The sequence below is a fragment of the Microbacter margulisiae genome (genome assembly GCF_014192515.1).
Lineage (GTDB): Bacteria > Bacteroidota > Bacteroidia > Bacteroidales > Paludibacteraceae > Microbacter > Microbacter margulisiae.
In genome coordinates this window covers 115344-173014 of record NZ_JACHYB010000001.1, presented here as the reverse complement: position 1 = coordinate 173014, position 57671 = coordinate 115344, and the positions used below count along the sequence as shown (strand labels likewise).

Sequence of the window (57671 nt, the reverse complement as noted above, 5' to 3'; positions counted from 1 at the left end):
AATTCCGGCAAATTGCAACCGAGGGTTATTTGAAGCAACAGGAGAATGGCTAAAATTTATTGCAGGAGATGACATACTATATTCCAGTGGCATAATGCAAGCAATAAAGTTCATACAAACTAATCCAGCCATAGTAATCTTTGATTCTATAGTAGACATTTACAATGATGATTTATCTATTTTATATGAACGAAAAACTGGGAATACCCAATTTTACACAAAATCAAAAACGGCACAAGAGCAATTAGTTTTATTCTCTAATAATCTAAATAAACCACGTATCATTTCTACAGTAGGTATATTTGTGAAAAATGTATTATTTCGTGAATTAGGGGGATATAATCTCACATTTCCATTGTTAGAAGATGCTCCTATGTGGTTTAAAGTGTTAAAATCAGGACATAAAATACACTACCTACCATCTCCTACAGTAAAATACAGAAAACATCAAGACGGAGTATCCTACATGAAATCATCACAAATATTAATCAATCAATTCCAACTAACAGTAAATAAGTTTATGTGGAATTATCTTTATAAGGAATGCACATTAATAAATAAATTAGAAATTATATGGAATAATATTTTTTCAAAATTGATCATTCTACTTGGAAATAAGGGAATTATTCCAGGAATAATTTTACGTTTTAGAAATAAATTTAGCCCATCTGCAATATTTAACAAATTATCTTATATAACAAAATAAACTCAAACTATATAGCATTAGATATGCTAGTGTTATGTTAGATTTGATACGGCGTAATATATTTATTTTCTTTGCAGCAAAAACCACCATATGATATTATACACAATCAAACTCAGCCAAACAAGTTGAAAAATTAAAAAAAATAATAAATAAAGGGAGTCATAGTTCTCAATCCTTTAGGGCAGCCTATATTTTATTAAACTGCGACAAGGGAGAGTTTTCGGACAACGCAAAGATTACCAATGAAGAGATTTGTAAGATACTCAAGGTAGGATCAAGGACAATAGACAGGGTAAAAAAGAGATTTATAAAAGAGGGCTTTGAAGAAGCATTAGAACGACGAGCCTCAAGCCAGGTATACAAGAAAAAGCAGATGGTGATTTAGAAGCGAAATTAGTGGCACTTTGTTGTAGCGAGCCGCCGGAAGGCTTTTCAAGATGGTCTTTACGTTTGTTGTCAGACAAAATGGTTGAATTGGAATATGTAGATTATATTTCATGTGTAACGGTGAGAGAGGTTTTAAAAAGACGAACTTTAGCTTTGGAAAGTAAAAGGCTGGGTGATTCCACCAGAAGCGAGTAGTGAATTTGTTTGCAATATGGAACATGTTTGGATGTTTATAAATTACCGTACGAAGGAGAATATCCGGTAGTTTGCATGGATGAATCACTCAAAACTGATAGAACAAATAGCGAGAGCAGCAATGACGCCTAGTCAAGAGGCCAGAGTTGATTACGAGTACATAAGGCATGGGATGGTCAACATATTTATGGCAAATGAACCTTTAAGAGGAAAACGGATTGGGCAAAATTTGTCAAACGAATAGCAGATGAAATGTATCCACAAGCAAAAAAGATAAAACTTGTGATGGATAATTTCAAGACACGTGATGCTTCCTCATTTTATGAAGCATTTGAGCCATGAGCCATCAGAAGCCAAGCGGATATGAGATAGATTTGAATTTATATATGGACCCAAGCATGAAAGTTGGCTAAATATGGCGGAAATAGAATCACATGTGCTGAACGAACAATACTTAAATCGTTATATTGAAACGGAAGAGAAAGTAAAAAAGAAGTTCAGGCGTGGCAAGAACATCGAAGCAATAAAAATATTAAGATTAACTGGCAATTTACAAATGAAGAAGCTCAGATAAAACTCAAAAGAATTTATCCGTCAATTCTGTACTAACATAACACTAGTTCAATATGAATTTTTTTTTTAGCCTATATTTCATCTGTATAAAAAACACATCAATAGACATCTTTTATACAAGAATAATGACAAGAGCTATTAATTATTACTGCAGATTATTCTATAAACTAACATCTCCATTTTATAAACTAGCAGTAAACAAAAGATTGGATGCATTGCAAAACGGATATATTGTAAGTTTAACCACATTTCCACCTCGTATCAATAAAGTATGGATAACGATAGAATCTATTATTCATCAAAGCAAAAAACCGGACGCTATCATTTTATGGCTAAGCAATGAAGAGTTTAGTGATAGCTCTGTTTTACCGAAAAAATTATTAAAATTACAGAAAAGAGGATTAGAAATCCGCTTTTGTTCTGGAAATTTGATGCCTCATAAAAAATATTTCTATGCTATGCAGGAATACCCCAAAGCGAATATAATTACGATTGATGATGATATGATTTATCCTCCAAATCTATTACATATGCTGATTAAAACACATCTACAATACCCACTTGCTATCTGTTGCAGCATAACCAGAGAGATAACGATTATCAATAAGCACATAGCTCCTTATAATGAATGGAAATATGTCAGGCATAATACATTACCTTCTTTTAAATACCTTACAATTGGAGTTGGAGGTACGTTATTCCCTGCAAACTCCCTAAATAAACAAGCTTTTAATCAAGAAGAGATACAAAAAAGGGCTATACGGGCAGACGACCTCTGGCTGAAAGTTATGAGTTTATTAAACCAAACCCCAGTAATAAGTATTTCTGGAGAGTTTTCACGATTCTTTCCCCCAATCATTATTAGAGATAACAAAAGATTGATGGATGAAAACATAGGGCAAGGGAAAAACGATCTTATTTTTAACGAACTAATGAAACATTACCATATTTCATATTCAGTTTTAGAATCGCAATAAAGAGCTCGTCATAATGACTCAATAATTCACAAGTGCATTAACCATTTAACTAATGGCATGAATCATAACTTATACAAAACGATAATAAAACAGCGTATTTTCTTGTCATTATTATGGCCATTCGGAGGGTTGTTGATCAGCATACGTGAGTTTCGTTATCCGTATGCTAAGAATTTGTTTTGGTGGTTTTGTATTTTTTTTGGTCTAACTTTTATTGTGGCAACCGGACCCAATAGCGCAGACAGCGCTCGCTACGCGGAATCATTGGTTAAATTGCATCAGGCCAATATTACCTCTATATCGGAGGTAATGAAAGGATTGTATTCCGATGAAGGGAAAACATTGGATATCTATCAATCTCTGATGACGTTTATAGTATCCCGCTTCACCGGGAATCCGCAATTTCTCTTTTTGAGTTATGCTCTTGTATTCGGATTCTTCTATTCACGTACTTTGTGGTATGTGTTTGATAAAATAAAAGGAAATATTCGTCTCTATCTGGTTCCCATCATGATCTTATATGCATTGGTATGCCCTATATGGAATATTAATGGAGTCCGGATGTGGACAGCGTTACAGATATTCGTGTATGGAGCCTTGCCATATTTACTGGATGGTAATCCGAAGAAATTGTATTGGAGTGTGGCTTCGGTTTTGTTTCATTTTTCTTTTTTTATTCCGGTTGTAATCTTGTTCAGCTTTCAATTCTTGCCTAAAAAATGGAGTACCTTTTATTTTGTATTTTTTCTGCTTACCTCGTTTATCAAAGAAATTAATATTGGGGCTATTACTAACTTTGCCACGAACCATATGCCTGCTTTTTTAGCACCCAGGATAGAAAGCTATACAAATTCTGATTATATCCAAAATCAAACAGTTGCCGATCAAAATTTAGCTTTTCATGTCATTTTAGCCAATAATATTGCACACTATTTTATTTATATCATGGTGATTGCAATTTGGTTGAAAGGAAAAGATGTATTGAATAATCATTTACGATTAAAACAGCTGTTCAATTATTCTCTTTACAGCTACGGCATTGCCCAAATACTGGCGTTGATTCCCTCAGGGGGACGGTTTGTATCCGTAGCCAACATGTTTATGTATGCTTTTTTAGTGCTTTTCATTCATGTAAGCAGTCGGGAGATTTCTCTGATTCGAAGAACAATACAATTCAGTATGCCCTTTTTAATTTTTGCCATCATTTTTCAAATATGGGCGGGGATGCTATTCTGGGGGCCCAATACTTTGATTGGAAATCCTGTCACCGCTTTTATGACGAATGATGCCACTCCCTTTATGACACTCATCAAACAATGGGTATAACGAAAGCATTACATATAAATTCTATAAATACATTATATGCAAAACACGTCAAATAAGAAAAAAATATTGATTCTAAGTGCAAATATCTATGACACAACTTCTCCTCGCACAATGCGTACGATAGAATTAACAACAGAATTGATAAAACAAGGACATTCTGTTGTGTTATATTCTGCAACTGAAAATAAATCTAAAAATCAGGCAATCCAAAAATCAGACAATCTAAGCTTAAAAAGTTATAGCTCTTGTAACACGAAGTTTTCACGATCATCTGTCCCATTCATTCGTTTACTATTGAATATAGTCAATAGAATACTCGATTATTTATTTCTGTATCCAAGTATACAATATTTCATAAAAGTAAGAAAAGCACTAAAACAAGAAATCGGAAAGCAATACGATTTGTTAATATCCGTGGCAGTACCACACCCAATTCACTGGGGGTGTGCATGTGTAATAAATCAAAAAACGAAACCATTACTCTGTAATAAATGGGTAGCAGACTGTGGAGATCCCTTTATGGGTTCGCAAACCGAAACAATCAGCCATCCTTTTTACTTTAAATATATTGAAAAATGGAGTTTTCGTAAAGCAGATTATATTTCTATACCAATGGCTACAGCAAAAACAGGATACTTTCCTGAATTTTGGGAAAAATTAGTCATAATACCTCAGGGAGTAGATTTTGCAAAAATAAAAATATACGAAAAGCCAATACAAAATGATGTAATAACTTTTATTTATGCAGGAGGATTTCTTGCAAATAAACGAGAACCCGCTCCATTTCTACAATATATAGAAAATCAACAATATAACTTCAAATTTATTGTTTACACAAAATGTGGAGGAAGCAATTATTTCGATCATATTTCTTCAGCATTAAGACAAAAAATAGAAATTCACGACTACATCAAAAGAGAAGAATTAATCTACCAAATGAGTAAAGTAGATTTTTTACTAAATCTTGAAAATGGGACATCAGTACAAATGCCAAGTAAATTAATTGATTATGCATTGTCAATGCGCCCTATTTTATCAATTGATGCGAATAACCTCAATACTAAATTAATTGATGAGTTTTTTGAAAGGAATTATACCCACCAATACAATGTTGAGAATATTGCCCAATATAATATCGAAAATGTAACAAAAGCATTTCTGTCTCTTTGTGAATAATCGAAAGATATGAGACATACCATATTTACACCAACTTTTAATAGGATAACAACATTACCCAGACTGTATGAATCCATCAAGGCCCAAACATATAAAAACTTCAGTTGGTTAATCATAGATGATGGATCAACAGATAACACCCAAGAACTTGTTCAAAAATGGATTGAAGAAAATGTCATTTCTATTCAATATATTTATAAAGAAAATGGAGGAAAGCATACAGCCTTACAGCTTGCTCTTGAATGTATCGAATCAAAATATATTGAAATGATTGATAGTGATGATATGTTTACGAGTACGGCAATGGAGACATTTGAAATGGCATGGAAGAATATTGAAATGAAGGGGTTAGAAGATCAAATCGCTCAAGTTAAAATGTTTTCAATGTATGAATCCGGACAGTTAGTCGGCTATGGTGATTTTTTATTACCTCAACAAATAGATCATCTGGATGGAACATGGCACGAATTAGTTTTAAAACATAATTGTCACAGAGAGTTAGTTGATTCTACAAATGTATCAAAATTAAAACAATGCATAAATATAAGCAAATATAATTGGAAACAGGAATATTTACGATTTATTAGCGAATTTATTTTATGGTCTGCCATTGGAAGGACATACAAAACTAGAATTATCAATAATATTGGAAGAATTTATTATATGGATGGTTCCAATAGTATATTAAGGGGAAGAAAAGAAACTCGACATTATATTAATGACATGGTAAATAACATGTATTTTGTCGACGAAAACATAGATTATTTTTTTTATAATCCATTATATTTTATCAAGTTTATTATAAAATACATTATAGCCGGATTTATTGTAAAAGAGTCCATTCATAGTCAATGGAAGATCATTCGTTCGAAAAAATTCAAAGTTTTATATATCATATCCTTTTTCCCCGCTTGTATGTTTTATTTCAAAATGAAATATTGTGACCATCAATTTTATTTAGGATGAAGGTATTAAAATCTTTAAGGCGTAGCATGCCGAACATTCCTGGATGGCACACAAATCGAAAGATTGTAGTGATTGAAAGCGATGATTGGGGAAGCATCCGGATGCCATCGAAAAAGGTGTATGACAAACTATTACAAGATGGATACAACGTGGATCAACTCTCATACGAGAGATATGATTCTTTAGCCAGTGAAGAGGATTTATCCGCTTTGTTTGATACACTGACTTCCATAAAAAATCAAAGGGAACAACATCCTGTCATTACGGCCAATACAGTGGTGGCCAATCCGGATTTTGAGAAAATAGCCGCATCAGGGTTTTCTGAATATTTTTATGAACCATTCATAAAAACATTGACTCAATATCCTCATCATACCCATGCGTTTGCGTTATGGAAAGAAGGGATAGAACAGCAAATATTTCACCCTCAGTTTCATGCACGGGAGCATTTGAATGTCGCCAGATGGATGAGGGATTTACAACAAAATATTCCGGCTGCCCGGTTAGCTTTTGAACACAAGACCATAAGTCTAAGCTCTTTGATTACGCCCAACAATAAAAATGCCTATATGGATTCATTTGATTACGATACAGAAGTGGAATCCATATTGTTGAACACCATATTAACCGACGGGTTACAGCTCTTTGAATCCCTTTTTGGCTACCCTTCAAAATCATTTATTGCTTCTTGCTATATATGGAGTAAAGAACTGGAAATCAAACTTCAGAAATGTGGAGTTGACTTTATTCAGGGAATGGCCGTGCAAACTATTCCCACATTAAATCATGGCAATGTATATACCCACAATTATCATTATACAGGACAAAAGAACCGGCTGGAACAAATCTATCTAGTCAGAAACTGTTTTTTTGAACCCTCTGAGAATATAGCATTTGACTGGGTTAATGATTGCATGAACCGGATCAAAATCGCATTCAGATGGGGGAAACCAGCTATTATCAGCACCCACCGGTTAAACTTTATCGGAAATATCGACCCTACCAACAGAGACCGGAACCTGAAGTTGTTTGCCAACTTGCTTAAAACCATTCTTCATTTTTACCCGGATGTAGAATTTATGACTTCCGATCAACTGGGCTCAGTTATCGCATCAAATACCAAAGTATGAACCAAGAAAAATTCTTACATATTATCCGTTGCTTTCAGGATATAAATGACAGGAACATTGATTCTCTTGGAAAAATCTATGACGACAGAGCAAAGTTAACCGCGATGATCACAGAGCTTTTGGGTCATGATTTTTTAGAATCGGTTACCGGCAAAAAAATTTTATTAAAACCCAATTGGGTAAAACATTCCTCTAAAGAAACGGATGAGCTATGCCTGCGTACAAACGATCAATGGGTAATTGCTGCATTGGAAGTCATCCTGCCGCAAAAACCGATTTCAGTTACCATTGGCGACGCTCCGATACAAGGATGTCTTTGGGAAAAAGCCATTTCACCTTCATTTATAGCACAAATAGAACAGTTAAGCGAAAAGGCAGGGATACCCGTTGGCATCAAAGATTTCAGGCGCCGGACATTTAACCCTGCATCTAACATACCTGTATCAGAACGTAATCCTATTTCGGAATATGTAATTCTTGATATCGGGAGCAACAGTTTTTTAGAGCCAATCTCGAATTCAGGTGGAAATTTCAGGGTAAATGATTATGACTATCAACAATTAGCTAAAAATCAAAGAAAAGGAGTTCATAAATATTGCATCACCAGGGCACTATTTGATGCCGATATTGTAATCTCCATGCCCAAAATAAAAACACACCAAAAAACGGGCATGACCGGTGCATTGAAAAACATTGTCGGATTGAACGGGGATAAAGATTATTTGCCGCATCACCGTGTCGGAGGCACAAAACAGGGAGGAGACTGCTATCCGGGATCTAATATCCTGAGAAGGATTAGCGAAATATTCATTGATTTGGCCAATAAAAAGCAAGGAACTACTTATTATCTTCTATTGCATAGATTATCATATTTATTATGGAAGATGTCATTTCCCAAAAACACACATAATCTTGGAGCTGCATGGTATGGCAACGACACTACCTGGCGTATGGTTATGGACTTAAATAAAATTGCCATTTATGGGAAAGCAGATGGAAGCTTGTCCAATAAACCGCAAAGGCAGTTATACAGCCTTTGCGATGGGATTATCGGCGGGCAAGGAAATGGCCCCCTTCATCCTGACCCGTTCCCTTTCGGTTTCGTCAGTTTTACAAATGACTCAGCACTCAATGATTTATGCATGACAACTCTCATGGGATTTCATCCTGATAAAATTCCTTTAATACATACAGCATTGAAATTGACTGATATACATAATGTCTTGATTACCTTAGATCACAAAAAAATTAATACGTTGCAAGATTTAGAACCATACAGTATCCATACCACAGCAGCTCCGGGGTGGGATGATTATTTAAATGCTAATTAAAAGGTATAATTCTCACCATATTATGTCTCGATGATAACATCAAAAAAAGATTTTCAATATTATATTGCTTCGGATCGGAAAGCGCTCAACAGAAAAAGAGAGTCTCTTATGAATAACATAAAAGGCATCTTCTTTCCTGACTACATCTGGAAATTTCAACGGCTTTTACGAAAAACGGAATATACTAAAAATTGCAAATCAGGAATTTTGGGGAAAATACAATATGTATTCTTACAGTATCATTTTCAAAAATTATCGTTGAAATTGGGATTTTCGATACCACTGAATGTGTTTGGCCCCGGACTAGCGATTGTGCATTATGGCACTATTGTAGTAAACGCGAATGCAAAAGTCGGAGCTAACTGTAGGATTCATCCTTCTACCTGCATTGGAGCATCAGGGGGCTCTGACAAAGCTCCCCGGTTAGGAGACAATGTGTATATTGGTCCGGGAGTAAAAATATATGGGGACATTGTGATTGGGAATAATATTGCCATGGCGGCTAACTCTGCTGTCAATAAATCATTTCCGGAGGAAAATAGTTTAATTGGAGGAGTTCCTGCCAAACGAATTAAAGCCATCGATATTTCAAGCATCATAAAACATATAGGAGATGAGTAGAATAGCGATTCATAAGACAAACAATTCTTTTAGTGATCGTTGGGTTGCCTATTGCCAGGCAAAACAGATTGATTATAAAATTGTTGACTGTTACCGAAATGACATCATCGAACAATTACAAGATTGTGATGCCCTTATGTGGCATTTTTATCATGCTTCAGCTAAGGATTCGCTCTTTGCCAGGCAACTCCTTTATTCTTTACAACAATCAGGTAAAATTGTTTTTCCTGATTTCAATACGATGTGGCATTTTGATGATAAAGTAGGGCAAAAATATTTATTGGAAAGCATTGATGCCCCATTAGTTCCCTCCTACGTTTTTTATAATGAGCAAGCAGCATACGAGTGGATTGAACGCACGCAGTTTCCTAAGGTATTTAAGCTACGAGGCGGAGCAGGATCTGTCAATGTACAACTGATTCAAAACAAGCAAAAAGCAAAACGGATAGTCAAGCAAGCTTTCGGAAGAGGTTTCAAACATACAAGCCTTGTCTCTTTGCATGACACTTATCAAAAATACCAACAGGGGAAACTCCCGGCGTTTGACCTAACCAAACGGATCGCCAGATGCTTTATTCCAACTCAGTATTCTAAAATACATGGGAAAGAACGCGGTTACGTTTATTTTCAAGATTTTATTCCGAACAATGCCTTTGATATACGAGTGATTGTGATTGGGAATAAGGCTTTTGCCATAAAGCGAATGGTTCGGAAAAATGATTTCAGGGCATCAGGAAGCGGCATGATTCTATACGATAAACAGGAGTTTGATGAACGTTGTGTTTCTATCGCGTTTGAAGTGAATAACAGACTTCAAAGCCAAAGCATTGCTTACGATTTTGTTTTTGATGTTAATCATGACCCATTGATTGTAGAAATCAGTTATGGATTTTCAATAGAAGGATATGATCCATGTACCGGCTATTGGACGTCCGATATGGCATGGCATGAAGGAAAGTTCAATCCATATGGATGGATGGTAGAGGATTTGTCATTTGCAGTTAAGGAAAATTTACAATATAATTTACAAAAAACAAACAACACATTCCTCTTGAACGAATAAACATGTGCATCCGCCCATAAACTATCAGAAAAATATTCTCTTTACGACATAATGTAAATCCACAATGACAACGTCCATTCCAAAAATTCTACACTATTGTTGGTTTGGCGAGCATGAAATGCCCGACAATATTCAGCAATGCCTCACATCCTGGCAATTTCTTAAGCCTGAATATCAATTTATATGCTGGAATGAGTCTAACTTTGATGTCAGTCGTTATCAATTCACGAAAGAAGCCTATGAACAGAAAAAATGGGCGTTTGTAGCTGATTTTGCAAGACTGGAAGCGCTTTACCAATACGGGGGGATCTATTTAGATACGGATGTTATGATGCTCAGATCTTTTGATCATTTATTGAATAGCTACCAACTGGTTTTAGGATCAGATGAATTTGGAGGTATCATCACGTCATTTATGGCAGCGACCCCTCAACATCCATACATAAATGAATGTTTAAGCATTTATCAAAATAAGTCGTTTATAAAGGCTACCGGAAAATTGGATATGACGATCAATAATGTTGTGATGAATAACCTTTTGAGAAGCCATTATAAGATAAACCACAATACCAATGAAGAGCTTGGCCTGATTATTTATCCAGATGATTATTTTCAGGTAAAAAGTTTTGTATCAGGAAAATTACATCTTACAGAAAATTCCTGCATGATTCATCACATGAATAAATCATGGGATTCTGTTTTTGCAAAAATATTGGAGTTGTTAAGGACGAAGATTCTTGTTCCCATCATCGGGACAAAAGCATATGTCCAATTAAATGATTTTGTCAGACGGTTAGTCTCTCATATTCGAATATAATGAACGTCAAATCCCTTACCGATTCAAAAAAAACGATTTGTTGCGTTATTCCATCTTTGCATGCAGGAGGCATGGAAAGGGTGATGAGCGAGTTGGTGAATTATTTATCAGGGAAAGATTATTTGAAATGTTATCTTATAAATCTTTCCAATAAAGAGAACTTTTATAAATTAAATAAAAATGTAAAAGAGATAAGACCGGAATTTTATAATAATAATAAATTTTTATATACATTAAAATCGCTGCTTTATTTGAGAAATAGTTTAAAAAGAACAAAACCCTATGCAGTATTGAGTTTTGGTGAAACATATAACACTTTTACACTAATTGCAGCATTTGGATTGGGTTTGAATATTTTTGTTTCTGACAGAAGTAAGCCTGATAAAGATTGGGGGCTTGTACAAAACAACCTTCGAAAAATCTTCTATCCCAAAGCAAAGGGAATAATAGCACAAACAACCTATGCCAAAAAATTTATAGAGAAAGAAATTGGACATAAAAATATCAGGGTAATACCAAACCCAATAGATCTCTCAAAATTTAATTCAGAAGGTAAAATTACAGAAAGGAAAAATATTGTTATAACTGTTGGGCGACTAATTCATAGTAAGCGAATAGATATTTTAATTGATGCTTTTTCTAAAACTAATAATCATCAATGGAAATTGTGCATTGTAGGTGATGGACCAGTAAGAAAATTGCTTGAAAAACAAGCTTTTGCATTAGGGATGATAGATGATGTTGTTTTTTTAGGCAACAAATCAGAAATTCATGAAATGTATGCACAGGCAAAAATCTTCGCATTCACATCATATTCTGAAGGATTCCCTAATGCTATATTGGAAGCAATGGCTTCCGGTCTACCCGCTATCGCATTTAATTGTATTGCGGGTCCTGCTGATTTGATCGATAATGGTAAGAATGGATTCTTAGTCGATCTAGGCGATACTAACACTTTTTGTGAAAAGTTAATTGAGTTAATGAACAATGAAACTATGATAGAACAATTTAGTGGAATCGCAAAAAACAAAGCATTTAATTACGAAATGAATAAAATCGGAGATGAGTATTTAAATTTTCTATTGTCATGAAACGAAAAATTTCGCGAGTAAAATTCTATTTTTTAAAATCATTAGTTGGCTTTTTGGTTTATATTGATAGCCGTTGGTATATGAAGTACTATCATAAACTACTACAATCAGCCGGTATTAATTTTACCGGAATACCACGATTTATAGCAAAAAGTGTGAGATTTGATGATTTTGATCGAATTACTATTGGTGATCGTTTTGTAGCTTCAATGAATGTTCATTTCCTAACACACGATTATAGTCTTACAACGGCACTTATTGCCATCGGAGAGAAACCTCAAACAGATGTTGGAATGTTGAGGAATATAGTTGTTGGAGATAATGTGTTCATCGGTATGAATACTATTCTCCTTCCCGGTACTACAATAGGAGATAATGTTATAATTGGAGCTGGATCTGTTGTAAGAGGTAGAGTTCCTTCAAATTCAGTAATTGCGGGCAATCCAGTTCAGATTCTCGGTAGTATTGAAGAGTATGCTGAAAAACAAAAATCAAGAATAAATCAGGGATTACAAATTGATAAAAAATGACAAAACTCCTCCTTCTTAACACCACCGCCAACACCGGCAGTATAGCTGAAAAAAATATTAATGTCAACGAACTAATATGAAAGTCACAATAGATCCCCGAGCCCGTATCAGTTATGCTTCTTACTATATTACAGGATTGTGGGAAGCGTTTGGAAAACGGAATGTAAAGTTTTCTATCAAACCATTTACCGATTTGAGACAAACTAATCCGCAGGAAAGTTTCGATCAGTATTTTGCTTTTGTACTGCAAGATGAAAAAAATAAGACTGAACGGATAGTGATAGATTATCGTGATAAAAGTAATATCAATATTTCTGCGGTTGAATGGGCGGATTTGTACGGTAAAGTAAATTTTAATCCGGAAGATGCAGATTTTATGATTTTGCAATCAGAACTGAAACACAGCATTATCCCTGTCGGAACAAATTTTGGAGTACGGATTTGGAGTGCTTTTGATACAACAAAGTATTTACTTCTGAATTACCTGAAGTCAATCCAGTATTTACCGATTAATTTTCGAATATTTTTGTCTGGCTATAGCTGGCAACTGAAAAGAGAAACATTAGACTTTTATCAGACTGCTCAATCTGGAGCGGATTATGTTTTTCATGCTTCCGGTTTTTATATCAATCAGGAACATGGTGAATTGGTTAATAACCTGCGAGCCATGTTCATTCGGACCTGCAAAAGTAATTCAAAATGCACTTTTGAAGGAGGATTGTTGAACAAATCAATCAATATAAAGACGTATTCACAGAAAAATATTATCCGGCCGATGGATATCTGCAAAACATAAAAAAATCTGCGTTTGTTTTTAATACTCCGGCTGCATGGGCTTGTCATGGCTGGAAATTGGGTGAATATCTGGCAATGGGAAAAGCAATTATTTCAACCCCATTTGTGAATGAAATGCCTGAAAAAATGGTTCATGGAGAAAATATTTATTTTGTTGAAACTGAAAGTGAAATGATAGATGCAGTAAATATATTATTATCAGATCATAAATTAAGGGAAAAGCTTGAGATTGGAGCAAAGGATTATTATAATAAATGGTTAAAGCCCGATATAGTTATCAGAAGAATTATAAATGAACTTCAATTAAAACAAAACTCATCCTCCTTAACACCTCCGCCAACACCGGCAGTACCGGCAGGAGGCTGAGGTAACAGAGGTGGTAAAAAGTTACAAATTTGAAACAATAAGTTGAGCTAGCGAAAAATAATAATTGAGTATGCTTTAAAAAATGCAATCACACGAAGATTCTTATGGCAAAAAACACAAAAATAGAAGTTGAAGGAAGAATTATTACAATTATACTTGATAAAGAACAGGAATATATCTCGCTTACCGATATGCTCAAAGCAAAAGATGGCGATTCCTTTATTTCTGATTGGCTTCGGAACCGTAACACTGTTGAATATCTCGGAATTTGGGAATCCGTTTACAATCCAGAATTTAATTATGGCGAATTTACCATAATTAAAACTCAGGCAGGCTGAATAGTTACAAGCTAAGCGTAAAAGAGTGGGTATAAAAAACCAACGCAATTGGACTTAAAGCTAAAGCTGGAAGATATGGAGGAACTTACGCCCACCCTGACATTGCTTTTGAGTTTGGTATGTGGATTAGTCCCCAATTCAAGATATACCTTGTAAAAGAATTTCAACGTTTAACGATGAAAACGACCGACTGAAATTAGAATGGAACCTACAGCGTACATTGGCCAAAGTAAACTACCAGATACATACCGACGCAATAAAAGATAACCTGATACCAAAAGAAATTACCCGTGCGCAAGCCAGTTTTGTGTATGCCAACGAAGCCGACTTGCTCAAGGTGGCTCTTTTTGGTGTTACAGCAAAAGAATGGCGGGATAATAATGCAGAAAAAGCAGGAAATATAAGAGATTGGGCTACTTTAGAGCAATTGGTGGTATTGAGCAATATGGAAAGTATTAACGCCTTGCTAATTCGCCAGGGGCTTTCGCAACCGGAACGCTTAATGCAGCTTAACAAAGTGGCCATTACCCAAATGCAATCGCTACTTGAAAGTAATACACTAAAAAGACTGAAATAAAAAAACTTACGAAACGCTCCCGTCTTTACGTGACAAGTTGTGAAATAAAAGAAATGACTAAACTCCTCCTCCTTAACACCTCCGCCAACACCGGCAGCACCGGACGGATTGCCAAAGAAATAGGATTGCTGGCACAGCAATCGGGATACGAGGTGCGGTTTGCTTATGGAAGAAACGCGGTAAACAGCCGGTTGCCACTCATAAAAATTGGCAATCAGTGGGATATGCGCTGGCACGGACTGAAGTCGCGGCTTTGCGATGCGCATGGATTTGCAAGCCGCCGGGCAACGCTGGTGTTGATAAAGCAACTGGAAGCCTGGAAACCTGACATAGTCAATATCCACAATCTGCACGGCTATTATATCAATATAAAATTATTATTTGACTATTTAAAGCGTGTGCAGATACCGGTAGTCTGGACATTTCACGATTGCTGGCCGTTTACGGGGCATTGTAGTTTTTTCGACCGTTATGATTGTCATAAATGGGAAACAGAGTGTCATCATTGCCCCAACCGAAAAGGGTATCCCGAAAGCTGGTTTTTCGATAGATCGAAAATAAATTATTACCGAAAGAAAGAAATTTTCAACGGGTTGAACAATTTGACAATAGTCACACCTTCAGCATGGCTGGCTCAGCATGTTAGAAGTTCATACCTTCAAAACTATCCCGTAAAAGTAATCAACAACGGAGTGGATTTAGAGATATTTAGCCCTGTTAAAGATGTTAGTATCTTGCAAAATTACGGTATATCCGAAAAGCCTTATATTCTTGGCGTGGCCAGTACCTGGGACAAGCGGAAGGGATTGGATGTTTTTATCGCATTAAGAAAATTATTATCAGAAGATATTCAAATCGTATTGGTTGGCTTATCGACTGAACAGACTTTGGAATTACCAGGAGCAATAACAGCAATTAACCGCACTGAAAATACAGCAGAGCTGGCAGCACTGTACTCGGCAGCTACGATATTTGTAAATCCTACCTACGTGGATAATTTTCCCACTACCAATATCGAAGCGTTGGCATGCGGAACTCCGGTGATAACATACCGTACAGGAGGAAGTCCCGAAGCGGTGGATGCGGAAACGGGAATAGTTGTTGAAAAGGGAAATGTGGAAGAATTGAAAGAGGCGGTTGAAAAGTTGCTAACCTGTGGTAAAATACATTACATAGAAAAATGCCGAAAGCGTGCAGAAAAGCTTTTTGCAAAGGATGACCGGTATAAGGACTATGTGGAACTGTTTAATACCGTAATAAAATAATGTACACAGGAACAAAAAAATCAGAATTACAGGTTTATTTGAGTAACATACCTGGTTGGCGGACGAAGCGAAAAATAGTGGTCATTGAAAGTGATGACTGGGGCTCGGTGTATATGCCGGATAAGAAATCGCTGGAAGCTCTGAAAACTAAGGGTGTGCCGCTTACCACGCATTATGTGAACAACGATACACTGGAGTCGAATGAAGATATGGAAATGCTGTTCGATGTTCTTCGTAATCATAAGGACGCGACAGGACGTGCCGTGGTAATGACTGGTGTCAATGTGGTGGCTAATCCCGATTTCGAAAAAATCAGTGCTAATGGATTTACTAAGTACGAATACGAATTGTTTACCGAAACGGCCAAACATTTTCCCGGATGCGACCGTATATACGATTTATGGCAGCAGGGTATCCGCGAGCGATTGCTGGTACCGGTATTTCACGGAAGGGAGCACCTGAACGTACAACGCTGGATGCGACTACTGCAGAAAGAGAATGAAACGGTGCGACTGGCATTTGAGTATGGCATGTCTGCATTAAGTAAAGGCCTGCATGATGAACGTTTGCCTGACTTGAGGGCTGCTTTCGATATTGATACTCCAAACGATTTGCCATATCTACACGCAGTGATTATAACTGGCATGAATGCATTTGAAAAATTGTTTGGTTACCGTTCTTCGTTTTTTATTCCCACCAACGGCCCGTTTAATAATTCACTCGAAGAGATTACAGCTTCGGAAGGGGTGAAATATATTGGTACGGGTAAAATACAAAGCGAGCCCCTAGGTGATGGAAAGTATAAAAAACACTTCCGCTACATAGGTAAATGTAACAAGCACGGTCAGATTTACCTGACCCGAAATTGTTTTTTCGAACCCAACAGTTGGGAGCAAGCACGTGATTGGGATTGGGTAAGCGCCTGTCTGAAAGAAATTGACATAGCTTTCCATTGTCATAAACCGGCCACAATAAGTTCACATCGTGTGAATTATATGGGGACTATCCATTCTGAAAACCGTGCAAACGGATTAAAGAAATTAGATATTTTACTGTCTGAAATAATCAAACGCTGGCCCGAAGTGGAGTTTATGACCTCCATGGAGTTGGGAGACCTTATTGCAAAACGTAAAGCATGAAGAAAATTGTCCTTATCAATCAAAGTTCCGGCTATCTCATGATAGACATTGCAAATGCTTTTGTGCAATCAGGGAAATTTGATGAAGTCGTGTTAATAGCAGGTCGAATTAATCCCATCAAAATACCACTGGATAACCGGATAAAAGTAACCAACATCATTTCATACCATCGCAGCTCCACCATTAAACGAATGTTATCCTGGGGAATAGCCACGCTACAGGTTTTTCTGTTATTACTATTCAAATTCCGAACCTATGAAATCTTTTTCGTGTCGAATCCACCTACGCTTGTTTTTTTATCGCCATTTTTGAAACATCACTATTCAGCATTGGTATATGATGTGTATCCTGATGGAGCTGTATTAGGAGGGTTTATTACCGAAAAATCAATTTTGTACCGTTGGTGGGCACAAAGTACTATCCAATTTTATGCAAAAGCACACCGGGTTTTTACGATCACTCCCGGCATGGCACAAACTATTGCTACCTATTGTCCACCAACTAAAATAACCGTAGTTCCAGTATGGAGTAGTAACGCTTTCGACACAATCATTCAGAAAGCAGAAAATCAATTTATTCAAAACGAACATCTTGTCAATCAATTTGTTGTCATGTATTCCGGCAATATCGGCAAAGGGCAGGGTTTGGAAGCCCTTGTGGAGGTAGCCGACCAACTACGGGATGAATCCAATCTTCTCTTTTTATTTATAGGAGAAGGATGGGGAAAAACAGCTCTGATAAACCGGGTAAATGAATTGCAATTGGAAAGTCTTTTCCGGTTCCTCCCCTATCAGGATGCAAACCAGTTGCCTCATTCCTTAAGCGCTGCTGATATGGCTGTCATTGCAACACCAAAGGAAGCGGGACGGGTATGTGTACCCAGCAAAACGTATAACCTCCTTAAATTAGGAAAAGCATTACTTTGCATTACAGGGAAAGATTCAGAATTATATCGCTTAGTAAATGAATATGGTGTAGGAAAATGTTTTGAGCAAGACGAAATTAACGAAATAGCACATTTCATTCGTTTGTGCAAACATAATCCGGAGAGAATAGAACAATATGCAAAGAAATCCACGTCTTATGCGCTGACCGTTACCGCTTCGCTTGCCAATCAATTTGTGGAATAAACTATGATTCTTCGAGAGTGTATCAAACAATTCATGCATTCATGACAAAACATTGTAAATTGTAACATGTATACGATTACAGTCATAAAAAGTACAGACCTAACGCAGACAGACTGGGAAGATATTGTATTTGGGTTTAATGAATCGTTTAATCTAAAAAAGAGCGTAAATGAATTCAAAGCATATTATACCTCTTCCTGTTTGGGTTACTCGTATCATGCCATTGCACGAAACAATGAGAACCGCATTATCGCTCAAACCACACTATTCCCATATTGGTATATTGTTCAAGGAGAACGTATGCTATTCGGATTAAGCGGGGGAACATATGTAAGAAAAGCATATCGCACTGAAGCATTTTTGTATGTAGATATGCTAAATGAATTAATGGACGAATGTAAGAAATTTGATATCAAAATATTATATGGCGTTCCGAATAAGAATTCGTTTATGTTGGCAGTGAAATTTATTGGATCCAAACATGTAGCTGATTTGCCATATTACGTATTACCCGTTTCAATTTCAAACCTTGCAGGAAAATCATTATTAAAAAGTATCGACATTTTCTATTTTCCTCTATTGCGGTTTTATCTCTTTTTAGCTAAATTTGTATCAAGTACTAAACCTATCGTATCCGAATATACAAAAATAAAAATTGAGTATTCGGATAATTTTGAAAAGCAACGGTTTAAAAAAAAGAACATCAATTGTTTCAGAGATTCAAAAGAAAATATAGGATACTACCGGATAATGGAAGAAAAAGGGTTGAGAACAGCCTACATATTGGACTTTAGAAATAATGGCAGTAGAACAAACAAAGCTTTGACATCGCTAGTCAATCATATCATTCAAACTGACAAACCGGATATCATTATGTTTATCGGAACTCTAAATATAAAGCAGTATGTATTTTTCAAACTCCCTAAGAAATTTGAACCACAACAACTCCCATTGACTTATAATCTGTTAGATGAAAAACATACAGATTTAATACATATATTGTCAGATTCAACAAACTGGGATTTCGGTTTGTTGAATTTCGATGCCAGATAGATGAATCATTATTTAACAATAAAAAAGTATGCCTTATGGAAATTCAAAATTTCGTTCAAACGTTTGCTGCACAGTTTGATGATACCGATGCATCGGTTTTTACACCAACGACAAAATTTAAAGAATTGGACGAATGGTCATCTTTGATGGCTCTTTCGGTAATAGCTATGGCTGATGAAACATATCAGGTAAAACTGAAAGGAGATGATATACGTCAATCACAAACAGTAGAAGATTTGTACAATATCGTTAAATCAAGATTATAATGGCTTTCTTGTCTGTTCCTAATGTCAAAATCCATGGTCTATCCGTATGTGTACCTTCGACAGTCGAAGAAAATAATAATCTAAAACTGTTTCAGGGGGAGGATGCCGCAAAATTTATGGCTTCAACGGGTGTTGAGCGCAGACGAATTGCTGGAGACAATGTCACCACATCTGATCTCTGTTATTATGCTGCTGAAAAATTGATTGCAGATTTGGGATGGAACAAAGAGGAGATCGATTGCCTCATTTTTGTGACTCAAACGCCTGATTATATTCTTCCGGCTACATCTTGCATTTTACAGCATAGATTGGGATTATCCGAAGAATGTTACTCAATGGATATATCGTTAGGATGTTCCGGATGGATTTACGGGTTAAGCACCATTGGAGCCTTAATCCAAAATGGCAATATGAAAAAAGGGTTGTTGCTTACAGGTGACACAGTCCTAAAATCGTGTTCAGTTGAAGATAAAAGTACATGGCCTTTATTTGGTGATGCCGGGACATGTACTGCTATTGAATACCACGAAGGAGATAAAGGATTCCAGTTTCATATGGCTACTGATGGGAGTGGGTACGAAGCAATTATTATACCAGAAGGAGGCTATCGGAATCCTTACTCAGTCAATTCATTAAAAGAAGAATGTATTGAAGAAGACATTATTAGAAATTCTCTAAATATTGCCTTAAATGGCATGGATGTTTTTTCGTTTGGAATTAATAAGGCCCCGGAAACGATCCATAAATTGGCTGATAAGTTTGATATTGATATGGGAAAAATTGATTATTTCGTTTTTCATCAGGCTAATTTATTTATGAATGAAAAGATTCGAAAAAAGCTCAAACTTCCTGTTGAAAAAGTTCTCTACTCTCTCAAGGATTTTGGGAATACCAGTTCGGCTACCATTCCACTAACAATGGTAACACAATGCCGTGAAGCTTTAAACCATAATAGAAACCGACTGATTGCCTGCGGATTTGGAGTTGGACTTTCCTGGGGAAGTGTATATTTTGAAACGGATAATCTAATTATTTCTGATCTTATAGAAGTTTAAATACGCTATGAGTTACAACCCTTTCTCGCTTGAAGAAAAAACTGTTCTGGTAACAGGCGCCTCGTCCGGAATTGGTCGGGCAATTGCTATCGAATGCGCTAAACTAGGAGCGAAGCTTATTATTAGTGGTCGTAACCAGAACCGGCTGCAACAGACGTTTGCTCAATTATCCGGCAAAAATCATCGCTTTATTTTAGCTGATTTGTCAAAACAGACAGAAATAGATCACCTGATAGACACATTGCCAAATCTGGACGGAGTGGTTCATTGTGCCGGATTCACAAAATCTCTTCCTATTCAGTTTATTAATGCCAATGATTTATCAGCTATCATGCAGGTGAATTTTGTATCACCCACGTTAATTACCCAGACACTTTATAAAAACAAAAAATTAAACAAAGGGGCTTCCATTGTCTTTATTTCTTCCATATCCGGTGTTTATTGCTCTGCAATTTCCGGAGGCATCTATTCTGCATCCAAAGGTGCAATTAATGGAATAGCCAAAACAATGGCAATAGAAATGGCAACGCGCTCTATTCGTGTCAACACAGTATGCCCGGGTATGATTCAAACATCCATATTTGATGAGGGAGTAATTTCCGAGGATCAATTGAAAGAAGACACAAAGAAATATCCATTAAAACGCTATGGAAAACCTGAAGAAGTGGCCTATGCTGTAATTTATTTATTGTCTGATGCCAGTCAATGGGTAACAGGCTCCAACCTCCTAATTGACGGAGGATATACCCTATTATAATTATAATGATCAAAAAACGATAGCATGCAAGCTTATATTAAGCACATATCATATTATTTGCCAGAAAATAAACTTACTAACGAACAACTGATTCAGGAATTTCCGGAATGGACAGTAGAAAAAGTGGCTTCAAAAATAGGAATCAGTACACGGCACATAGCAACAAAGGATGAGACATCTGCCGATATGGCCTACAAAGCAGCCACAAATCTGTTTACAGAACATAATATCCAACCTTCTGAAATAGATTTTATCTTATTTTGCACACAAAGCCCGGACTATTTTTTACCCACTTCAGCATGCATTTTACAACAACGCCTGGGTATTCCTCAACATGCCGGGGCACTCGATTTTAATTTGGGATGTAGCGGCTATATTTATGGGCTTTCATTAGCCAAAGGGTTAATTTCAGCAAGCATAGCTCATAACGTTCTTTTACTGACAGCAGAGACTTATTCCAAATTTTTACATCCGATGGATAAAGCAAACCGTACTATTTTCGGAGATGGAGCTTCTGCCACATTAATTGGAAGTGAAGGAATAGCTGCCATACAAAACTTTTCATTGGGAACTGATGGAGGAGGATATGACCGGCTTATTGTAAAAAGCAGAGGAATGAGACATCCTGACTCAATAGGAAATTTGGTATTTGATGAAAAGAATAACCCCAAATCGTCTGATTATCTTTACATGGATGGCACAGAAATTTTTAATTTCACATTAGATGTAGTGCCGAACCTTATTCAAAATACCTTAGTGGCTAATCATCTGAAACAGGAACAAATTGATCAATTCATCTTTCATCAGGCAAATAAGTACATGTTAAGCTACTTACGCAAAAAGCTCCAAATACCTGAGGATAAATTTTATTATTTTCTTGAATCAGTTGGGAATACCGTATCCTCCACAATACCCATTGCTCTAAAGGAAGCAATGCATGATAGCACCATTCAATCAAACCATAATGTATTATTAGCAGGGTTTGGAGTAGGCTATTCGTGGGGAGGAACCATACTAAAATTTCTTTGAATTTAAGTGTTTCCAATTCAATGTCGTTTAATTAAGGTGAAGCTATAATCTTTTGTAATTCATGGAGTAAAGTTTTTTGGGCTTTTTCTTTCGTTCGTTACTACGTCCCGGACGGATGACTTCTCTGGTTTTTTCAACCACTGAATCGAATGCCTGCATTGCTTTTTCAAATTGTTGTTTAAGCAGTAGTGGTATCAGAATATTTTGAGTCATTGATAAAGCATTTGTTTGATTAATCTGTTGATTGTATTTTCTTTGTTCATCAGCCTTGTATTCTTCTCTTACTTTTTCGTCAATGGGATGCGCGTAAATAGCACAAAGACTCATTAAAAAGATTTTTGCATGAAAATCTTGCCTTACCGCTATGGCTGTTTTACCTGAGAAATCTTCTAATTCTATTCTGCTTTTTAGCAACTTATATGCTTCTTCTACTCCCCAGCGAAGATGATACAATTCATCAAAATCTTCGTATTTATATTTTTCTGCATCTATCAAAGAGGTACACAATATCTCTTTGCTTCCATCCGGCAAACCTATTTTTACTAAACGGCAGGTGATCGTTGTATCTTGCATGTGGGGATATTCAGCCAACTTCTTTCTGTCTTTTTTTGGCAAGGTAAAAGTTACGATCCTTTCTTTTTCTTCACTTTCGGTAAAATCTTTTACCTTTAACCACCAATCCTCTTTCAAGCGAACACAAAATTCAATCCCCTCGGCCTGAAGTAAAAACAACAACCAGAAACTTGGATAGCCCCGATCAAGTAGCAATAAATCTCCTTTTTTGACTTTGGATAAATGCTTCATTAATAAACTGTTTTCGCTGCTTGAATAAGGTGCTAATTGCCCTTCAATAGTAACCTTGTTCAAAACATCATACAGCACCGATCCCAAAGCCAATGAACGTGGGCTATCTGCTTTGGGACCAAATTCATGCACCCCAAATTCCTCTACCACACTTGGGTGATTCGGCAGCACCAAACGCGTTCCATCGACAGCTAACACCCGATGCTCTTCCCATAAATAATAGGGCGCTTCATCATAAAAAGTATTCACAGCAACTTCATTCAGTCGTTCAAAAGCCCATGGATCCAATTTGGAACGAGCTGTCGAAAAAGCACCTTTTGTTACGGCTCGAATATTAAAATCCGATTGATTAACCGCTTTGAAAAAACCGTCTAATTCTCGTTGTATGGATGACTTAAATGTTATGATCAATACAATTAAATTTTTGAATGTCAGTACTCTATCTCGTGTAAATACTTTTTTAAGGACACCTCGTGAGCGTCCCCTAAACTCTTCGTTATCAAGTTCATACACTATGTTTTTAGATACATTTCCACGGTAATCCGCTTTTTGATTAGTACTTGGGTTACCCCCATTAATATATGGTTTAAAAATACGAAGAAATTCTCACACTACAAAATACAAACAACTTTTTCTTTGAGGTAATTCATTTCCTGTCAGACTCTAAGATGGGTATTCTTAATTAAACGACATTGGTTTCCAATTTCTGATAGCTTACAAATATGAACATCCTAACCTTTGATCTTGAAGAGTGGTACATCTACCAGTTGTACCCAAAAGGAGGAAAAGATTATTATTTGCCCCTCTTAGATCGTTACCTGAACGAGGTGCTTGATATGCTGTCGCAACAACAGCTAAACGCCACTTTCTTTTGTCTGGGAATGGTAGCTAAAGAGTATCCTGACGTAATCAAAAAAATTGCACGCCAAGGGCATGAAATCGGATGTCATTCAGACCAGCATCAATGGGTGACAGCCCTTACACCCGAATTATTCTACAGAGACACAAAAAATGCTATTGATGCACTGGAAAATATTATAGGAAAAAAGGTGCAGGGATACCGGGCTCCCGCTTTTTCTATTGGACGTTCCACGCAATGGGCTCTTCCTATTCTAAAAGAAGTGGGGATAGAATATGATTGTTCCATATTTCCTACCAACAGAGATTTCGGAGGATTTCCCGGTTTTCAGGAAAATAGTCCGTGTATTATATCATACAATAATAAAGCTATCAAAGAATTTCCCATCAGCACCCATTCCGTTTTGGGGAAACAGATTGCTTATTCAGGAGGAGGGTATTTACGCCTGTTGCCTTATGCATTCATTCGGTCATTTATGCTAAAAGAGCCTTATGTAATGAGCTATTGCCATATACGGGATTTCGATGCAGAACAAAAGCGAATGTTGAATCTGCGTTATTTCAAAAATTATTACGGCATACAGCATGCCTTTATGAAATTATCCCGGCTTATTCATGATTTTGAATTTATGTCTGTTGAAGCTGCAAATCGTACGATAGACTGGGCAGCGGTCCCCATCGTTCAATTATAAAGGTGTTTGACACAAATGTATTCTACCATCATTAAACCTAGTTTTGATATTGCCGTTGTTTTTATTGCTTTAGCTATTCTGTCTCCATTACTGATGCTCCTCATTGTCCTTTTGCATTTCAGCAATAAAAAAGCCGGTGTCTTTTTCATCCAAAATCGACCCGGGAAAAACGGGAAGATTTTTAAGGCAATGAAATTCAAAACTATGACAGATGAACGGGATGCATCTGGAAAATTACTTCCTGATAAGGAACGAATCACTAAAATCGGTAAATTTGTACGATCAACATCATTGGATGAGTTGCCGCAATTGATCAATGTGATAAAGGGAGATATGAGCCTGGTAGGTCCACGACCTTTGCTGGTTGAGTATCTTCCCCTGTACAACCAACAACAGGCAAGGCGTCATAATGTGAAACCCGGTATAACCGGATGGGCACAGGTAAACGGACGGAATGCCATCAGTTGGCAGAAAAAATTCGAGTATGATGTATGGTATGTGGATCATATCTCTTTCCTACTGGATATCAAAATCATAGGAATGACAATTCAAAAAGTGATTCGACGGGAAGGGATCGATGCAGAGACAGCCGTAACAATGAAACCATTTACGGGAAACGAATAAAAAGGATTATATGCAAGATATTGCAATTTATGGATTTGGAGGATTTGGCCGGGAGATAGCCTGTGTACTTAATGCTATAAATAAGATTAATTCCACATGGCATCTGATCGGTTATTTTGATGATGGAGTGAAAGCAGGGACAGCAAACCGATACGGCAAGGTACTGGGCAATATGGATACATTAAATAGCCATGATAAAAGACTAGCAGTTATCCTTGCTATCGCATCACCTTCTACGATTGCCTTGCTAACCGGTAAAATAAACAATTCCAATATTTATTTTCCCAATATCATTGCCCCGAATGTATTATTTTTCGATCGTGATTCCTTTTCTATTGGAATCGGTAATTATATCGGATTTGGGGGCAGGATCAGTTGTGATGTCTCAATGGAAAATTTTAACTTTTTGAACGGATGTGTTTCATTAGGTCATGATGTATCTTTGAAAAACTTCAATATGCTACAACCCGATGTACGTATTTCAGGAGAAACCGCAATCGGGGATAGTAATTTTTTTGGTGTCCGGTCAACCGTTTTACAAGGACTAAACATTGGAAACGAGGTACGCATAGGAGTTAATAGTGTAGTGATGCGAAATACGAAAGATGGGTTTACGTATTTTGGAAATCCGGCGAAAATAATAAAAGACATATAAACCAAGCTTATTATGGAAAATAAATTCTTGACTGACCTGAAAGAGGTTTTTGAAATTGAGGATAGGGAAATTTTTATGGATGATCAATTCAGAGAATATCCGGAATGGGGTTCATTAGCCTATCTATCCGTGATCGCAATGCTCGACGAAATCTACGACTTTCAAATAGAAGAAGCTGATTTCAAAAAACTTAGAACAGTTCGTGACTTATATAACGCAGCAACTCAGCAATAGTTATGGCTCTATTACAATTTGACGGCATTGGAATTTCGGCCATGGCAGCGGCTGTGCCCCATACCGTTATCAATAATTATGAATATACACATTATTTTCCTGCCGATCAGGTGAAGGAAGTGGTCGATAAGGTAGGGGTGTTTCAGCGGCGTTTCGCAGACGAAAAAACCTGTTCGTCCGATTTATGCTTCGCAGCAGCGGAAAAGCTGTTTGCCGACAATCAAACAGACCGCTCTGAAATAGATGTATTGATTTTTGTTTCGCAGACGCCTGATTACCGAATGCCTGCAACATCTATTCTTTTGCAGGAACGCCTGAAACTTCCGCAATCGACACTGGCATTTGATATGAATCTGGGATGTTCGGCCTATCTTTACGGATTGAGTACGGTGTATGCACTTATGCAACAGCATGGCCTGCGTAAGGCTTTACTACTGGACGGCGAAACCCGCTCAAAAGTATATTCCCCTAAGGATCGACGGACCGCCTTTATATTTGGCGATGCTGGTTCGGCTACCCTGATCGAACGCAATGAAAGGTTCGGGAAAAGCTATTTTTCACTGAATTCAGATGGCTCACGGGAAGATTTGATCAAGATTGAAGCCGGCGGTTACCGCAAGCCCAGTTCTGCGGAAACGATAAAAGAAAAAGTGGTGGATGAGTATGGAAATATCCGGAGCGAGGAACAGGGATATATGAAAGGAGGGGATGTCTTTAACTTTGTCATACGGGAAATTCCATCCGATATTCAGCATATTCTAAGCTATTCAGGTGCAGATAAAGATCAATTGGATTATATTGTTTTTCATCAGGCCAATACCTTTATCAACACCTATCTGGCCAAAAAGCTGAAACTGGACGCCACAAAAATTCCCTCTACCATTGAAAAATATGGGAATACATCGTCAGTATCGGTACCGTTGACAATCGTCAGTGAATTACAGCATCAGTTACAGGAAGACAAAACCATATTATTATCCGCTTTCGGTGTGGGCATGACATGGGCTTCGGCAGTCATTCGTTTCAATCAATGTAAGGTCAGTGACATTGTGGAAGTATGAGCAATCCTTTTGATTTAACCGGAAAAAATATCCTGATCACAGGAGCCTCTTCTGGAATAGGTAGGCAGTGTGCCATCAGTTGTGCGAAGATGGGGGCAAACGTGTTGCTAACCGGGCGTAATGAAGGTCGTTTACAGGAAACATTATCCTGCATGGAAAATAAACTCCGTCATTTGCTTATTCCACTAGATCTGGCACAATATGCAGATGTAACCGTTGCCGTTGAGAAAATGGTGGAACAAAAAGGAAGGATAGACGGCGTAATTCACTGTGCCGGGATTTCGACTACCCAACCTCTCAAATTGGTTACAGTTGAAATGATGGAAACATTTTTTCAGACCAATGTCTTTGCCGCCTATCATCTCACTAAAGAGGTATGTAAAATGGGACATTTTGCAAAAGAAGGTGGAAGTATCGTGTTTCTTTCGTCCATCATGGGATCGGTAGGTGAAACCGGGAAATCGCTTTACGGAATGACCAAAGGAGCATTACTTGCCGGAGTGCGTTCTCTGGCCTGTGAACTGGCGCCCAAACATATCCGGGTAAATGCCATTTCGCCAGGAGCTATTGTTACACCCATCAATGAAAACCTGCCCCACATGGCTGATCCTGAAAAACGAGCCGCATTGGAAAAACAACACCTGCTAGGGCTCGGAACAACGGAGGATGTAGCAAATGCCTGTATTTATCTACTTTCCGATGCTTCAAAATGGGTAACCGGAACCAACTTATTTGTTGATGGAGGCTATACGGCGAAATAACATGGAGGTGCATCAGATTATCAATTCGGTATATCAATCAAATACCTATATTCTTTTCGATCACGACTCACGCCATTGTTGGCTTATTGATTGCGGGGACAGCTATCAGGTGGAAGCATGGTTAAAGGAGAACAACAAAACAGTCGCAGGTGTTCTGTTGACGCATACCCATTTTGATCACATCTACGGACTAAATACATTAAAAGATCAATACCCACATATTCATGTGTTCACTTCCGAAAATGGAGCGGTAAGCCTGTATGAACCAAAATATAATTTTTCCCGCTATCATCACACAGAATTTATTTATCAATCAAATGATGTTGCTATCCTGAAAGAGCATGATGTTGTGGAATTATTTCCCAATCATACGCTTCATGTCATGGAGACAAAAGGGCACGACTGGAGTTGTCTCACATATCAGGTTAATCAGCATCTTTTTACAGGGGATGCTTATATTCCAGGATTGAAAGTAGTAGCCACCTTCCCCAAAAGCAATAAACAAGAGGCTGAAAAATCATTGACAAGAATCCTACATACCATCCAATCCGACACAACGGTTTGTGCAGGACATGGACCCATAATTGTACCCATAGATGACAGAACAAACAATGCATAAAAAAATATGGCTCTCGCTTGCTCATATGAGCGGCGAAGAACAAAAATACATACAGGAAGCTTTTGATACCAACTGGGTTGTTCCATTAGGGCCCAATGTGGATGCTTTTGAGCAAAACCTGACAGAATATCTTGGTGAAAATAAACATATAGTCGCTCTAAGTTCAGGAACCGCCGCTATTCATTTGGGATTGTTGCAACTGGGGGTAAGTGCAGGTGATGAAGTCATTTGTCAATCGTTTACCTTTTCGGCCTCGGCCAATCCTATTGCCTATTTAGGTGCAAAACCGGTTTTTGTGGATAGTGAACCGGAAACATGGAATATCAGTCCCTATTTTCTGCAACAAGCCATAGAAGAGCGGATCAAGCAATCAGGCAAGAAACCCAAAGCCATTATTCCGGTTCATCTTTATGGCATGCCGGCACAGATGGATACCATCATGGAAATTGCTACACATTACGGAATTCCGGTGCTGGAAGATGCTGCTGAAGCCTTGGGGTCAACATTCAACGGCCAAAAATGTGGCACTTTTGGTGAATTTGCCTGTTTATCCTTTAACGGCAATAAAATTATTACTACCTCCGGAGGAGGAGCGTTAGTCTGCTCTACAAAGCAAGAAGCTCAAAAAACGAAATTTTATGCCACTCAAGCCCGGGATGCAGCACCACACTACCAGCATTCCGAAATAGGATACAATTACCGGATGAGTAATATTTGCGCCGGCATCGGACGGGCAATGTCATTAAGTTAGCGATATAATTATCTGATTATCAACAATAAACGCTTGTGTATATGAGTTATTTTTTGTATATTTGTTTCAGAATCAAATAGTTATTATCATGAAAAAAAACGCCGGAAAGTATATTGGAACTGATAAGGAAAAGAGTATTTTCGCAGGAAATAGTTTTAAAGTTCAGAATGTTAGAGACAGATTTTACAAGAAACAGGAAGCAATCATTTCACAGCACCATTGTCTTTATGATAAATTTTCTCACTAAAAGTCTTTCGGTTGAGATAGCTAACTTTATTAGTTTCATAAAGTACAATATGCCTGGTGCTTCGATAAATGGTATTACAAAAAGTGCTTTTGTACAGTATCGAAAAAAAATAAAACCTGAAGTATTTAAATCACTTTCAGATAGTTTGATTGAGGAGTTTTATACAGACAATGATGCATCGATAAAGCTCTGGAATGGATTTAGGTTGTTGGCTATTGATGGGTCAAGATTGGTTTTGCCCGATACTCAGGAGTTGGAAAGCATTTATGGCAGGACTAAAAACCAATCTGAAACAGGAGTGGTACAGGCAAGAATATCGGTATTGTACGATGTTTTGAATCGGTTTGTCCTGGATGGTGTTTTAGCTCCACTGTCAACTGGAGAGAGTGTTTTGGCGTTGAATCATTTGGTTTTTGCAAAAGCTAACGACTTGATTATTTACGATAGAGGTTATCCTTCTTTCAATTTGATTTATGAGCATTTTGAAAAAGGAGTAGATTTTCTCATCCGGGTTAAAGCTGATTTTAGTAACCTCACCCGGGAATTTTACCAGAGTGGACTACAGTCAGCTATTGCTCGAATGCAACCTGGAAAGAACATAAAACTGTCGGATAAACCGTATTCGAAGAATGCATTCAAAGAAGTTCGGTTGGTTCGGGTTGAACTACCTGATGGAGAAATAGAAATACTGATAACTTCTTTGTTTGATTCAAAAAAATATCCAGTCTCTTTATTTAAAGAACTGTATTTTTTAAGGTGGGGAGTAGAAACGTTTTATGATGAATTGAAGAACAAGATAAAAATAGAACATTTTTCAGGCTATTCAGAGCATTGTATATTGCAGGATTTTTATGCAGCCTTATTTGTGTCAAACGTTCAGAGTTTAATCGTTGGAGACATAAATGATGAATTAGCCAAAGAATCAACCAAATATCAATATCAATACAAAGTCAATAGCAATTTATCATACGGCTTTCTCAAAGACAGGATAATTTTACTGTTTTTCTCGGAAAAGGATATGAACGAAATAGTATCAGAACTCAAAGCGTTGTTTAAAAAACACACGATACCAATACGACCAAATAGAAGATTTGAAAGAGATACTGACAAATACAGAAAAAGAGGTAAACCGAAGTTGCTGAAAAACAATAAAAATACTTTCTGATGGCCTTAACTTAATGACATTGATCGGACGGGGACAGATGACAGTTTTAGATAGTCATATCGCGCGCAGGAGAGAGATTCATGCCATTTATCGAGATCGGTTATCGGGGATACGTGGTGTCACATTGCCTGAAAATCCATCCGAAAAGTATCAATCGAATTTCTGGCTTACGTGTGTTCAGGTAGATGCTGATAAGGCGGGTTTCACACGTGAAGATCTTCGCTTAGCCATGGAGGTAGCCAATATTGAGACCCGTCCCCTTTGGAAACCGATGCATTTGCAACCCGTGTTTGCTGATGCTCCGTTTTATGGAGATGGTACTTCTGAAAAGCTTTTTGAAAAAGGGTTGTGTCTTCCTTCCAGTCCGGTATTATCCGATGAAGATATAAATAGAGTGGTTGAGGTGTTTGAGAAACTTCAGGCGTGAAAGGCGAAAGGAGAAAACCGCGGTTGAAAGTTTATGGTGTAAAGTTTAATGAGAACGGCGGGTTGAAAGTTTAAGGTGTAAGGTTTAATGAGAAACAGCAAACGGCAGTCAAAAGAATAAGACTATTAAAATATGCGATGTTTTGAAGAATTAAGAGTTTAGCAGGATGCCAGATTGTTAGTACAAAATGTTTATTCTGTGACTGTAAATTGTAAAGATTATGGATTCAGGGATCAGCTTCAAAGGGCTGTGTCTCTATTATGAATAACATTGCAGAGGATTCAGAATCAGGGACAGATGGTTTGTTTATTCGTTATTTGTACACTACAAAAGGGAGTTGTGGAGAAGTTCGGAGTATGCTCTATCTTTGTGAGGACTTGAATTATTGTTCCAATAAGGATGCCACTACCTTGAAAAAAAGCGTCATAAATATTTCATTGGCACTACAAAAACTGATTGATAAGTTGAAGAAAAAACGGCAAATGGCGGTTTAAAGCCGAAAGACCAATAACAAACAGCAGATCGAAAAGCATCAGATATACATTTGACTTTAGACATCATATTGAAGCCGTCTTGAATTTATCATTTTTGGGAGCGGGTGCGGGGCGATCAAGATAAGTTCACACATAAAAAATTACTATATTTACAGTTGGAATGAATATATCATTTCACAACTCAACAACCAAACTAAAACAACACAAACCATTCTTACGACAACTAATTATATTACACTCCTCCCTTTAAGTATACCTAAAGCATACATAATATTTAAATTTCACTTCCATGTATAAGAAAATCTTTATATTGAATATTTTGCTTCTTACTCTAATTCCTGTTGTAAAAAGCCAAAGCGATTCGAAATGGGCTATTTCTTTATATTCGGGATTAAATAGCTATTCTACTTACAATGTTCAGACGACAGACGGGACCCCTCATCTGGTTCGGGCTCCTTTCTCTCTCCGGTCAAGTTGTAGCCTCCAATCCGATTTTGATGTCGGCTATTTAATCGACCCGATATGGGAAATACGGGGACAACTGGGATGGGAAAATCTTAGATGGGATCCGGGATCGGGGGTAATCTCAATGATAACGATTCATACCAATATTGATTTAATGTATAACCTCAAAAATTATTTATATGGATATTATCCTGACAGACTATTTGATTACCAATTTTTTGTGGGGGCAGGATATGGAGCTAAACTGGCATATAACCACACGGTAAATATTGCCGCAGGATACACCCCTATAATAAGGGGGGGAATAGTGCTTAATTTTCATTTAAATGAACAGTTTGCAATCAATGGTGAAATCAGTCAGAATCTTATCTTTGACCACTCACTGACATACAACCTGCACTACATAGATAATTTAACAAAATTCTCACTTGGATTTACTTACTATTTTGGAGTGCAGGGCTATTAAGAAATGGAATAAACTCATACGCCTATTTTTTTTGTCGTTAAGCATATACCACAAACAGTATCCATTGTATTTTCCCCCAAGCTAGACGTGGAGGAGAAAAAAGATTTTAATGCCTATCCATTTACTTTGATCCCTTATATAGACAGAACAAAATATGCATAAAAATTCAAATATAACAGATTTCCATATCCTCTCACTCTCAATAACAAACAACTCCATAATATACAAGCAATTAAAGTTTTAATATAATCAGTTTTCCAGTTTATAATTATAGTTACGATTGACCAATATTGAAAATGAAGATTTATTTTTGTAAGGTTGAAAAGTCATAAATAGCTTTTACGAAAAATAGGTACGACAGATGTGCGCATGCACAAAACAATCACACGTTTTACCACTAGCTAACGAAACAACCGCATAACCATATTCAAAATTACAAGAGCTCTTTTACATACACAGACAATGAATGACTTCAAATTGCGCATTTCTAAAATACTGATATCACGCTATACTAACCGATGGATTATTTTATGTATTGATCTTTTTCTATCTGCCTTTGCATTTGCGTTTTCGTTCTGGATCATGCAAACGACGTACGCACTTGAGAACTCGTCTTTACCGACGTTTTATACCTTATTTGTATATCTGTTTTTATGTCTGATCACTTATATTTCTCTCAAAACACACCATGGGGTAATCCGCTACTCTTCTTATCATGAAATCGGACGTATCATTACAGCAGTTTTTATCTCCAATCTATTGTTTTACCTGTTTCTGCAGCTAATCTATCCCCATCATCTTTCAGGTATTTTATTTTCACTGCTGATCAAAATCAGCACCTTCACTTTTTTCAGTTTAATCATCTTTCGTTATATTATATTCCGTATCTACCATTACATAACGGCTTCGTCACATGAAAACAACCGTTCTGCCGGATTAATGTTCGGCATTGATGCTGATAGTGTTGCTATAGCCCAGATGCTCAACAATAACCGTCAATCTCCCTATAAAATAACCGGTTTTATTACTCCGGATTCCAATGCCTGTAATCAACGCATTCTGGATCTTCCTATCTTCTTTGCCAAAAAAGATTCACTGCAATCAATCATTCATTCGTACAAAGTGACGTCATTAATCTTTTCAACCCAGAATGATTTATTGGAAGAAAAAGATCGTTTGGTGCAAGCAGGCATACTGCTTAACTTACAAATTTTGTTAGCCCGATCGCCTAAGATATGGACGGAAGAAAAAAAAGACAAGCACTCCATTCGACCTATACAGATTGAAGATTTACTGGGAAGGACAGAAATTAAAATCGACCTGTTGGATATACAACATGACATTAAAGGTAAAAACATTCTGGTAACAGGAGCAGCCGGCTCGATAGGAAGTGAAATTGTAAGACAGATTGCCGGCTTTGAACCCAAAACCATCATTTTATTCGACATAGCGGAAACCCCTCTTTATGAAATAGAGACTTACCTGTCGGATCATTGCCGGGACATTAATATCATCCCGGTCATTGGTGATGTTAAACGGAATGAATGCATGGAAAAGCTGTTCCGTCAATATCATCCTGAAATTATATATCATGCAGCTGCCTATAAACATGTTCCCATGATGGAACGGCATCCTTCTGAGGCCATTTTGACGAATGTGTTCGGAACAAAAAATGTAGCTGGTTGCGCCCTAAAATACAACGCCGAGAAGTTTGTGATGATCTCAACTGACAAAGCTGTCAATCCTAGTAATGTGATGGGAGCCTCCAAACGAATTGCTGAGATTTATGTACAATCGTTAGCTAAACATATTGACCCTAAAAAAAGCACGACTCAATTCATCACTACCCGGTTTGGAAATGTATTGGGATCGAACGGATCAGTTATTCCCCGATTTAAGGAACAAATTGAAGCCGGAGGTCCGGTAACGGTAACCGATAAAAATATTATCCGCTATTTTATGACTATCCCAGAAGCATGCCGATTGGTTCTTCAGGCAAGTGTACATGGAGAAAATGGGGAAATCTATCTTTTCGATATGGGGAAACCGGTAAAAATAGACGATTTAGCCCGGAATATGATTCAATTGGCAGGATTCATTCCGGGAAAAGATATTGAAATTGTATATACAGGGTTGAGGCCAGGAGAAAAATTGTATGAAGAGCTGCTTAACAATCAGGAAATAACCAAACCTACTACCCATCCAAAAATAATGGTAGCCCAGGTTGCCGAATTCCGGTTTGAGGAAGTTTCACAAAGGATTGAAGAGTTGATTGCTTTGGCGTATGAGATGAAAACTATCCAGGTGGTACAAAAAATGAAAGATCTGGTGCCTGAATTCCTCAGTTTGAATTCCATTTATGAACAACTGGATCAGAAAAAAATGGTTGAGACACCCTAACCAAAAGGCAGAGAATTAAGGATCAACACGTAAAGATGACCTCAAAATCAATTTGGAAAAGACAATTTGAATTGGAGCATAATAAGAAACCGTTACCTTTGTAAAACGTAATCAATAAGGATATACATAATGATATCTCAACACAACCGCACAACACAAAAGGCTATGCTTTTATACACACAGAAATCGCACTTGAAGGGTAGAAGGTTATTCAAATGGCAAATGGGATGTCTACTTCTGATTACATTGCTACTAACCTCATGCAATGCTGAAAAAAAGATTGTATATGCGCAAAAATCAGGAAGTTATCCAAATCTGAATGACACCACGGTAATCGTGCCATCCCAAAAAATTAAGATAGGTGATTTATTGATCATTACCGTTAACACACCAACCCCTGAATTATCCATTCCATTCAATTTACCTTTGGTTCCGACGCCGGCAAGCAATATGGTAAATACCACTTCGGCTACGACTGCTGTTGCCTTACAAACCTATTTAGTCGATCTGGATGGCAATATCACATTTCCTGTTATCGGGAAAATCCATGCAGAAGGAATGACGAAAATGGAATTGGAATCAACGCTTAAATCAGATATTTACCCTCACTACATGAAAGAAATTCCTATTATTAACGTGCGTTATGCCAATTATCGTATCAGCGTACTGGGAGAAGTGGCTCACCCGGGGGTATTTACAGTGAACAATGAGCAAATCAGCGTATTTGAAGCACTTGCCATGGCAGGCGATATGACCATCTTCGGGAAAAGGAACAATGTCCTATTGATACGTCAGGATAGTAATGGAAAACGGGAAACATACCGATTGAACTTAACCGATAAAAACATTATAAAATCGCCATATTTCTTTCTTCAACAAGATGACATTCTCTATGTTCAACCGAATAAGCCCAAAGCCAGATCGTCTGCGTTCAGTACAGCCGAAACCATTTCGATCTCTATTGTCGGAACCCTGATTTCGTTAGCCTCATTAGTAGTTACCCTGGCAAAACATTAATCAACTTATTGTTTTGTTGAATAATTATTGATCTGACTTTTATTTGTAGCATTTATACTCATGGAAAAATATACAGAAGAACCATCCGAATTTACACAGAAAACGCCTTTTGATTTCCGGGAATTATATCAAAAGCTCATAGGCTACTGGAGATGGATTGTGGGTTCAATGATCATCGCTCTAATAGCCGGTTATATCTATGTACATACCTTACCCAGCAGTTATCAAAGCACAGCCTCTATCCTGATCATAGATCAATCAAAAAATGGACAAATGAATGCTATGTCTGTGGTGAATGAATTTGGACAACTGGGAATAACAGATAATCCCCCTATGGTCAATGACGAAGAACAGGTAATTCATTCACGTAACATGATGAAAAAAGTGGTTTATCGTCTTAAGCTTTATACAACTTATTATCATGATCGATTTTTTCATAAAGAAGAACTATATATCTCTTCACCTCTGATTGCAGAAATAGACAGCACATTGCTCAAGCATCTTCACGAGACACTTCTGATTGATGTCTCACCGGCAACAGACCATACGCTAACGGCTGAAGTGCATTATGGTAATAAAGTTCAGTTGTGGACTATCAGAAAGTTCCCAGTCATTTTAAAAACACCTGTTGGAACAATCATACTAAAGCAACGTCTTGGATTTGAATTACCTACGGAACGCTTATATATACAAATTAATAATCCAATCGGCGTTGCTAAAAATTTAGCATCATCAGCCTTAACAACAGACGTGGGCAAACAAACCGATGTAATCGATTTGACGATCTTGACAGGAAGTATGCAGAAAGGAGAAGATATTCTTAACACCCTGATAGACGTCTATAACCAGGATGCAATAGAACAGCTTAATCAATCCGCACTAAGTACAGCAAGTTTCATCAATGAACAACTCAAAGTATTAACCGGGGAACTTAGCGATGTAGAACAACAGGCTGAAAATTTTAAACAAGCGAACAATTTGGTCGATATTGATTCGGAAGCCAGTCTCTTTTTGCAAGATGCAAACAGCTACCAGCAACAAACCGTAACAGCAGAGACACAGCTCCATTTGATTGATTATGTAGAGAAATTCGTCCAGAATCCAAAATACAACAATGCGTTAGTTCCCAACCTGGGCTTAACGGACGTCGGTTTAATCGCAGTCATCAATACTTATGATGAACTGGTTCTTGAAAGAGAACGAATAGCCCGCAATTCTACGTCGAACAACCCAGCCCTGATTGCTTTAAATCATCAGGTGGAAGATGCGCGTAAAGCCATTTTAACCAGCATTGTAAATACCCGACGAGGTATTCAGATTACACTGCAGGATTTGGGAAAACAAAACACCATCATGGGGTCACGAATTAAAGATATTCCCCGACAACAAAGAGAATATCTGGAAATTGAGCGTCAACAAAAAGTGAAAGAAGAATTATATTTATATCTTTTGCAAAAACGAGAAGACGCATCGTTGACAATGGCTGTGACAGTCCCTAAAGCCAGAGTAATCGACAGCGCAGAAGACGCAATGAAGATCACCCCCCATGCATCTATCATTATGCTCCTATTTCTCGCTATTGGTATAGCCATTCCTGTTGTGATCATTTTAATAAAAGATTGGATCGATCCAACAATCCATACAACAAAAGAGGTGGAAACCCTTACTGGTATAAATGTATTCGCCGAATTGGGACACATCCAAGGAGATTCTAAAATATTGACTGCCTGTAGAAATGAATATACTGTAGAGCTATACAAATTATTACGCGCTAAATTAAAATTCGTATTCGATTCTCCTTCTCAAAAAGTGATTACAATAACCTCCACGCAACATGGTGAAGGGAAAACCATAGTAAGTGCAAATTTAGCTATCACATTAGCGATGGCAGACAAGAAAGTATTGTTATTGGGGTTTGATTTGCGTAGTCCCCAAATTACAAAGTTCTTTGGGATGTCTACAGATGAAGGAGTAACAACATACTTAATCGGAAATGAGAACGATGTACATAAATTAATTACTCCATTAGCAGATTACCCAAATCTGGATGTCCTACCCAGTGGAATGATTCCACCAAATCCCAATGAACTTATCATGAGATCTCAAGTTGATAATCTTATTAATACGCTAAAACCTGAATATGATTACATCATTGTGGATACCGCTCCAGTGGGTGCAGTGTCGGATACATTGTTGCTACAACGAATAACTGATATTACCTTATATATCTGTAGATCAGGGTACACGGATCGGGAAGATATGGATTATATTAAGCGTCTTGCCAATGACGGTTCCCTTAAGCCAATGTACCTTCTTCTGAATGACATCGAAGCCCAAAATCATCAATATGGGTATGGTTATCACTATAGGAAAGAACATCAAATTAATCCACACGAAGTAAAAAAATAATACTCATAAGTTCAGTAACAAATGAATTTTCCAAATATAGAGCCTACGGTAATTTTAGTAACCGGAGGAGCAGGATTTATCGGCAGTAATTTATGTGATTTGTTATTACAACAGGGACATCGGGTGGTGTGTCTGGACAATTTCAGTACAGGCCATTGGGGAAACTTGTCTGCGGCACTGCAACATCCCAATTTCGAACTGATCGTAGGAGATATCCGTAATCCTGAAGATTGCAAAAAAGCGGTTGAAGGTGTTGAGTACGTATTGCATGAGGCAGCTTTGGGATCGGTTCCCCGTTCCATCAAAGACCCCCTCACGACGCATGAAGTCAACACGACAGGTTTTTTAAATATGCTGATTGCTGCCTGTGATGCTAAAGTAAAACGCTTTGTTTATGCCGCCAGTTCTTCAACTTATGGTGATTCAGCATCCTTACCCAAACGGGAGGAAATCATTGGACGTCCATTATCGCCATATGCTATTACCAAATATGTTAATGAGCTATATGCAGATGTGTTTGCCACTACTTACGGATTGGAAAGCATAGGGCTCCGCTATTTCAATGTGTTTGGACGCAGACAGGACCCGGAAGGAGCTTATGCTGCTGTCATTCCTTTGTTTGTAAAACAACTGATGCAGCATGAATCGCCTGTCATCAACGGAGACGGATCTTATTCACGTGATTTTACCTATATTGATAACGTGTTGTTGATGAATTTACTGGCGATGTCAGCTATCCGTCCAGATGCTGTTAATACTGTGTATAATACCGCCTGCGGGGAACGAACCACATTGAACCAGTTGGCCGAATATCTGAAGATGTATTTAAGTGAATATGATCCCGCAATAGCTTCAATCACTATCCAGCATGGGCAAAACCGTGCCGGAGATATTCCTCATTCGTTAGCCAGTATTGAAAAGGCACAGAAGCTGCTCGGATATCAGCCTCTTTTCTTCTTTCAGGAAGGACTAAAAGAAGCTGTGAAATGGTATTATGAAACGACATTAACCAGTAGAAAGAAGATAACAACTGCCAAGTAGTTTAGTAGCTAGTAGACGGGAGGAATCCAATAACTGAATAATAAAATAGGAGGAAGCTAAGGAAGAAGATCAATCAGTAGAAAAGAGTTGACAGACGGTAGAAATCAAATAACTGAAGGATCAAATAACAGAATAAATCAAAAAGCGAAGTATCTAAAATTAATGGTATTGGAGAATAAAATTATATTATTTTATGGGAATTAAAATTGGAATCATTGGGTTAGGATATGTAGGACTGCCTCTGGCACGTCTTTTTGCAACAAAATATCCTGTAATAGGATTTGATGTAAATCAGGCACGGGTAGATGCTTTAATGAATGGTATTGACGCTACGCTGGAAGTGGATAGCAACATACTGCAGTCAGCATTGGTGTCACAGGCACCCTCCATGGGATCGAAAGGTCTATTCTGCACTTCCAATCTGGAAGATATCCGTGATTGTACCTATTTTATCGTTACCGTTCCTACCCCTGTGGATGTACATAATAATCCAGATCTGACTCCTCTGGTAAAAGCCAGTGAAACAGTAGGGAAAGTGATCAAAAAAGGAGATATCGTTATTTATGAATCTACGGTTTATCCAGGCGTTACCGAAGAAACATGTGTTCCTGTAGTTGAAAAAATTTCGGGACTAACCTTTAATAAAGATTTCTTTGCCGGATATTCTCCCGAACGGATTAACCCCGGAGATAAAGAACATACTGTAGAACGGATTAAAAAAGTAACCTCAGGTTCAACGGCTGAAACAGGGGCAAAGGTGGATGCGCTTTATTGTTCGGTCATTGTGGCCGGGACTCATTTAGCTCCATCCATAAGGGTGGCCGAAGCTGCAAAGGTGATTGAGAACTCCCAGCGCGATATTAATATTGCTTTTGTCAATGAACTGGCCAAGATTTTCAACCGGATGGGTATTGATACACAGGCTGTGCTTGAGGCTGCTGCAACCAAATGGAATTTTTTGCCTTTTAAGCCTGGATTAGTAGGTGGACACTGTATAGGCGTGGATCCTTATTATCTGGCACAAAAAGCTCAGGAGTACGGTTACCATCCTGAAATTATTCTGGCTGGTCGTCGGATGAATGACGGGATGGGTGAATACGTTGCCAACCAGGTAGTTCATTTAATGCTGAAGAAAAAAATTCAGGTGATGGGGTCTTCGGTTTTGTTGTTGGGATTCACCTTTAAGGAAAACTGTCCTGATGTACGTAATACGAAAGTCATTGATATTGCACGTACACTCCACGAATATTCTGCGCAAGTCACAATTTACGATCCGTGGGTAGATCCCCAAGAGGTACAGAAAGCTTATCATGTAGCTATTTCTACAGATATCCCTGATCAGAAATATGATGCCATTATTCTGGCTGTTGCGCATAACTCATTTGCTACACTTAACTTATCAGCGTTAGTAAAAGAAAATGGCATTATCTATGACGTCAAAGGGATGCTGGATACTGATCTGGTGGACGGACGATTGTGATCACTGAGTCATACATCTGAATATATGCAAGTTAAAGAAATCGGAATATGTAAGTTTTATTGTTCCGATTTCTTAACTCTGGTTATGTTGATTTTTTGGAGCTCCCAACCTGGGTTAACCTGAGATTTTCAAATCAATTCCCTCATTACTCCATTTTTATATTCTTATCCTTAAAGGCAGCATTTAATTGCAGCATAGCTGCACTTTTCACTTGTTCCACATTCGTAATGGTACTCCAGAAACGAATTGTAAGCCAACAGGTATCCTGATGTACCTTTGTAAACAAAATTACCGGCTTATTTTTTGCAATCACATTCGGCAATTTGCTGACGACATCATTAATAACATCGTTAATAACATTGGTATCCAGTTCATTACCCGATAATGAAAAATCCAGCACCACCCGTCGCTGGTCATTGCTGTAAGTCCAGTTGACAATGTTTTGCGAAAGAATGGTCCCATTAGGAATCATCACTTCAGCTCCATCGGCTGTATTAATAGTCACAACCCTCAACCCAATCTCTTTTACCTTTCCTGCCTGTCCATTCACTTCTATTTCATCTCCAATCTTCAGTGAACCGTCAAAAATTAAAATGATACCTGACACAAAATTATTGACGATACTTTGTAATCCCATACCGACACCAACACCTAAAGCACCAATAATAATCGTCAGTTTATCAATGGGTAAACCGGATGCAGCTATTGCAAGCAGGTATCCTCCGATCAGCACCAGCAATCGCGTAACCAACAGGCGCGAATGTTGACCTTTTGTTGCTGTTGTGATATCATCCAGATCATAACCTGTCTCTCCAAACAAAAAGGTAATCAGTCTTTGTAAGATATGAGCCATCCAGATGATCACAAAAAACAACAGGACGCTTGCCCATTTGAAAGAGATACTGCCAATCACCCTGGGATTTGTCAGAAAATCATGAATGGTGCTGTAAACATAATGATATATGTCAAGATTGGAAGCTAACATGATAACCCAGAGAATACTCAGGATGATGAGTAATGGCAATCGGATTTTATTAACCAGAATCGTTGTCTCAAAAGGCTTGACATTCCCTTTCTTCAATCGTGCGGATTGAAATTGCAGTAAAAATATTTCAATCACAATTTCCAGAAAAATCGGCAACGTTATAGCCTGTGTTATAGCGAAGATAGCCGCAGTACCAAAGATTTGCGACAGGGAAAACCGTCCGAAAATATTATTCACCATAGCCAGGAATGCTAATACAATGCCTACGATGATGGCAAACTTACTCAGCCTGTAATAAACCGTTTCTTTTGCCATTTTCCGAAGAAAACGCAACCCGGCTATGACGATAGCAATATGCAGCAATAACAGCAACAAGCGTTGAGGGAAAGCGGGAGCAAAGAATAAATCAGAGCTGGCTACCGCTATAAACAATCCGACCAATATCAACCAGACAAACCATTTGGAACGATCCCATTTTGCAAACATAATAGTTGAAACCACTCCCAATAAGATCAATGATTCACCTGAGATATAAGAAGTTGGAGCATAGGCATCAAAAAAAGGCATAATACTCAATACCACGATAAAAAGGGATAAAACCGGATGAGTATTAAGGTATCGTAAATGCAAGAAAGCAAACTTTTCATCATTTTTCCGGAATGCCTTTAGCTGTTTGCGTTTCTGAAACAACCATACAAATAATAGTATCAGAATGGTTACAATCAGACCTTGCTGCCGTGAAGTCTGACTGATATAATAATTCACCGCTTTTTGTTCGCTCTCGAAAATATTGACAATCGATTTGGACTTCGTCGTTGCAAGCGTATCGGGTAAAGATTTTTGCCAAAAGAAATTAGTTTCTTTCGCAAACAGTTGTTGTCCGGCTTTATCCAATCGGTAATTCATGAAGTTGAGCATGTCCGACAAGGTAATAGCATTATTGGTCACTTTCACCTTTAAGCCATTCAATGTATTTACACCGGTTGCAGTCAGGCTATCCACCCTACTCCATTTTTGTTCCAAACGAATCAGCTTCTGGCTAAAAGTGTGTCGAAGACTACTGTCAGCACACAAAATACGGAAAATAGAATCAGACATAACTGTTTTGAGACGTAACTTGGCACGATACACCGTGTTATACATCTTATCGAGCCGGGCCTCAATTCTGTCATTCTGAGCATTAAAATTGGACGCAAAGCTTTGATAAAGATAAAGATTCTTAATGTTTGTCCCCGAACGACGACGCCCCATATTCAGACGGATCAGAGTGATATTATTTGCTATAAGATCAAGCATATGATCCATCCGTTCCACTTCAAATCCCAATCTGGCACTATCAGCAATATCATTCAATTTATCATTTACACGATCCATGCTCATCATGTAATCACTCATGGTAAGTGTATCAACTGCCAACATCAGCCTCAAACGCTGTGCACGTTTCTATGCCAGTAAAGCATCCGTATGTTTTTTTTGCACACTATCGCTATGCGACAGATGAGATAATGGGTTCGCTGTGCTCTGAGGTTGAATAGTTTGTGAATAGACACAACTTATTATCCCCATACTTAAGATGATATAAAGAATCGTCCGTTTTTTCATAAGGAACTAAAAGTCGAAAAAGAACAACGGTTGAAAATTTAAGATGTAAAGTTGAAAGCCCGGAAATGTGTTGGTAATACTGCTGGTTCTTCCTCAACTTCTCACCTTCTCATAACTTCTTTAAATTTTGATTTCCAGCTTCCTGCTACCTACTGTCTACCAACTATTAAACTACTTTGAGGTTATTATCTTATAATCTTTTTTAACTTCTGCTATTTTATTATTCAATCATTTGCCTGCAACTTTCTCTGCCAATTGCTTGCCCTGTTTAATCCGATCGGCCATACCAATACCTCCTTGTAAATTACCACCTATGTGTAAGTTAGGATACTGATGTTCCAACCTGTCCAGAGCAATAAAACGGGCTTCGCAATCAGCGCCATATTGCGGGATAGCCTCCTGATAACGAAATACACGAAACAAATCAGGATGAAAAGAAGCCAAACCCATCCATTCCTGCAAAGATGTCTCAACAAGCTGATAAATGGCCTCGTCATCCATATCATATACCTCCGGGTGGCGTACGCCTCCCATAAAAACAGATAACAAAGCACCTCCCTCAGGTGCCCGCTTTGAAAGAAAGGCAGAAGGATACAAAACACCAAGCACCAATTTGCCTTCTTTTGAAGGAATCAATCCTCCGAATCCATCAATCACCGAACCTTCCCACCGGTTAAAGCCTACAGCGACCTGTACAACTTTGGCGTACAACAGATTGGTAATACTTTGAATAAAAGATGGTTCTATAAAAGGCAATAATCCATTCAACGATGAAGCTCCGGTTGTTGTAATGACCTGGTGAGCCTGAATCAGTAAATCCTCTCCATCAGGTAAAACACCTTTGACATTGAAATGGCTGCCTTCGGCAGGCATAATCGTAATATTCTGTATGCCCAGCATAAATTTCTCTGCACCACCAGATTGCATTAATGCATGAGTTAAATGGCTAAGGCCTTCCTTTGCAGAGAATATCCGGTGTGGCTGCTTGGGTTGCTTTTTCTCTCCCGATTTCCGTTTCTCCAGTTGCATCTTTACCGAGCCACCAATAAAGCTGCCATATTTCTGTTCCAGATTATATAGCTTTGGCAAAGCAAAACGTGGAACCAGATAAGAGGGATCGCCTGCATAAACCCCCAGGATAAACGGATCGATCGCATATTCCAGAAAACTCTTTCCCATCCTTCTTTTCACCAATTGATCCAGTGTTTCATTTGGATTGATGCCTGGTTTGCGGAAGGGTTCTCCTAATAAACGGATTTTATCCGAAAAACGAAACAAAGGAGTCGTTATACCTCCGATGACGCCTGCAGGCAGAGATCTCCACCGGTTATTTTTCAGGATAAAGCGCTTATTTACACTATTAGCAGCCCATTCGAGCGAACAATAGGCCTTTACATCCTCAAAGACTTCACGAACAATTTCATTGTTCATTACTCCTGTGCTTGGCCCTTTTTCATAAATAAAGCCGTTTTCTTCACCTGTTTGTATGGCTCCACCAATTTGTTTTGCCTGTTCAATAACGAGAAATGATTGTTTATACTTCTGTAAATAATGAGCTGTGGTAAGGCCGGTAAGGCCGGCTCCAACCACCACAATATCTGTTTTTAATTCCATATCTGTGTTTCTTTTTGATTTCAGTTTAGAGTGTACGGGAGTAACGCATGGTCGAATCAGCCTGCTGCAAAGGGTCAAACAACATAGCTACATTCCGCAGAATCATTCTTCCGGGAGGTAAAACAGTCAACTGATGATTCGACCAGGTCACTAAATGATCATCAAGCATCGATTGCAGTTTTTCGGGAGAAAATGTAGTAATATTAAGCAGCTCTTCATAAGAGATTGATAATTGTTTGGCAAGCTGATCGAGATCGATAAACTGATTACACATCAGTTCCTCAATCACCAAACGGCATACCTTGTCATGCTCCGTCAACAGATATCCCTTATCTGGAGCAATTCCCTGACGGGCAATAATATCCATGTAAGCATCCGTATTTTTATTGTTTTGTACATATGCATCCTCAATTTGCGTAATGGATGAAGCTCCGAACGCATAAACCTGGCCTGCATGATTTACCGTGCAATACCCCATAAAATTTCGGTGTAAGGTGTGCTTGCGTAATGCCTGTGCCATTTCATCCTGCGGACGTGCAAAATGATCCAGACCAATAGCTTCATAGCCGGCATCCGTTATACGTTCATATGCCATATGAAACAGCGACAACTTATCATTTGCAGAAGGTAAAACATACTGTTCAAGTTCCTTCTGAGCTGATTTGACCCAAGGGACATGGGCATAAGAAAAGGTAACAATACGTTCTGGGTTTAAATGAATAGCCTTATCTATCGATTTCTGAAACTTATCCAGTGTTTGTGTCGGCAATCCATAAACAAAATCAAGATTCACCTGCATCCTGTTCGCATGCAGGGCTTTTATCACGTCTTCAACAGGCAGTTTTGAAGAACGTCGGTGAATGATGGAAAGGACATTCGAATCAAAATCCTGAATCCCGAGGCTGATGCGATTAAAGCCTAACGCCGCTAACTGCTCAATCTGCTCCATCGTCATGTAAGCAGGATTGCATTCCATAGCCACCTCCGCATCGGACGACAATTGAAAATGAGAACGTACCATATTCATCACATCAGTGATATAATGCATCGGAACACCATTTGGAGTGCCTCCTCCCCAATGAATCTGCGAAACAGGCCGCGAAGCATCCAGATAAGTTGCTACTGTTACAAATTCCTTTTGTAATATGGTAAAATAACGCTCAACACTTACCTTGTCCCGCATCAGTTCACTGTTGCAACCACAAAAATTGCAAAGTTGAGGACAGAAAGGAACATGAAAATAGAACGACATGTTATGAGGCTGCGTACAATTTGATTTTTGTAACAGCTCCACATAGTCAGTAGGATCGAAAGAAGGTTTGAAAAAGTTTGCCGGTGGGTAGCTTGTATATCTGGGACCGGGACGATCGTATTTTTTTATTAACTCATGATCTAACAATAATTGGCTCATAATTTATTGAAATTATAGAAGCCGGAAAAGCCATAATCAGACTATAGTATTGGTAATCAATATATTTTATGCCGTAAAACAGACTATATCCGGCTTATGAAAAAGTACATAAAGGTATACAAAATCACTGAATGATAAATCAACCGGAAGATAAAGAAGATGACAACCCTCAAAGTAGTTTAGTAGCTAGTAGACGGTAGATAGTAGGAATCTGAGAATCAGAAGTTAAAGAAGTTACGGGAAGACGTATTCAATTGACAGTTGACAATTGACAGTTGACAATGGAAATCTGAAAATATGGAAGTTAGGGAAGTTAGAACCCTCAATCACTCAATCCTTCAATCCTTCAATTTGTCAGAAGGGAAGAGGAATCTGTCAAGCAAGCTAAGGCTACCATGGTTGCCGAAACATGATGCTCAAGTGCTGTCCCCTTTGGTTAAAGGGGACGAGCGAAGCGGGTGGGGTTGGAAGAATCAAATAACTGAATAACTGAAAAACAGCACGAAGTTAAAGAAGATGACAACTGCCAAGTAGTGTAGTAGTTGGTAGACAGTAATATAGTAGAAATCTGAAAATCTGAAATTTACCCTAAATCCCTAAAGGGACTTTTAAACGCCAAATGATTGAAGAAGAAGTTAAGGAAGTTACAACCTTCAATCCTTCAATCTAAAGGAAGTTATAACCTTCAATCCTTCAATCCTTCAATCCTTCAATCATTGAGAAATCCCTGCTTCTTCAAAACATCCATCAACATGGCAGAAAATGTTTCATTATTCGTCTTCGGATATCGCACATCAGTAAATACCTGTGCAAGCGTAGTTTTATAGTTTTCCTTTACAAACTGGAGGCTTTCAGGCAAACTTTCCTTATAACTATAGATGCGATCAATATCCTCCTCGCTATATGGTTGATATGTTTCAAAATGCACCACACCTTCCAATGGCAACCGGTCAACCTGAGCGGGCGTTTCAGCCGGATATCCTACTGTCAGGGTAATCATTGGCACCACATACTTCGGCAAATGCAGCACGTCGATAATTTGTTGGGCATTATAAATAGTTGTCCCCAGATAACAAGTACCCAAGCCGTTACTCTCGGCTGCCACACAAAAATGCTCAGCAACTAACAGTGCATCAATAGCAGCCGTCATAAACGACAGAAAATTATCATAACCAGGCTCTGCATCACGTAGCAAACACCATTTATTAAAACGGTTAAAATCGGCACAAAACGTCAATACAACAGGCGCTTCGATCACCATCGGCTGATTAAAATGTGCCGGAGCCAAAGCCTCTTTTATTGCATGCGACTGGGAAACAACGATACTGTAAACTTGCATGTTGCCTGTGTTTGCTGCCCGGCAAGCCACTGCCAGCAATTCATTCAACAATTCAGGTGCAATCAACTGATCACTATATTTTCGAATTGTTGTCCGGTTTTGTAAAACATCCATCATGGCAAAAAGATTTATATTCTTCGTTTATAATTAATTACTACTCATCAAAAGTCTACTGAAAAGCGTATATTCAACAATCGTCCCGTTAAATAATTCGGAACCGGATATTGCCGGTTATAGATATCATTCACCCAAAAATAGGAATTTACATTGTAAATATCTAACAAATTGAACACATCCAGATTAATCCAGGCGTCTTTAATAAAATGCCAGACGGCAGCATCCGGACGATGGTCTTTATCAATCAAAGCATAAGCGGCACCGATATCAACGCGTTGATAAGGAGGTGTCCTGAACGGGGCTACATATGGATTATGTGGTGGAGAAACCGGTAATCCGTCCGCCCAAATGACCTTCAAATTGACTTTAATACGCGGATATGAAGGGACAAAATCCTGAAAGAACATTGAAACACTGTAACGCTGATCGTTAGGTCTTGCAATATAAGACGTATAAATGGGATTTCCATAGCTATCCGTTCCTTTTAACAATTTTTCTTTTGATTGCATCAATGAAAGACTGATCCATGAATCGGTGCCAGGAACAAATTCTCCAAACAATCGCATGTCAATTCCAGCAGCATAAGCTTTAGCCGTATTTCCTCCAAAATAAGTAATATTTACATTGTCAACAACATATGGAATCACCTGATCTTCGGGCTTATAATAACACTCTGCCGTAAACTTAAACGGTCGCCCCCATTGCATAAAATGATAATCGCCACCCAAAACAAAATGCAATGAACGTTGCGCTTTTATATGAGGATCGAGTTGAGCTGTCGTATTCCCATTCAAAGCGGTAGAAGTATCACGCACTTCTTTAAAGAAGGGAGCCTGATAGTAAACTCCGGTAGCAAATCGAAATACAAAGTTACTGGATTGAGGAGCAAAGGCAACAGACAGTCTGGGGCTGATCAACCATTCGTGATTATAACTCCAGTAATCAGAACGAAAACCACCGGTAAAAGCCCATAATCCAGCATTGTTGCGATATTTATACGTATCCTGCAAATAACTCAGAAAACGTGTGGAATAAAGAGACAAATCGGCAGACAGGTTATCATATAATTGAATGTAGGATGAATTATATGGCAAAGAGTAACCCGCAGAATCCTTATAATTCCATTCCTTCATCTGATTGGTAATTGACTCATGTTGAATTCCAAGCCCCCATTCAATCAAATGATGGCCAAACTCATAAGAACCGTTTTGACTGACATTGGCAACCGTAGCATTCAGGTAATCACGGGCATGCCGAAGGTATGTGCCAACTCCCAATGTTGCGTCAGGCACCGTTTTGCCGGTTCCGTCCGTGGTTAAGGAGTAAAGCCAGTATTGCCCCATAATGTCATATGTTTCAGATTCATTTGTATTAAAAGCTGAAGCAAGCAATCTCAGGGTCAAAGCCGGAACAGGATGATACGAGAAAGTAATGGCTCCGAATTTTGTTGTAAATAAATCTTTTTCCTGTCCGTCAAAATAGGCTTGCAATTGCAACGGCGTTTGCAATGTCCCAAACGAAGTTTCCTGTTCCAATGGGAAAAACTGGTATTTGTTCTGTGACAAATTACCTAAAAAAGAGAGATCTATTTTTGAAGTCAATTGATACGTTTCATAGGTCTGGTAGTCAAAGAATGAAGGATTGTAATGACCTTTTGTTGGTAAAGTGCCTAACAAATAAGCATTAGTCTTATAGCGGATGCCTTGCAGTTCCGTGTACTTTTTCCCGGAAGAACCCACATAAGCCGAAGCTCCCAGCAAACTGGCGGAAACTGCTCCTTCAAAAGAAGTTGGCCGTTTATACGTAATCGACAAGGCTGAAGACATTTTATCCCCATATTTAGGAGCAAAGCCTCCGGCGGAGAAGTCCACTTTATCCACCATATCGGGATTTATAAAACTTAACCCTTCCTGTTGGCCTGCCCGGATTAACAACGGACGATAGATCTCGATACCATTGACATAAACACTGTTTTCGTCATAGCTTCCGCCACGTACAGAATATTGGGTACTCAACTCATTATTAGAATGTACGCCGGGCAATGTCGCAATCAACGATTCTACATTTCCACCCGAAGCATCAGGTAACAAACGTACCTGCCTGGCATCCAGCGTTTCAAAGGTAGTAGTCTGGATGCGATGTCCCATCACTTCCACATCTTTCAGCGAATGAACCGAAGATGACAAAATAACATTTAATTGGGCTGCTGGGCTAACAGGAATCTTCTGTTTTACAGGCACATATCCGACACAAGTAACAATCAATGTTACCGTATCGTTCGCAGAAAAGTTTAGTTCATAAAATCCTTTTGCAGAAGTTGATGTGGAAACCAATGTGCCCTGCAGATAGACTGTTGCCAATTCAACAGGCCGGTGAGCAGCATCTGTGACATAACCGAAAAGACGCATCCGATGTTGTGCCATCGCCGGAACACACAGCAACACCAATAGCACCCATAATGCGATTTTTCTCATTATATTCGGAAATTATGTAAAACACAGATTAAAGGATTGAGTAAAAGAACCAAGCGCAACAACAGGTCAAAGGTCTAAAGTCTAAAAATCTATTGGCATAGATTCAACAGATTTCTACTACACTACTATCTACTTGGAGATTTCCATCTTTCTGCTGTTGCATTATCCTGTTATTTTACAACCTGTTACCAATACGATTTAACAAATTACGTTTCTTTTTCTTCCTATATTCCGTACTTGCACTATCGGCAGCCTCTTCACGGGTTTCCCCAAATTTGATCATCCGGTAAATAATACCCCAATCAGGCAAACCTCCCAGGTTGCGATCATCAATAAACATATCCGCAGCCAACTTCCGGGGGGCTGTTCCTTCTCTGTGATCTTCTTCTGGATAATTGCTATTGACAGCATAAAATTCAAGCCCGCGCGAACGGCAAAAAGCAACAGCCTCATCCAACAGCGTTCCTTCACGTACTGACCATAAAATTAACTGATGATATTCTTCCCGTTGTAATCTCTTTAAAACATCAATAGCAAAAGGAATTTCTTTCCCAATTTTAGGATAGGCATGTTCAACAATTGTTCCGTCAAAATCAACCGCTATAATCATATATTGTTCAAATATTTATATAATCACTTGTTTAAGGAGTAGATAATTGTATAAAGTTATAGAAGTTGAAGAGTGCTGAAGTTAAGGACAATAAAAAAATATTTTCCAATAGCCTCTAGTTTCAATTGGAGGCTACTCAACCTTTGCTATTTGAGTTTTCAGTTATTCTGTTATTTCCATCTATTGTCTACTAACTACGTTGCAGATGTTAACTTCTCATCTTTCTTTAACTTTTTGCTGTTTTGGTATTCAATCACTCAGTCATTCTGTTATTCGGTCATTCAGTTATTGGATTCTGTCTGCTAACTATGGACAAAGTTTCCTTCTCTGTTTCAATCTTCTCCTTGCCCATCCTGATCTTCGGATGGTAAAATCTCGGTTTCTTTCACTAAGCCTAACTCCTCTTTCAGCTTCTGAACAATAGGCCGGGATAAAATCAACATAACCATCACAATCGCCGTAGCAAACAGATAGGAAATATCGCGCAACAGGAATAGCAATAATATATTGATTACCAAATTAAAATCTATCACAATAAGACGAATCAACGACCAGCGAAGATAACGTTGCGTGCGTTGCTCCATGGTCGGCAGTCCCCCCAATTCTTTCGTCTTCTTATGAAACAACCATAAAATGCCAGGCAAACTTCCAAGCAATAGTATGATATCCATTGACTGTATCTGTATGAAAACCGGATCCATCCGATCAAAGCAATAATACCGGGAAAGAGCAAATCCACTCAATAAAGACACGAGTCCGACAAGATAACTCACATAGTAAAAACGTTTCGTTACACGAAAAATTTCCTTTATCCAAAAATCCATATACTTATAATTTTCTTGTACAAGTTTTGAGATGTAATCTTAGAAACGGAATAGCAAAACAGGCCAAGAGTCTAAAGTTGAAAGGCAACAACAAGTCTAAAGGCAAGAACCAATAGCCTAAAGGCTAAAGACAGGCGCTTATTAACTATTTACCATTTATCGCTAACCGCTGTATGTTGATTCTCAGATTCCTACTATCTACTACCTACCAACTACTACACTACTTTGAGGTTGTTATCTTCTCATTTTCTCTAACTTCTACCTCTCAGATTCCTCTATAGCATTCCTTTCGTTGAAGGCAATTCCTGACTGAAAATATCACGGCGGATAGCCATCTTGACGGCACGCGCAAACGCTTTGAAAATACCCTCAATCTTATGATGTTCGTTGTCACCTTCAGCCTGAATATTCAGGTTCATTTTGGCAGCATCACTCAGGGACTTGAAAAAATGGAAAAACATTTCGGTAGGCATCTCCCCTATCTTTTCACGCTTAAACTCAGCTTTCCAAACCAACCAGGGACGACCTCCGAAATCAATGGCAACCTGACATAAGGAGTCATCCATCGGTAAACAAAAACCATAACGCTCAACGCCCCGTTTGTCTCCCAAAGCCTTGGCAAAAGCTTCTCCCAGGGCCAACGCCGTATCCTCAATCGTATGATGTTCGTCTACTTCCAAATCTCCCTTTACACGAATCGTAAGATCAACGCCGGCATGTTTTCCGATTTGTTCCAACATATGATCAAAGAAACCCAATCCCGTCGAAATTTCTGTTTTGCCCGACCCATCCAGATTCAAACGGATGGAAATATCCGTTTCCCTGGTTTGACGGCTAATTTCGGCTACACGCTGACCGGCCAGTAACAAAGAGGAAATCCGATCCCAATCAGTTGTGCATAAAACGCAAAATTCATCCAATTGTTCTGCTTTCAATAACGGCAAAGCGCTTTCAGGTTCCTGCAACAAAATCGCCTTACAACCTATATTGCGGGCCATCTGCACATCGGTGATACGATCGCCGATAACATACGAAGCAGACAAATCATAATCGCCGGTCATATATTCCTGAAGCATTCCCGTACGTGGCTTCCGGTTCGGTGAGTTTTCCTCAGGCAACGATGGATCAATGTGAATGGCGTCAAACCCGATTCCTTCATTGGAAAGACATTGCAACATTTTCTGCTGCACCAAATCAAAGGCAGCCTGCGGATAGGCGTCGGTTCCCAATCCATCCTGATTGCTTACCATAACGAAACGAAAATCACTCTTTGTACGGATCAAATACAGGTTACGGATCACTTTAGGATAAAACTCAAGTAAATCCAACCGGTCAACTTGATACGTAACAGGAGGTTCAACCAATATGGTGCCATCGCGATCGATAAACAGTAATGGGGTCATCCAAAAAATATTCAATAATTCTACATTACATACGATGTATTTACCTTTCTTAATGTTAACAGAAATTGAATACACCGGCGCAAAGGTACAAATTTATGTGTACATTTGTAGCTCATTTTAATCGAAGTATGATTGACCTCCTCCGACACTATTTCCCAACGTTAACAACTACGCAGGAAGATCAGTTTGCTGCATTGGGCGACTTATATACCGACTGGAACAGTAAGATCAATGTCATCTCACGAAAAGACATTGACAATCTGTATGAACGCCACATCCTGCACTCATTAGCCATCGACAAGGTATTGCATTTCAAAGATGGAACCAAAGTGCTCGATTTCGGTACCGGAGGTGGTTTGCCCGGAATTCCGCTGGCCATTGTATTGCCTCAGGTTCATTTCTGTCTGATTGATTCCATCGGGAAAAAGATTCATGTTGCCACGGAGATTGCCAATGCGATTGGCCTGAAAAACATTACGTTCAGGCACGAACGCGGAGAAGAAGAATCAGGAAAATATGACTTTGTGGTAAGCCGTGCTGTCATGCCTCTTGGGGATCTGGCAAAGATTGTCAGAAAAAATATTGCACAACAACAACACAATGCGCTCCCCAACGGGTTAATCACTTTAAAAGGAGGTGAAGTTGGCGCCGAAGTTGCTCCATTTAAACATAAAGCATCTGTCTATAAACTATCTGACTATTTTGACGAGCCATTTTTTGACACAAAAAAAATTGTTTATCTCCCCCTGTAGCTATGATTCAATATCTTTCCGAAGACATATCAAGTCCCGTATTTCTCCGTCGCAAAGTCACGGCATGGATCAAAAGGGTTGCAGCGAACCACGGAAAAAAGATCGGCGACATCTCTTATCTGTTCTGCAATGATGAAAAAATCATCACTATCAACCGGCAATATTTACACCACGACTACTATACCGACATCATCACTTTTGATTCATCCGATGGGCAAATCTTGAACGGTGACCTTTTCATTAGCCTTGACACAGTGGCGTCCAACGCAAAAGAATATAACACACCTGTTCAACAGGAACTTTACCGTGTCATGATTCACGGCATACTACACCTTTGTGGCATTGATGATCAAACGGATAAAGATCAAGAGCTTATGACAACAGAAGAAAACAAGGCCCTACAGCTCATTGATTTTTAATTGATCCGGAATGCTTACATTCAGGATTCAACACAACACCCCGGTTTTTGCGACCATCCATTTTTATAACCACAGGACATTCAAAACGAACATGACGAATGAATTGGGTCTCTTCCACCGCTTTCTGCTTGTCTAAAAAATCGAAATCGACAAATCCATCGTTCATATAAGGATTCACAGTAAAATAGCCTACACCAAACGATGTAAGGTTTTGAAAGAAATGGGTTCCCTGGCTCGGATCAACCCGATAGTGATGCAGTCCTGACTCCACAATAACACGGGCAGCCGATATCTGGGGCCATTTCACAGGAATTCCCAGCCATGGATCATTGGAGCCCCAGCGTCCCGGCCCGACCAGCACATAGCCTTTATCATCCGACAGCAATCGCCTGTTTATTTCATCAATTTCACCGACAATTAATGGATTATGCTCGGCATCAAAATCCTGCGGTTTCACATACACCACATCATGGACATCATTTACGACACCCTGACCGAGAGCTTTGTAACAATTCACTAACGTTTCCTCATCAGCTACATTCGTAATATCTTCGTCCACCCATTCGTTGGAATCAACAATCGGCCGAATCTGTAATAAATAAAATGTCGGTTTGGGATGTAAATTTACAGCAAACTCTATTTCAATGGCTCGTCCCATCTCACGCTGGCCGGTTTGTAAGATCCGTTTCAGAATAGGAGCCAGCGGGAAAACGTCATGTTTCAAAATATTGGCAAACGTAATGACCTTGCGACCTCCCGGATAAACGCCATCATAAAGAGTCTCCGCCTGTGGATCGTACGTTGAAGCAAGATACAGCAACGAACCATCTTCTTCAGCATCTTTAATTTTCAGTTTCAACAGATTGAATCCGTCATCAACTTGTGGCGTAAAGGAAGCTGAGTGCAAATCAAGAGCATAAAAGAATGTCTGGGTTTCATGTAACGTCATTTGCAGCGTACTGGTTTGAAGTACACTTTTTGGATGCGCAGGAGAAAAACGCAAATTCATGCCTCCTTCCACTATGTATTTTCCTAATCCTAAACCCACATGCGCCACCCCTTCTTCAGCCTTCTCATGCCCAATAGGATAAAAGTTTAATGAACGGGCTACGCCCGAAAATGAAGGATAAAATCTGGAACCATATGAAGTTCCGCAGACTTCCTGCATCACAATAGCCATTTTTTCCTCATCAATCACGTTGCGTGTCGATTTCAGGTAAGCCTTGCTATCACGATAAAATACCGATGCATATACGGCTTTAATGGCATCACGTACTGCCAGAAGAGTCAACGACTGGTTTTCAGGGGAATGAGGCACCATATAGGTTGCATATATCCCGGCAAACGGCTGGTAATGTGAATCTTCCAATAAACTTGAAGAACGTATCGCCACCGGCCCGGAAATGGATGCAAGAAATGCCTGGATATCTTCCATTACATCGTTAGAAAGTTGCGCTTTAAGAAAATGATCCAGAATTTCATCATCAGGCAAATCCTGCAACGCTATTTCGTACAGGTTATTCTTTGCCATAAAATCTGAAAACAAATCGGTACACAACACCACCGTACGTGGCACAGTGATTGATGCATCAGGGAAATCATCATCTTCAATGGTGCGTTTCACCATAGCATCCAGAAACGCAAGGCCCCTGCCCTTGCCCCCCATCGAACCTTCGCCAATGCGGGCAAATTTGGAATATTCATCAAAACGATCGCGTTCAAACAAAGCCACCACACCTCTGTTCTTAATACGACGATAGTCGACAATGGCTTCAAAAATAATTCTCCGTACATCCTGCAGGTTATCTCCCGGCTCTATCGAAATCCGTTTCAGAAATTCCGCCAACGGAAACATAGCACGGGAATAAAGCCACCGGGAAATATGATTGCGCGACACATGATAATAGAGCGAATCATCGGGAATAGTGAAAATGGATTCCTGCAACTCTTTGAGCATCGTAATCCGCTTTACTTCCTGTCCTGTATGGGGATCCTTGAAAACAAAATCGCCAAACCCAAAACTTTCTATCACTGCATCTTCAAGTTCCCTATGCAACGTTTTAGATCCTTTATTCAGGAAAACAGCCCCGAATTGTTCCGCATATTCAGCATTGTCTCCATCCGAAGATTGCATGATAATCGGGATATGCGGATCTTCCAGCCGCATGTCTTCACATAAACTGATACCGGCATATTTGTTTTTTACGCCTGACCGGTTAAAGCTGACATCCGTAATTACACCCAGCAAATGGTTTTTATACTGACGATAGAGTTTCATGGCTTCCTCATACGAACGCGCTAAAACAATCTTCGGACGGCCACGCATCCGCAACATCTGCTCATGTTCGTTAAGCGCCTCTGTCATAAAGGAGCGCGATTGTTTGAAAACGAGCTTATACAGAATCGGCAACATTGATGAGTAAAAACGGACCGAGTCTTCTACAAATAAAATAACCTGAACGCCCACTTTCGCAACATCGTATTCCACATTCATACGATCCTCAATCAGCTTAATAATAGCCAGTAAAAGATCAGCGTTGCCCAACCAACTAAACACATAATCAATAGCGCTCAGATCCTCATGGGCAAAACGTCGCGAAACACCCCGCGAAAAAGGGGTAAGCACGATAATAGGAATTTGAGGGCATAACTCCTTAATACGCTTGGCAATATCAAACGTATCGCTATGTTCACCCGCCGGCATGGAAATAATCAATTCAAAAGAACGCTCCTTCAACATACGAAATGCATCTTCCTCGTTGTTTACCAATGTAATGCGAGGAGGATAGCGC

The 57671-nt window shown here is 38.6% G+C and carries 49 protein-coding genes and 4 pseudogenes (2 of these 53 cut by a window edge); 43 read left to right on the top strand and 10 right to left on the bottom strand.

All coding sequences use genetic code 11. The annotated features are described in order from the left end of the window. From FHX64_RS00755 to FHX64_RS00640, 24 genes and pseudogenes are all read left to right on the top strand, one after another. Positions 1–706: the 3' portion of a glycosyltransferase family 2 protein gene (locus FHX64_RS00755; RefSeq protein ID WP_183411930.1), read on the top strand. It extends 230 nt beyond the left edge of the window; the window shows 706 of its 936 coding nt (coding positions 231–936); its start codon lies off the left edge, out of view; its stop codon occupies positions 704–706. Positions 707–848: 142 nt separating this feature from the next. After that, positions 849–1897: pseudogene (locus tag FHX64_RS00750) on the top strand (IS630 family transposase). Positions 1898–1986: 89 nt separating this feature from the next. Beyond that, positions 1987–2838, top strand: coding sequence for a hypothetical protein (locus FHX64_RS00745; protein ID WP_183411929.1), 852 nt, complete (start codon positions 1987–1989; stop codon positions 2836–2838). A gap of 57 nt (positions 2839–2895) precedes the next feature. Then, the gene (locus FHX64_RS00740; RefSeq protein WP_183411928.1) at positions 2896–4164 is read left to right on the top strand and encodes an EpsG family protein; all 1269 of its coding nucleotides are present in this window, start codon (positions 2896–2898) and stop codon (positions 4162–4164) included. 36 nt (positions 4165–4200) lie between these two features. After that, positions 4201–5340, top strand: coding sequence for a glycosyltransferase family protein (locus tag FHX64_RS00735; protein ID WP_183411927.1), 1140 nt, complete (start codon positions 4201–4203; stop codon positions 5338–5340). A gap of 9 nt (positions 5341–5349) precedes the next feature. Next, entirely contained in the window at positions 5350–6306 is a 957-nt protein-coding gene (locus FHX64_RS00730; RefSeq protein WP_183411926.1) for a glycosyltransferase family A protein, read from the top strand. Continuing rightward, entirely contained in the window at positions 6303–7436 is a 1134-nt protein-coding gene (locus tag FHX64_RS00725; RefSeq protein WP_183411925.1) for a hypothetical protein, read from the top strand. The genes FHX64_RS00730 and FHX64_RS00725 overlap by 4 nt, the downstream gene beginning before the upstream one ends. Further along, entirely contained in the window at positions 7433–8767 is a 1335-nt protein-coding gene (locus tag FHX64_RS00720; RefSeq protein ID WP_183411924.1) for a DUF362 domain-containing protein, read from the top strand. Before FHX64_RS00725 ends, FHX64_RS00720 begins: the two co-directional genes overlap by 4 nt. Before the next feature lie 108 nt (positions 8768–8875). Beyond that, positions 8876–9388 (top strand): serine O-acetyltransferase, encoded by a 513-nt coding sequence (locus FHX64_RS00715; protein WP_246392249.1) that lies wholly within the window; start codon positions 8876–8878, stop codon positions 9386–9388. Further along, the gene (locus FHX64_RS00710) at positions 9381–10451 is read left to right on the top strand and encodes an ATP-grasp domain-containing protein (RefSeq protein ID WP_183411922.1); all 1071 of its coding nucleotides are present in this window, start codon (positions 9381–9383) and stop codon (positions 10449–10451) included. The genes FHX64_RS00715 and FHX64_RS00710 overlap by 8 nt, the downstream gene beginning before the upstream one ends. Positions 10452–10515: 64 nt before the next feature. Beyond that, positions 10516–11268, top strand: coding sequence for a glycosyltransferase family 32 protein (locus tag FHX64_RS00705; RefSeq protein ID WP_183411921.1), 753 nt, complete (start codon positions 10516–10518; stop codon positions 11266–11268). Then, entirely contained in the window at positions 11268–12359 is a 1092-nt protein-coding gene (locus tag FHX64_RS00700; RefSeq protein WP_183411920.1) for a glycosyltransferase, read from the top strand. The genes FHX64_RS00705 and FHX64_RS00700 overlap by 1 nt, the downstream gene beginning before the upstream one ends. Further along, positions 12356–12889, top strand: coding sequence for an acyltransferase (locus tag FHX64_RS00695; RefSeq protein ID WP_183411919.1), 534 nt, complete (start codon positions 12356–12358; stop codon positions 12887–12889). The genes FHX64_RS00700 and FHX64_RS00695 overlap by 4 nt, the downstream gene beginning before the upstream one ends. A 76-nt stretch (positions 12890–12965) precedes the next feature. Next, positions 12966–13685 (top strand): hypothetical protein, encoded by a 720-nt coding sequence (locus tag FHX64_RS00690; RefSeq protein WP_183411918.1) that lies wholly within the window; start codon positions 12966–12968, stop codon positions 13683–13685. Beyond that, positions 13607–14050 (top strand): glycosyltransferase, encoded by a 444-nt coding sequence (locus tag FHX64_RS00685; protein ID WP_343053501.1) that lies wholly within the window; start codon positions 13607–13609, stop codon positions 14048–14050. Before FHX64_RS00690 ends, FHX64_RS00685 begins: the two co-directional genes overlap by 79 nt. A 104-nt stretch (positions 14051–14154) precedes the next feature. Further along, a pseudogene (locus FHX64_RS00680) lies at positions 14155–14965 on the top strand (KilA-N domain-containing protein). A gap of 53 nt (positions 14966–15018) precedes the next feature. Continuing rightward, a complete protein-coding gene (locus tag FHX64_RS00675; protein WP_183411916.1) occupies positions 15019–16230 on the top strand; it encodes a glycosyltransferase in 1212 nt (403 codons plus the stop codon). A 38-nt stretch (positions 16231–16268) separates the two neighbouring features. After that, a complete protein-coding gene (locus FHX64_RS00670) occupies positions 16269–17369 on the top strand; it encodes a hypothetical protein (protein WP_246392247.1) in 1101 nt (366 codons plus the stop codon). After that, on the top strand, positions 17366–18499 hold the full coding sequence (locus FHX64_RS00665; RefSeq protein ID WP_183411914.1) for a glycosyltransferase family 4 protein: 1134 nt from the start codon (positions 17366–17368) through the stop codon (positions 18497–18499). Before FHX64_RS00670 ends, FHX64_RS00665 begins: the two co-directional genes overlap by 4 nt. Before the next feature lie 66 nt (positions 18500–18565). Further along, positions 18566–19552, top strand: a complete 987-nt coding sequence (locus FHX64_RS00660) for a GNAT family N-acetyltransferase (protein WP_183411913.1) — start codon at positions 18566–18568, stop codon at positions 19550–19552. Positions 19553–19587: 35 nt separating this feature from the next. Continuing rightward, complete coding sequence (locus FHX64_RS00655) at positions 19588–19818, top strand: acyl carrier protein (protein WP_183411912.1); 231 nt, start codon at positions 19588–19590, stop codon at positions 19816–19818. After that, a complete protein-coding gene (locus tag FHX64_RS00650; RefSeq protein ID WP_183411911.1) occupies positions 19818–20873 on the top strand; it encodes a 3-oxoacyl-ACP synthase III family protein in 1056 nt (351 codons plus the stop codon). Before FHX64_RS00655 ends, FHX64_RS00650 begins: the two co-directional genes overlap by 1 nt. A 7-nt stretch (positions 20874–20880) precedes the next feature. After that, complete coding sequence (locus FHX64_RS00645) at positions 20881–21630, top strand: SDR family NAD(P)-dependent oxidoreductase (RefSeq protein ID WP_183411910.1); 750 nt, start codon at positions 20881–20883, stop codon at positions 21628–21630. A 24-nt stretch (positions 21631–21654) separates the two neighbouring features. Beyond that, positions 21655–22659 carry a 3-oxoacyl-ACP synthase III family protein gene (locus FHX64_RS00640; protein ID WP_183411909.1) on the top strand — a complete coding sequence of 335 codons (1005 nt, stop codon included), beginning with the start codon at positions 21655–21657 and terminating at the stop codon, positions 22657–22659. 42 nt (positions 22660–22701) lie between these two features. On the opposite strand, the gene FHX64_RS00635 is transcribed toward FHX64_RS00640, so the two are convergent. Next, a complete protein-coding gene (locus tag FHX64_RS00635) occupies positions 22702–23976 on the bottom strand; it encodes an IS4 family transposase (RefSeq protein WP_183411908.1) in 1275 nt (424 codons plus the stop codon). Positions 23977–24185: 209 nt separating this feature from the next. On the opposite strand from FHX64_RS00635, the gene FHX64_RS00630 reads away from it, so the two are divergent. The 17 genes and pseudogenes from FHX64_RS00630 (at position 24186) to FHX64_RS00550 (ending at position 41329) form a co-directional block, all read left to right on the top strand. Continuing rightward, positions 24186–25013: a polysaccharide deacetylase family protein gene (locus FHX64_RS00630; RefSeq protein ID WP_183411907.1), complete on the top strand. Its 828-nt coding sequence runs from the start codon at positions 24186–24188 to the stop codon at positions 25011–25013. Positions 25014–25028: 15 nt separating this feature from the next. Further along, the gene (locus tag FHX64_RS00625; protein ID WP_183413481.1) at positions 25029–25637 is read left to right on the top strand and encodes a sugar transferase; all 609 of its coding nucleotides are present in this window, start codon (positions 25029–25031) and stop codon (positions 25635–25637) included. Between the two features lie 10 nt (positions 25638–25647). Beyond that, entirely contained in the window at positions 25648–26292 is a 645-nt protein-coding gene (locus FHX64_RS00620) for a PglD-related sugar-binding protein (RefSeq protein WP_183411906.1), read from the top strand. 12 nt (positions 26293–26304) lie between these two features. Beyond that, a complete protein-coding gene (locus tag FHX64_RS00615) occupies positions 26305–26526 on the top strand; it encodes an acyl carrier protein (protein WP_183411905.1) in 222 nt (73 codons plus the stop codon). A gap of 2 nt (positions 26527–26528) precedes the next feature. Further along, positions 26529–27587: a ketoacyl-ACP synthase III gene (locus tag FHX64_RS00610; protein ID WP_183411904.1), complete on the top strand. Its 1059-nt coding sequence runs from the start codon at positions 26529–26531 to the stop codon at positions 27585–27587. Then, complete coding sequence (locus FHX64_RS00605) at positions 27584–28348, top strand: SDR family NAD(P)-dependent oxidoreductase (RefSeq protein ID WP_183411903.1); 765 nt, start codon at positions 27584–27586, stop codon at positions 28346–28348. The genes FHX64_RS00610 and FHX64_RS00605 overlap by 4 nt, the downstream gene beginning before the upstream one ends. Next, positions 28326–28967, top strand: a complete 642-nt coding sequence (locus FHX64_RS00600) for an MBL fold metallo-hydrolase (RefSeq protein ID WP_183411902.1) — start codon at positions 28326–28328, stop codon at positions 28965–28967. Before FHX64_RS00605 ends, FHX64_RS00600 begins: the two co-directional genes overlap by 23 nt. Further along, positions 28960–29700: pseudogene (locus FHX64_RS00595) on the top strand (DegT/DnrJ/EryC1/StrS family aminotransferase); the annotation flags it as partial. The gene FHX64_RS00600 and the pseudogene FHX64_RS00595, both read left to right, overlap by 8 nt. A 185-nt stretch (positions 29701–29885) precedes the next feature. Beyond that, positions 29886–31130, top strand: coding sequence for an IS4 family transposase (locus FHX64_RS00590; RefSeq protein ID WP_183411901.1), 1245 nt, complete (start codon positions 29886–29888; stop codon positions 31128–31130). A gap of 7 nt (positions 31131–31137) precedes the next feature. After that, positions 31138–31557: pseudogene (locus FHX64_RS00585) on the top strand (DegT/DnrJ/EryC1/StrS family aminotransferase); the annotation flags it as partial. A 260-nt stretch (positions 31558–31817) separates the two neighbouring features. After that, on the top strand, positions 31818–32051 hold the full coding sequence (locus FHX64_RS00580) for a four helix bundle protein (RefSeq protein ID WP_183411899.1): 234 nt from the start codon (positions 31818–31820) through the stop codon (positions 32049–32051). 289 nt (positions 32052–32340) lie between these two features. Continuing rightward, positions 32341–32982 carry a hypothetical protein gene (locus FHX64_RS00575; protein WP_183411898.1) on the top strand — a complete coding sequence of 214 codons (642 nt, stop codon included), beginning with the start codon at positions 32341–32343 and terminating at the stop codon, positions 32980–32982. Between the two features lie 462 nt (positions 32983–33444). Continuing rightward, positions 33445–35382, top strand: a complete 1938-nt coding sequence (locus FHX64_RS00570; RefSeq protein WP_183411897.1) for a polysaccharide biosynthesis protein — start codon at positions 33445–33447, stop codon at positions 35380–35382. Positions 35383–35604: 222 nt separating this feature from the next. Then, positions 35605–36399, top strand: coding sequence for a polysaccharide biosynthesis/export family protein (locus tag FHX64_RS00565; RefSeq protein ID WP_183411896.1), 795 nt, complete (start codon positions 35605–35607; stop codon positions 36397–36399). Positions 36400–36459: 60 nt separating this feature from the next. Beyond that, positions 36460–38808, top strand: a complete 2349-nt coding sequence (locus tag FHX64_RS00560) for a GumC family protein (RefSeq protein ID WP_183411895.1) — start codon at positions 36460–36462, stop codon at positions 38806–38808. A 21-nt stretch (positions 38809–38829) separates the two neighbouring features. Next, on the top strand, positions 38830–39849 hold the full coding sequence (locus FHX64_RS00555) for an SDR family oxidoreductase (RefSeq protein WP_183411894.1): 1020 nt from the start codon (positions 38830–38832) through the stop codon (positions 39847–39849). Positions 39850–40042: 193 nt separating this feature from the next. Beyond that, positions 40043–41329, top strand: a complete 1287-nt coding sequence (locus FHX64_RS00550) for a nucleotide sugar dehydrogenase (RefSeq protein WP_183411893.1) — start codon at positions 40043–40045, stop codon at positions 41327–41329. Between the two features lie 145 nt (positions 41330–41474). On the opposite strand, the gene FHX64_RS00545 is transcribed toward FHX64_RS00550, so the two are convergent. The 8 genes from FHX64_RS00545 to hisB all read right to left on the bottom strand — a co-directional run bounded on the left by FHX64_RS00545 (position 41475) and on the right by hisB (position 53708). After that, complete coding sequence (locus FHX64_RS00545) at positions 41475–43733, bottom strand: mechanosensitive ion channel family protein (protein ID WP_221202108.1); 2259 nt, start codon at positions 43731–43733, stop codon at positions 41475–41477. 411 nt (positions 43734–44144) lie between these two features. Then, positions 44145–45530, bottom strand: a complete 1386-nt coding sequence (gene hemG / locus FHX64_RS00540; protein WP_183411891.1) for a protoporphyrinogen oxidase — start codon at positions 45528–45530, stop codon at positions 44145–44147. 25 nt (positions 45531–45555) lie between these two features. Next, on the bottom strand, positions 45556–46941 hold the full coding sequence (hemN, locus tag FHX64_RS00535; RefSeq protein ID WP_183411890.1) for an oxygen-independent coproporphyrinogen III oxidase: 1386 nt from the start codon (positions 46939–46941) through the stop codon (positions 45556–45558). 709 nt (positions 46942–47650) lie between these two features. Further along, positions 47651–48394, bottom strand: a complete 744-nt coding sequence (locus FHX64_RS00530) for a nitroreductase family protein (RefSeq protein ID WP_183413480.1) — start codon at positions 48392–48394, stop codon at positions 47651–47653. A 47-nt stretch (positions 48395–48441) separates the two neighbouring features. Then, positions 48442–50871, bottom strand: a complete 2430-nt coding sequence (locus tag FHX64_RS00525) for a TonB-dependent receptor (RefSeq protein WP_183411889.1) — start codon at positions 50869–50871, stop codon at positions 48442–48444. A 175-nt stretch (positions 50872–51046) separates the two neighbouring features. Continuing rightward, a complete protein-coding gene (locus tag FHX64_RS00520; RefSeq protein WP_183411888.1) occupies positions 51047–51481 on the bottom strand; it encodes a BT0820 family HAD-type phosphatase in 435 nt (144 codons plus the stop codon). Positions 51482–51813: 332 nt separating this feature from the next. After that, a complete protein-coding gene (locus tag FHX64_RS00515) occupies positions 51814–52305 on the bottom strand; it encodes a hypothetical protein (RefSeq protein WP_183411887.1) in 492 nt (163 codons plus the stop codon). Between the two features lie 275 nt (positions 52306–52580). Next, the gene (gene hisB / locus FHX64_RS00510) at positions 52581–53708 is read right to left on the bottom strand and encodes a bifunctional histidinol-phosphatase/imidazoleglycerol-phosphate dehydratase HisB (protein ID WP_183411886.1); all 1128 of its coding nucleotides are present in this window, start codon (positions 53706–53708) and stop codon (positions 52581–52583) included. Between the two features lie 128 nt (positions 53709–53836). Between hisB and rsmG the strand changes: the two genes are divergently transcribed. Both rsmG and ybeY read left to right on the top strand, forming a co-directional pair. Then, complete coding sequence (gene rsmG, locus FHX64_RS00505; RefSeq protein ID WP_221202107.1) at positions 53837–54460, top strand: 16S rRNA (guanine(527)-N(7))-methyltransferase RsmG; 624 nt, start codon at positions 53837–53839, stop codon at positions 54458–54460. Between the two features lie 2 nt (positions 54461–54462). Continuing rightward, positions 54463–54879 (top strand): rRNA maturation RNase YbeY, encoded by a 417-nt coding sequence (gene ybeY / locus FHX64_RS00500; RefSeq protein ID WP_183411885.1) that lies wholly within the window; start codon positions 54463–54465, stop codon positions 54877–54879. Here the strand turns inward: ybeY and FHX64_RS00495 are convergent. Beyond that, a protein-coding gene (locus FHX64_RS00495) for a PEP/pyruvate-binding domain-containing protein (RefSeq protein WP_183411884.1) crosses the window boundary here: on the bottom strand, positions 54866–57671 show its 3' portion. The gene runs 173 nt beyond the window's last position; only the last 2806 of its 2979 coding nucleotides appear in the window; its start codon lies beyond the right edge, outside the window; the stop codon is at positions 54866–54868. The two genes, ybeY and FHX64_RS00495, sit on opposite strands and share 14 nt — an antisense overlap.

Excerpts from the sequence above, each read along its gene's own strand:
- FHX64_RS00745 (WP_183411929.1), top strand. The coding sequence starts at position 1,987 with ATGACAAGAGCTATTAATTATTACTGCAGATTATTCTATAAACTAACA.
- FHX64_RS00740 (WP_183411928.1), top strand. The coding sequence starts at position 2,896 with ATGAATCATAACTTATACAAAACGATAATAAAACAGCGTATTTTCTTG.
- FHX64_RS00735 (WP_183411927.1), top strand. The coding sequence starts at position 4,201 with ATGCAAAACACGTCAAATAAGAAAAAAATATTGATTCTAAGTGCAAAT.
- FHX64_RS00730 (WP_183411926.1), top strand. The coding sequence starts at position 5,350 with ATGAGACATACCATATTTACACCAACTTTTAATAGGATAACAACATTA.
- FHX64_RS00725 (WP_183411925.1), top strand. The coding sequence starts at position 6,303 with ATGAAGGTATTAAAATCTTTAAGGCGTAGCATGCCGAACATTCCTGGA.
- FHX64_RS00720 (WP_183411924.1), top strand. The coding sequence starts at position 7,433 with ATGAACCAAGAAAAATTCTTACATATTATCCGTTGCTTTCAGGATATA.
- FHX64_RS00715 (WP_246392249.1), top strand. The coding sequence starts at position 8,876 with ATGAATAACATAAAAGGCATCTTCTTTCCTGACTACATCTGGAAATTT.
- FHX64_RS00710 (WP_183411922.1), top strand. The coding sequence starts at position 9,381 with ATGAGTAGAATAGCGATTCATAAGACAAACAATTCTTTTAGTGATCGT.
- FHX64_RS00705 (WP_183411921.1), top strand. The coding sequence starts at position 10,516 with ATGACAACGTCCATTCCAAAAATTCTACACTATTGTTGGTTTGGCGAG.
- FHX64_RS00700 (WP_183411920.1), top strand. The coding sequence starts at position 11,268 with ATGAACGTCAAATCCCTTACCGATTCAAAAAAAACGATTTGTTGCGTT.
- FHX64_RS00695 (WP_183411919.1), top strand. The coding sequence starts at position 12,356 with ATGAAACGAAAAATTTCGCGAGTAAAATTCTATTTTTTAAAATCATTA.
- FHX64_RS00690 (WP_183411918.1), top strand. The coding sequence starts at position 12,966 with ATGAAAGTCACAATAGATCCCCGAGCCCGTATCAGTTATGCTTCTTAC.
- FHX64_RS00675 (WP_183411916.1), top strand. The coding sequence starts at position 15,019 with ATGACTAAACTCCTCCTCCTTAACACCTCCGCCAACACCGGCAGCACC.
- FHX64_RS00665 (WP_183411914.1), top strand. The coding sequence starts at position 17,366 with ATGAAGAAAATTGTCCTTATCAATCAAAGTTCCGGCTATCTCATGATA.
- FHX64_RS00660 (WP_183411913.1), top strand. The coding sequence starts at position 18,566 with ATGTATACGATTACAGTCATAAAAAGTACAGACCTAACGCAGACAGAC.
- FHX64_RS00655 (WP_183411912.1), top strand. The coding sequence starts at position 19,588 with ATGGAAATTCAAAATTTCGTTCAAACGTTTGCTGCACAGTTTGATGAT.
- FHX64_RS00650 (WP_183411911.1), top strand. The coding sequence starts at position 19,818 with ATGGCTTTCTTGTCTGTTCCTAATGTCAAAATCCATGGTCTATCCGTA.
- FHX64_RS00645 (WP_183411910.1), top strand. The coding sequence starts at position 20,881 with ATGAGTTACAACCCTTTCTCGCTTGAAGAAAAAACTGTTCTGGTAACA.
- FHX64_RS00640 (WP_183411909.1), top strand. The coding sequence starts at position 21,655 with ATGCAAGCTTATATTAAGCACATATCATATTATTTGCCAGAAAATAAA.
- FHX64_RS00630 (WP_183411907.1), top strand. The coding sequence starts at position 24,186 with ATGAACATCCTAACCTTTGATCTTGAAGAGTGGTACATCTACCAGTTG.
- FHX64_RS00625 (WP_183413481.1), top strand. The coding sequence starts at position 25,029 with ATGTATTCTACCATCATTAAACCTAGTTTTGATATTGCCGTTGTTTTT.
- FHX64_RS00620 (WP_183411906.1), top strand. The coding sequence starts at position 25,648 with ATGCAAGATATTGCAATTTATGGATTTGGAGGATTTGGCCGGGAGATA.
- FHX64_RS00615 (WP_183411905.1), top strand. The coding sequence starts at position 26,305 with ATGGAAAATAAATTCTTGACTGACCTGAAAGAGGTTTTTGAAATTGAG.
- FHX64_RS00610 (WP_183411904.1), top strand. The coding sequence starts at position 26,529 with ATGGCTCTATTACAATTTGACGGCATTGGAATTTCGGCCATGGCAGCG.
- FHX64_RS00605 (WP_183411903.1), top strand. The coding sequence starts at position 27,584 with ATGAGCAATCCTTTTGATTTAACCGGAAAAAATATCCTGATCACAGGA.
- FHX64_RS00600 (WP_183411902.1), top strand. The coding sequence starts at position 28,326 with ATGGAGGCTATACGGCGAAATAACATGGAGGTGCATCAGATTATCAAT.
- FHX64_RS00590 (WP_183411901.1), top strand. The coding sequence starts at position 29,886 with ATGTTAGAGACAGATTTTACAAGAAACAGGAAGCAATCATTTCACAGC.
- FHX64_RS00580 (WP_183411899.1), top strand. The coding sequence starts at position 31,818 with ATGAATAACATTGCAGAGGATTCAGAATCAGGGACAGATGGTTTGTTT.
- FHX64_RS00575 (WP_183411898.1), top strand. The coding sequence starts at position 32,341 with ATGTATAAGAAAATCTTTATATTGAATATTTTGCTTCTTACTCTAATT.
- FHX64_RS00570 (WP_183411897.1), top strand. The coding sequence starts at position 33,445 with ATGAATGACTTCAAATTGCGCATTTCTAAAATACTGATATCACGCTAT.
- FHX64_RS00565 (WP_183411896.1), top strand. The coding sequence starts at position 35,605 with ATGGGATGTCTACTTCTGATTACATTGCTACTAACCTCATGCAATGCT.
- FHX64_RS00560 (WP_183411895.1), top strand. The coding sequence starts at position 36,460 with ATGGAAAAATATACAGAAGAACCATCCGAATTTACACAGAAAACGCCT.
- FHX64_RS00555 (WP_183411894.1), top strand. The coding sequence starts at position 38,830 with ATGAATTTTCCAAATATAGAGCCTACGGTAATTTTAGTAACCGGAGGA.
- FHX64_RS00550 (WP_183411893.1), top strand. The coding sequence starts at position 40,043 with ATGGGAATTAAAATTGGAATCATTGGGTTAGGATATGTAGGACTGCCT.
- FHX64_RS00545 (WP_221202108.1), bottom strand. The coding sequence starts at position 43,733 with ATGTTGGCAGTTGATACACTTACCATGAGTGATTACATGATGAGCATG.
- hemG (WP_183411891.1), bottom strand. The coding sequence starts at position 45,530 with ATGGAATTAAAAACAGATATTGTGGTGGTTGGAGCCGGCCTTACCGGC.
- hemN (WP_183411890.1), bottom strand. The coding sequence starts at position 46,941 with ATGAGCCAATTATTGTTAGATCATGAGTTAATAAAAAAATACGATCGT.
- FHX64_RS00530 (WP_183413480.1), bottom strand. The coding sequence starts at position 48,394 with ATGGATGTTTTACAAAACCGGACAACAATTCGAAAATATAGTGATCAG.
- FHX64_RS00525 (WP_183411889.1), bottom strand. The coding sequence starts at position 50,871 with ATGAGAAAAATCGCATTATGGGTGCTATTGGTGTTGCTGTGTGTTCCG.
- FHX64_RS00520 (WP_183411888.1), bottom strand. The coding sequence starts at position 51,481 with ATGATTATAGCGGTTGATTTTGACGGAACAATTGTTGAACATGCCTAT.
- FHX64_RS00515 (WP_183411887.1), bottom strand. The coding sequence starts at position 52,305 with ATGGATTTTTGGATAAAGGAAATTTTTCGTGTAACGAAACGTTTTTAC.
- hisB (WP_183411886.1), bottom strand. The coding sequence starts at position 53,708 with ATGACCCCATTACTGTTTATCGATCGCGATGGCACCATATTGGTTGAA.
- rsmG (WP_221202107.1), top strand. The coding sequence starts at position 53,837 with ATGATTGACCTCCTCCGACACTATTTCCCAACGTTAACAACTACGCAG.
- ybeY (WP_183411885.1), top strand. The coding sequence starts at position 54,463 with ATGATTCAATATCTTTCCGAAGACATATCAAGTCCCGTATTTCTCCGT.